The following is a 57,671-nucleotide window of genomic DNA, read 5'->3' on the forward strand; positions in this document are numbered from 1 at the left end:
CTACCGTAAGGTAAATTTTGATCCTCAGACTGTGCATTCACCACAATAGACTGAGTCAAGAATAATGTAAAAAATAAGCTTAAGTATTTTCTCATCACGATTTGATGCTCGTTTGATTCGTTTATTTTCTTCCGCTGTTTCTAACTTTAAATAACTGAACAAGTTTAGGTACATAATCCTCTTGTGCATTTATAAAAGTATAGTTTCCACCGTTCCTTCTGACTAGGTCACTTAGCTCCAACCTGTTTTGAGCATAAAATTTATCCAAATTGTTTCTAAACTCTCTAGATGAAGTATTTACCCAAATTGTTTTCCCTGCTTCTTTATCATAAAGTGGGGCGATACCAATTCTTGGGAAGGTAGTTTCACGATCATCACCCACATGTATTACTACAAGGTCGTGCTTTCTACACAATGCTTTTAGGTGACGTTCGTAGTTTTCATCCACAAAATCGGAAATTACAATAATGATACTTTTCCTTTTGATCATGGATAACGTTTGACCCAACGCCCTATTGATATTTGTTTTAGGCGATTTAGGCTTCAGACGAAATAACTCGCCTATCAATTGATACGCATGTTTGTTCCCTTTATTCGGTTTCACATAGCGTTCTTTATCATCAGAAAAACACAATAGGCCCACTGAACTTGCCTCTTTTAAGGCAGACATCGCCAATACACTTGCTATTTCTTTTGATATATCTATTTTTTTCCTGTTCGGTTTACCAATGTCCTGAGATGCACTCACATCGACTACAAAGAAAACGTTTTGTTCTTTTTCTTCTTTGAATGTTTTTACGAAAGTACCATGCCCTTTTGCACTCACATTCCAGTCGATATGTCTAATATCGTCCCCATACTGATAAAGGCGTACATCATCGAACTCCAAACCGGACCCTTTGAATACAGAATGAAAATCCCCTTGCATGTGCGAGTTGATCGCCTTGCGAATACGGATTTCGTACTTCCTTAACTTTTTCAGTAATTCTTTCATTCATTAAAATTTAGACTTTCCCAGTTACCAAATTTACTTCAACCTGATCTTTGTGTACAACTTAGAGGCTCATTTAACACTATTTAACCACATTTTTACATACTACTAACATTATATGATTCTTAGTTATGTTGTCATTCGATATTTTTGCCATATGAAAAGAATATTGAAAGTACTCGCATTAGGTTTAATACTCGTGAGCTGTGCACCTAAAGAAAAGGCGCAAGCACCTGCAGACCTTTTATCTAAAGATGTTATGGTCAAAGTATTAATCGATCTTTATAAAGCTGAAGCTACAGTTTCAACACAGCATCTTCCAAAAGATGAGGCGATGAATGCTTACGTTGCTTTACAAGATGATATCTACACCAATAATAATGTTGATTCTGCAGTATTCAACAAAAGCTACAACTTCTATTTAAACCATAGAGTTGATGAGGCTGCTGAAATTCAGAAAACAGTGGTAGAAACGCTTAAGCAAGAGAAAGAAGCATTATCATTAGGTGCTGATAAAGACGCAAAAGCAATTGCTCCTTAATTTTTGCTATCAAAAAATATATTAAAGAGGTTATTTCATTACAAAAATGGAATAGCCTCTTTTTTATAAATAAATTTTCACAATAATAATTATCAACTCCAACATCATCCCCTTAAATTTGTTGTTTGAATATCAGTCTTATTCATTTTAAGACCACGCTTTTGGAATTTATAATCGCATGATCAAAACATTATTAGTTACACCTCCGCTTACTCAGTTAAATACGCCTTATCCGGCGACGGCTTATCTTAAGGGCTTTTTGAGAGAGCAAAACATCGATGCTCATCAAATTGATCTTGGGTTGGAGCTGGTATTAAAGATATTTAGTGCCAATGGTTTAACTCAAATTTTTGATCAAGCAGAAGAGGTTATTCAAGAGACAAGTGATAACGTTCAAAGAATCTTTATGCTTCAGGACGATTACCTTGAAACCATTGAGCCTGTTATTCAATTTCTCCAAAATAAAGACAATACGTTAGCACACAGTATTTGTCAGGATGATTTTCTACCTCGTGCCTCTCGATTTAATAATGTCGACAATGTAGAGTGGACTTTCGGTTCCATGGGTATAAATGATAAAGCCCGCTACCTAAGTACGCTATACCTTGAAGATCTTGGCGATTTTATTATTGAAACCATCACCGAAGATTTCGGTTTTTCCCGCTATGCTGAAAGAGTTGCGATGTCTGCGACTAGCTTTACTCCTATTGAAGAAGCAATAGAAGGCGAACCTCACCTTTTAGATCAGTGGTTAATCGAAATTTTTGAAGAAAAGCTACAATTATTCGACCCAGAGTTTGTTGCCTTTACTGTTCCTTTCCCTGGAAACCTGTATGGTGCATTAAAATGCGGGCAGTACATCAAAAACAACTACCCAAACATTAAAGTAGCGATGGGTGGAGGTTACCCGAATACTGAGCTAAGAACATTAAGAGATCCTCGTGTTTTCAATTATGTTGATTTTATCACTTTAGATGATGGCGAAGGGCCTTTATTTAACCTTCTGAAATTCATTAAAGGAGAGAAAAACGAAGTGCAACTTCAGCGTACCTTCAAACTATCTGATGTTGGAGAGGTAAAATATATCGACCAAAAAATACAGGATGTCATTACTCATGCAGAAGTGGGCACTCCTGACTATAGCGATTTACCATTGGATCAATACTTATCTGTTATTGATGTGGCCAACCCTATGCATCGTCTTTGGAACGATGGCCGATGGAACAAACTAACTGTAGCCCATGGCTGCTATTGGAAAAAATGTACTTTCTGCGATATATCACTTGATTATATTGGTCGCTATGACCCTGCCCCAGCAGCTTTAATTGTGGATCGTATCGAAATGATCATCAAAGAGACTGGGCAAACTGGATTTCATTTTGTAGATGAAGCTGCACCTCCACTAGCCTTGAGAGATATTGCCATTGAGTTGATCCGAAGAGGAACCAAAATCACATGGTGGGGGAATATCCGCTTTGAAAAAACCTTTACTCCAGATTTATGTAAACTTCTAGCAGCATCAGGTTGTGTTGCTGTATCTGGAGGAATTGAAGTCGCTTCCGACCGTCTATTGAAACTGATGAAGAAAGGGGTAACTATCAAACAAGCGGCTCAAGTGACCAAGGCATTTAGTGATGCGAATATTATGGTACATGCATACCTCATGTATGGATTCCCGACTCAGAATACACAAGAAACTATCGACTCATTAGAAGTAGTGAGACAGATGTTTGCTAAAAAGTGTCTTCATTCTGGATTTTGGCATCAGTTTGCCATGACTGCTCATGCCCCAGTAGGTCTAAACCCAGAAGAATATAAAGTAGAAAAGGAAGAATTTGAATTCGAAGGATTTGCTTGGAACGATTTACCTCACAAAGATCCAACAGGAGCAAAACACGATCGATTCAGTCAAGGGCTCAAAACTTCTATCTTTAATTTTATGCATGGATTAGAATTGGACTTACCTGTACAGAATTGGTTCGACTTCTCTGTATCCTCTACTACTCTTGCTCCTGATCTAATAGAAGAAGCTTTAACTGAAACTATAAAAGCTGATATTGAACTGCCTAAATACGCCTTATTATGGCTGGGTAAAAGTCCAATGGTAGAAATTGATGAAGACGAAGGTTGGGGAGAATTAATCTTTATCAATAAGAAAGAAGATATGGTGATTGAAACTTCTGATGTATTGGCTGAATTCATTGCTCAGCAAATTGAGGAATTCAGTATATATCAAGAAGGAGAGTTTTCTACTATCCAAAAAGTAGGTGATACATTTGAAGAAGAAACGGGGTTTGATCGAGAAGAACTCTTTGAAAGCGATGCTTGGAAACAATTAAGAGAAAAAGGATTACTTTTAATTCGCCTTTAACACCCCTTTAAAATATCAATACCACTCTAAAAAGTGACTAAATTAGTAGTGCATAATGTTGGTTCAGAAAATGTTAATACGTTAACTTCTATTAGGTAAAATAGGGTAACGTAATGTAAGGTTTTGAAGTATATATATTTGTAATTAGAAACAACATAAACCTTTAAAAATCAACATCATGAAAAATAAGATCATTGCTATCGCTTTATTAATTGCAGGTATTACAATAACAGCAAATGCAGATAATCCTCAAAAAAATATTCGTAAAAGTTATAAGACAACAACAATAGCTCAACAAGATACAAAGTTAGCTGTTATGCATGAAGAAGATGTGACTGCTAAGAAGCGTAAAGGAGCATATCACGTTCAAAATCAAGCAGGTGTTAATACATTAGGCGAAGCTCAAGAAGTTAATCCGGGTAAAACAATCCGTCAGACGGAGACAGCTAAATATCCATACATGAAGTGGAACAAATAATTAAGTTTAGTGTATAAATATATAGTATACCAATAACAATTATTTCCGTTATTAGGTATAAAAACAAACCCAACTGAGGTGCATTCGGTTGGGTTGTTTTTTTATGTAAGTTTTTATCAATTAATCAACTTTTCTGATTTCTGCTCCTTCAGTAGCTGTTAAGCCTGCAACAGAGGCTCCTCCTTTATATTCTAGAATAGCTGAACCCGATAAAGTACCATTGATCTCTTCAGTTGCAGTTAACTGGATTTTTGTACTTCCGATGGAGTTAATTTCTGCTACTCTACTTGTCATATCAAATGCATTTACTCGAGTAGAACCAGAAGTTAATAGTGCAAAGAAGTTAGTGGTTCCATTAAAATTAAACGTACCACTTCCTGATGTATTCGTACTTAACGAACGAGCATCAAATCCATTTAAATTCATTGTCGTGCTTCCGGAAGCTTCTAATGTAATATCACCTACTATTGCATTCATACCGTCTACCTCAATAATCGAAGAACCTGAAGCTGTTATTGCAAAATCTCCATTAGAAGAATGTGGTCCACTGATCGTTACTGGTGTACTTCCTGAAGTTATAAAAGCATCGATTTCTGGAGTAACGATTTTTACTTTTAAAGTGTAATCTCTTATCGTTGTTCTCAAACTAATGTTCCAAGTAGAATCGGATACAGCTGTATTTAAAGCATTAAGTACATTTTGTTCTGCATCTACAGTTACAGATTGTTCAGTACCGTATTCAATAAGAATTTCAGTAGCTACAGAGTTATTTACTTTCTTAAAAGTGCTTATTGATAATTCTTTCGAAATGATAGGTCCCTCTCCTTTTTCTTTTTTACAGGCAAAAGAGAAAATTACAAGCATAACAAATAAGCTTGTTTTTAGAAAACAAGTTTTCATATAAGGTTAATAAATTAGATTATTTAAAGCACAAATATACAACAACTATATTGAGTATCACATTTGTAACTCATATGGATTTAAGATATAACCTGCTTCTCCGGTTATTAATTCATATTGCACCTTTCTTTGTCCTCCAGTAGGGTTCGCATTCGAATCAGATTCTTTATAAACAGGGTATGTTCTGATAATATTCTTCTTAGTAAATTCTATTTCATCATGTCCCATATATCCATTCGACAGATCATCATTATCAGAAATTGGAGGAACATAAATACTTCCATAACTATTATCCCTCATTGAGGCAATACCAATAATCTTTGCATAAGCACCCGAACCAGCTGAACGTTGGGTGATATACACTTCTTCAAACCCATCGTTATTTAAATCCATCACATTAAACTGCTCGATGGGATCTGTATCATTTACAGAAATTACTTCCATTGAATTTGGAAAATTAATTCCTTGAATCGAAATGTTACTCACACTGTGACTAAGTTTTTCTTCCGTAAGTGTGAATACCATACCGGATGTGGTTTCAATGTTATGGCTTATAGTTTTAGGAAAAATACCTTCTGAAAAGTTATCAACACTTTCATGTTTCTTGGTATCTTTTTTTGTAGAACAACTTATTGTAATTAAGCATATTAAAGGGAATATCAACAATCGTTTCATAAACAGTTTTTCTTGTGAATAAGTCTTGGTACATGAAATTTAAACATTATTTTTTTGAATGTTTATTAAAATTTAAATTTTTAAATAAAAAATAAGTTACCAACACAGCATGTGAATAACTTTTTGATTTCGACAAGAAAAATAAGTTAGGAATTAGGAGTGAGGAGGTAGGAGTTGCGGATTTTACGCTCGTTTATTTAAGTAATAAGGAATAAATAATAGGTAATAAGTAAGAGGTAAGAGGGAATTTTCAATTTTTGAGATAGTATTATCAAATGTGTGTTCAATATTTCTGAGGCGGTGTAACCCCTCAGAACAAAATACATCGAAATAATTCTAGCATGATTTAGATGGCTTAATAAAAACTTATTGCAATGATCTTCCAAAACGAGGTGGTGAAACCCCTCGGAAAACTATCGGGCTTCCTTACAACTATCTACATCCAATCTCCAACAAGACAGTAATCCCTCACTTCGCTTAATAACTCCAAAATTTCAAACAAAAAATAAGGCTGCTACTTCCTAAGAAACAGCAACCTTACAATTAGATTAACTCTTTATATTTTACATGAATAACATCTCTAAGTAGAATAAAGATATCCCTCCTAGGTAACCTAAAGCAGCAATCCAAGCAATATTCTTTAAATACCAAGTAAATGAAATATGTTCCATACCCATTGCTGCTACACCTGCTGCAGATCCGATAATAAGAATACTACCACCGGTACCTGAACAATACGCTAGCATTTCCCAGAATTTACCATCTACTACAAAGTTGGCCATTTCTCCTGTTGCACCTGCTTCAGCAATTGGATACATCCCCATAAATGCTGCCACAATAGGTACGTTATCAACAATTGCTGATAGTACTCCAATTAAAGTATTTTGAAGATAGATATCCGTGAAGTGTTCTTGCATAAAACCAGCCAATACATTTAAATGTCCGGCACTACTTAATGCACCTACTGCTAATAGGATACCCATTAAGAATAAAACAGTTGGCATATCAATCTTTTTCAAGATATGCCCCACATTCAACTTTCTTTTATCATGGGCTGTTTTATTATGCAATTTGAAGTCAGTCATAAACCACATGACACCTAAACCTAACAACATTCCTATAAATGGAGGTAAGTGAGTGTATGACTTAATAACAGGCACAAACAATAACGCTGCAATACCCATTACAAGTACAATAATTCTATCTCTTAATTTAATAAAAGCTGTATTCTCATCTTCATGAATATCGGGAGTATCAATTTCTCCTTTGAGTTTGAATGCTAAAACGATCATTGGAAGAACCATGGCCACCAATGAAGGCATAAAGATCTCCTCAATAATTTTTAATGCTGTAATCTGTCCTCCAATCCATAACATGATAGTGGTAACATCACCAATTGGTGACCAAGCACCGCCTGCATTAGCAGAGATCACTACCATACTTGCAAAATACCACCTCGTCTCATCGTCTTTTATCAGTTTATTAAGAACTGCTACAATTACGATTGTAGTGGTAAGGTTATCTAATGCTGCAGAAAGGAAGAAGGTTAATAGGGACATAATGACCAATAACTTCGATTTTTGAGTCACTTTTATCCTATTGGTAATAATACGGAAACCTTGATATTCATCAATTACTTCTACAATTGTCATGGCTCCCATTAAGAAGAAGACAATAGAGGCAATTTCCGAAAGGTGTTCGGTCAATTCGTGATGAACAATGAAATGAATAATTCCTTCATGTCCAGTTTCGCCACCGCCATCGAGCCATGATTTCCAAGACTCACTAAAACCAAGTTGTAGAATATCATCTGCACCAATAGCATACAATGCCCAAAGGCCGGCTCCCATAATTAACGCAGTTGCTGCTTTGTTGATATGGATATTGTGTTCGAGAACAATTAAGATATACCCGAAAATAAAAACTTCGAGCATCAAATAGTACATCATCAAAAAAATATTTTAGGTCTCAAGCAAGAGTAATAAACAAGATAAATCTGTAGAAATGTAACTTTCATAGATGAAGAAAATATAGGTCTCTTGCTTCAATAGTTCTTGTTGTAAATTTAGCTAAGGTAAAGTTCAAGTACTAATTTTAAAGGGTATTTATTAAGGAATGCAAAGAATCGCCACAATAATACAGTTCAATTCACTTTTATTGCAATTTATATGCTTTTTAAGCCTGTTGAAGCAGTAAAAAACAATAAGGGAAAAGTACTAAAAGATGAAATCAAGATAATTTCAAAAGGATTCTTAACTAATTCGGATAATCGCCTCTTTTTTTGCTTATTAAGGTTTAACAACTACAATAAGGACTTCAGATTATCCTACTTATGTATCAACTAAAAATGAGGAGAATAATTCTATGCTTATTTATTATTCTCACAACTAAAGTAACAGCTCAAACAGAAATCGAAGATGGAAGTTATTCTATAAACTTTGACATCACACCAATTTCTATCCTAGGGAAAACCAACGTCAGTACATTTGATTGTGATTACGTTCCTGACGCCTCATTGACCTCTAATTTTTGCTTAGAAAGAAGTAACGAACATTTTCAAGTAATCAACCACAAAAAAATGAGTTTAGAAATTCTAAAGTTTGATTGTGGTATAAAACTCATGACTAAAGAATTCAGAGAATTACTTGATTATAAACACAATTCATCCATTTATATTCAGTTTACAGGATTAGAACGTGATGTAGTTGAAAAAGAAAAAGCATATGTACATCTAATTCTAACAATTGGTGAATTGAGCAACCCTCAAGAGTTTAAGGCTGAGGTTAAAAAACTATCTGATGGTAAATACGAGTTAAGTGGTCTAGGAGAGTTTTCTATCTTAGATTACAACCTAGAACCCCCTCAAAAAATGATGGGTATGGTAAAAGTGAAGGATAAAATATCCATCGATTTTACCATACATATTTCTAAAGAAGAATTTGCTAACTAAAATCAGTTCAATAAAAAGGCTGTAGCTAAACTAAAATAGATTAAAAGGCCGGTAACATCCACAATAGTTGTGATGGCTGGGCTGGCCACTACCGCTGGGTCTCCTCCAAATTTTCTTACAATAAGTGGTAAACCTGCTCCAATTAAAGTTGAACTCACTACTTGAAGCGCTAATGCCAATGATATTATAAATGCTACATACGTTAGCGTTAAATGTCCTGGTAATACTGCATCGTAGGACAATACAAATACCTTAATACATGCGACCGTAGATAAACAGATGGCTAACAACAAAGATATTCTCATCTCTTTAAAAGTGATAAGCCACCAATCTTTGGATCGAACTTCTCCTAACGAAAGAGCTCGAATAACTACCGTTGATGCCTGAGAACCTGCATTTCCTCCAGTATCAGCTAACATGGGCATATAAAGAGCCAATATCACCATCTTGTCCAATGCCTCTTCAAAGTGATGCAAAATTAGACCGGATATCATGCCCATAATACCTAAAGAAACTAACCAAACCACCCTTTTCTTAAAGTGTTTAAAAACGGATAAGTCCAAATAGCCTTCATCCTCATCAGCTTCTGCACTTGGCTGAATACCCATGAGTCGTTCCATATCTTCGGTTTGCTCTTGCACGATGACATCAATGGCATCATCATGTCGAACAATACCCAATAGCTTTCTTTCAATATTGATAATAGGTAATGCGACCAAATTATATTTCTCAATCATCTTGGCCACATTCTCTCGATCATCGTCTACTTGTGCAGCAACAAAGTCTACATGCACCAAGTCTTCGATTTTATCATCCAACTCCGCTAGGATTAAATCCTTTAAGGTAACAAAGCCTAGAAGCGTTTTTTCATTATCTACTACATACACGTAGTAAATCATTTTTTTACCCGGAGAATCGAGTTTGATCTTATCTACCGCTTGTCTGACAGTCATCCAATTTCGCACCGTTGCAAAATCAGTGGTCATAATACCACCAGCAGAATCGGCCTCATAGCCACTTAATTCCAATACATTACTCCTTACCTGTTTATTCAAATAAGGCAATAATGCGGATTGTTCTCCAACAGATAAATCCTGATAAAAATCGGCCCTTTCGTCCGACCTCATATCCTGAAATATTTTAGAGAAATCTCGCTTATCTAAATGCTGGAAAAAGTAATACTGTTCATCAGCAGGTAATTCACCAAAAATCTGTGCTTTCTCTTTTTTCGAAAATAGAGAAAACACAACCAACTGATGTTCCTCGTCTATCTTTTCTAAGATTTCAACGATTTCAACAGTAGGTAATTTTTCAATCACTTCGCTTAAAGCCTCCCAGTCTTCCTGTTCGATTAAGCTTTTTACAATCTCATATCTTTGATCGCTGTTAGTAACTGTCATTTTTTAACCTTGGTTTAGTTCCATATCAAGATGAGAAAAGGAACTTATGAGAGGGTAGTATCAAATTTTATCATCAAATTATCCTGTTCTAGAATATAAGTGATGAATAATCCCTAAAAGTAAAATATCTATGACGATTTTTGACTAAATTGTATTTTAATAATCACAAAACCCTTAATAATTAAAATGTTTACAGGAATAATTGAAGCTTTAGGCAAGATTACCGATATAACAAAAGACCAAGAGAATACAATTTTTACTGTGGAATCACCGATTTCTCATGAGTTAAAAATTGATCAGAGTTTAGCTCACAATGGGGTTTGTCTTACCGTAACGCACATTGATGGTCAAAAACATCAAGTAGTAGCGATTCATGAAACTCTTCAGAAAACAAATTTAGGCGATTGGCAAGTAGGCGATGTTGTCAACTTAGAGAGAAGTATGCCTTCTCACGGTCGTTTTGATGGTCATATTGTCCAAGGTCACGTCGATCAGATTGGCGAGTGTATCAATGTTCAAGACGAGCAAGGCAGCTGGAGATTTACTTTTGAATACGATCCTTCTACGAAGAACTTCACCGTAGAAAAAGGTTCTATTTGTGTAAATGGTGCTAGTTTAACTGTCGTTGATGATGCTAAAGGACAATTCAGCGTTGCCATTATTCCTTATACTTATGAGAATACTAACTTCCATAAAATCAAAAAAGGAACAAAAATCAATTTAGAATTTGATATATTAGGTAAATATATTCAGAAGTTAAAAACTCTAGATCTGTAATATGAGCAGTTTAAAGTGTCTTATAGTCGATGATGAAGAGGTATCTCGCATGGTAGTGCGTGACTTTGTAAAGCGCTCCGAAGGGTTAGAACTTGCCGGAGAGTTCGACAATGCCGTCTCTGCCTATGAAGCACTTCATACTACTGCTATTGATATCATTTTCCTTGATATTGAGATGCCTCAAATGACGGGTATCGAATTGGTACAATCTTTAGAGAAGTTACCTCAGGTGATATTAATTACGGGTAGACGAGATTTTGGAGCAGAAGCTTTCGAATTCAATCTTACCGACTACTTGATAAAACCAATTACTTACCCTCGTTTTCTTAAAGCGGTTGAAAAAGCCAAGCATTCTATAGAAAACGGCGATCAAAAATTGGTGGAAACAAGTTCTGATAATACCCTGTTTGTGAAAGCAGATAATAAAATCATCAAACTTTCTTTGTGCGACATCTATTTTGTGGAGGCATTATCAGATTATATGTTGATTAATACTTCTGACAAAAAATATATTGTGCACTCCACTATGAAGGCTTTGGAAAAGAAATTCCCAGACAACTTCATCAGAGTACATCGATCATATATTGTCAATTTAGAGAAAGTAGACACTATAGAGGACATGCAAATTGTGATGCCTCAAAAAGAGATTCCAATAGGAAATAGTTATAAAAATAACTTCTTATCGAAGTTAAACTTCTTATAAAAAGAATGCTCCGAGCAATGAAGCCCGGAGCATTTTTTATTTATTTTTCTTTCTTTTTACGCCTTTTTCAATGGCTTCGATCATTGCTCCTGCAATATCTTTATCAGATACACCCTCTATACCTTCAAGACCAGGAGAAGAGTTCACTTCTAGTAATAATGGTCCGTTACTTCCTCGAATAATATCTACACCAGCTACTTTTAAACCTAATGTTTTAGCCGCTTGAATGGCTATTCTTTTTTCTTCGGCAGTAATCTTTATTTTTGAAGCACTACCTCCCATATGGATATTCGCTCTAAATTCTCCTGGAGCAGCAGTTCTCATCATGCTCTCGACTACTTTACCATCTACCACGAAAATTCGAATATCCTTACCATTCGATTCTTTGATAAACTGTTGCACCAAAATATTCGCTTTTAAACTCTTAAAGGCATTGATCAAACTCTCAGCGGCTTTCTTCGTTTCTGCAAGCACAACTCCTTTACCTTGAGTTCCCTCAAGAAGCTTCACAATCAGAGGAGCTCCACCCACCATATCTATTAGATCTTCTGTATCTAAAGGAGAATTGGCAAAACCTGTTGTAGGAATAGGTAGACCATCATTGATCAACATCTGAAGAGAATGTAATTTATCTCTTGACTGAGTAATTGCTGAAGCAGTGTTTAAAGTATACACCCCCATAGCAGCAAAATGTCTAGTTAATGCAGTACCATAAAAGGTGATAGAGGGACGTATACGAGGAATTATAGCATCAAAATCGTTGAGCAATCGACCTCCACGATAATGCATTTCAGGGTTTTTACCATCTAATTTGATATAACAGTCTTTGATGTTCAAAAACTCCATTTCATGACCATGTTGTTGACCAGCTTCAATTATTCTTCGGTTACTATACAAATCTGGGTTACTTGCTAAAAGACCAATTTTTAAACCTGAAGCTTGTTTCTCGTGTGTCTTATAATATTGTTCTATGAGGTTTGGAGATATCTCTCCCAAATTAAATGATATTTCTGGATCAACTAAAAGCTTACCAGACATTGCTTGTCTTCCCAATAACATTCTATACCCCATAGAGTCTCTATTAGTAAGCGTTACCTCGATATCCCATGTAGTTTCTGCAAAAGAAATAACAGATCTTACAACATATCTTTTTTCACTTTTACCACTAGAACTTTTTACGCTTCTTCTATCTACTACTTTAGCTTCACAATATACCGTAGTTTTCCCGTTTGCTTGAAGAGGGTGTACTTCAAAACGTACCCACTGTTCGTTTTCTTTTGTAAAAGGAGTAATATTAACAGCATGAAGAGCAGATGTTTTTGCCCCTGAATCTACTCTGGCTTTAATAGCAGGAATACCTAATTGTGGTAATGCACACCACTCCTCGCTACCAACAACAATTTTATTCATTTTTTATAATTAATAAGGGTGATATCCTAATTGTTTCATCCACTTTATAAATGGATAATTGTTATGTTTATTTTAATCTTTTAATTGAAAATCAAAACGTTATAAATAAAATAAAAGTTACCATTTCTCTAAAAAAACTTTTATTTATGTTTATATAAATTGCAGATTATGGTAATTGTTTTAATAATTAATTTAGGATTGGTTTTCTTTTTTTCTATTAAAGGTATGTTTTATAACGTTCGATTTTTCATCATCAAATAAATAAAAAAAACCTAGAAAAATTTATTTTCCTAGGTTTTTTTTATTGAAACAATAAATTTATCTACATCGCAAACTTACCATAATCTACAGTAAATGTATATATTTCTTCATCTACCTGACCTCTAACATCAACAGCTCTAATTTTTAAATTAAATGTACTGTTAGTGTAACCATAAAGGTCTTCCCCTAATGGGATAGATTTTATCAATAGATTCATATTCGTTACTATAGATCCAATATCTACAGGGTAGGTTGAGTTAGTAAAGTCAGTGATAATCAATTTTTGACCTTGACCTTCAGTTCCCAACTCTACATCTTCAAAATCTATTATCAATGAGTCTAAAGCGACATTTTCGTCTACTTTACCATCCAATTGAATACGAACATTCTCTGTATCTGCATTCAGTTCTTTTGTACTTCCTTCAGGAACGTACTCTTTTACTCCATTAAAAATAAAGTCAGTGACTAGAATTGATGGTGGTAAATCTTCTTTCGCCACCATCGAATATCTAAACAATGATGCTTCAGCCCAAGTTTGTTCCTGATCAATCACCTTTACACTCACTGTTATTGTTTCTCCAGTTTCTGATGTTGTCGGATCAAATCCCCAACTAAAATCAAGTTCACTTAAAGACACTAAATCAACAGAGTTTGCACCATTTAAAGGTAGCTCTACACTATGCAATACTACAGGAGTTGGTGTTTGACCTTCTATTGCTATAGGCGTTTTAATTACTTCTAATTGTACTGAATCCAATCCTCCATCGTCTTGTACAACTAAAGAGTTTAAAGCGTAATCAGATCCTGGATAGATTAATACAATTCTATCTGATGGAATTGGAGATGTAGCCGTGTAAGATTCAAAAATAGGTGCAACATCATCACAGTTAATTGTAATAGGCTTAATATAGGTAGTAACGTTTCCAAAAACATCTTCCAATGTTACTGTTAAATCAATATCCCCATTTGCAATTTCATTAGGGATAAATAATTTACGCTGCACCACTGCATCAATATCTACAGTATCGCCTTGTATTGGAAAAATCTTAGGATATGTATCTGCAAACTGAAGGGTCAATTTTGATAATGAAATATTATCGGTTAGGAATCCTCCTAATATAATTTTTTCTCCTCTACAGAATACCGTATTGTTTTCATTTCCAGGTACAGCCGATGTCACTGTGATATCACCACTTACTTGAGGGGCTAATGTATCAGTGCCTATTTGGAAGAAAGAAGTATCTTCCAAAACGTTTCCTCCTCCATCAACATTTCTTGTCGACAAATAATAAGTTCCAATAGGAACATGTGCAGGTATAAATAAAGCGGTATCAATAGCCAATGCCCTAGCATTTACTGTATAAGTAGAATCATAGGAAAATTGTGCTATAGCAGAATTATCTTTATCTACCTTACCAATAGATACAGTGGCTTCTTCGATAAGAAAGTTATCGGAAAAAGTAACTTGTAACCTGAACGTATCTTTATAGAAAAAAAAGCTTTCTTCATTAATGTCCATAGTTTCAATCTTTGGATCAAAACTATCTTCTAAAGCAATACATGAAGTGAAAGCAGCATAAAGAATAAAGTATAAAGCAATGTTCTGTAGTTTCATTCTAGTAATTTGGTGAGTCAGTTGTAGTGCAATTTAATAAACGTTAATATAATTTGATAATTATCCCTAGAAAAATTAGTTAATGATGTGATTTACAGTTGAATTATATGCAATCGGTTTCTTTTAGGTAACAGTGATACAATTTTTTAAGTTATTTTTGTTTTTTTGTCTTAAAGAACGTTTAATATTGACCAAATAGCATTAAAAACTATAAATAACTTCATTTTACAGGATATTATGATGACTTTTGTAAGGTCATCAAGAAGAAATTGATGTTAGTTAATGCCTCAAGGTTAATTAACGATACATCTAAAGTTTTACTATGTTAAGCAGCATAGAAGTCAGATGAATAGATTGAAGAGAGAGCTTGGAGAACGCTAGGTATTTTGTATCTAGCGTTCTTTTTTTATGCTCTAAAAAATAACACTATGTACATTAATCATTTGATTAAATAGATATTAAACATAAAAAAAGGTACTCCAAATGGAGTACCTTTCTTGTTGTTAATGATAAAGATTAGAAACTAATAGCTGCCTCTAACATGAAGCCATTAAATTTACCATCTTCATATATTGCGTTTGTTGATCCACCGATCGCACCTTCTGGAGCAGCTCTGTGTGTATCAGCATAAACATCATATCCGCTGTAAGTGTGGTGAACGTAACCTGCTTTCATCATCACATTTCTAGTCATGAACCAACCTGCAGCTACTTCAAGTCTATTTTGACGTAAGTTTGCGTTTTCAACTGACCAGAATTCGCCTACACCATCACCGTTTGCATCGAAGTACTCTCCACCTTCGTTTCTGTTAGTACCCCAAGCTGTGTTGTATTTACCACCAACATAGAATTGCTCAGTGTTACCAAATCTGTAGATCAATTCAGCATTGATTTGGTTCCAGTTTCTTGACTCGATATCACCGTTTTCGTTGAATTCGTTTTTACCTGAACCGTTTGATACTTCATAAGTACCGAAGAATTCTAAACCTTTGAACTTCACGAATGGGTTGATCATGAATGAAGTGATTTGACCATTGAATCCTGGATCAACACGACCGTTCTTATAAGAAGCTGTAGTTGAGTGACCTGGTACGTCCATTACAGAGTAGAATCTTGAACCAGCTCTATCACCAGCATACAAGTTAGCATTTGCTAAGTTTGAGTTATGGTATACTGAACCTGTTAAACGAGCTCTCAAATCTTCGTTAACTTGTTTGTCAAAACCAAATTTACCATATACTGACCAGTTACCAGTTGATGTAACGTTTTGGTTTAATTTACCATTCGATACACCTGCCATACCGATCCATCCGTCTTTCTGAGCGTAAACTTCCATCGCCATTTCAGTAGCGAATGGGTCCATGATTGTGTTACCGAAGAATGCGTTACCCATTGAGTATGCGTTGTTTGTTCTTCTGAAGTGTTGGTCACCATAGTTGATTTCCATCTGACCTACTTTCACAGTGATGATATCCATGATATCGTCAGCCATTTGGCTATTAAGGTTCAAGAAGTTCAAGTTATCAATTTGTAAGTAACCACCCATTACCCATGCATCGTTGTGGTGACGTGATGATAAGTAAGTTTGTAAGTGAACTCTAACACCATCCGCTAATTGAGCGTCAATGTTTAAGTTCGCTGTAGGTAAGTTGAAACCTGGGTGAATTTTAGCCAATTCTACTACACCACTGTTTGAGTGAGATAAACCTTGCATCTGAAGAGCGAAGTCTGCACCTACTCTAACTTTCATTCCATCAAAACCTACAGTATCTGATTTTGTAGTTTCAAATACGCCAATGCCTCTTTGGTCATTGTAACGCATATACTGCATATCTCTATCAAAAACCCCACTATTTTTTTGAGCGTAAGAAGTACCTATTGCCATGAAAAAAAGCATAGCAAATACTGACAATACTTTGTATTGGTTGTTCATAATTAGCAAATAATTTAATTAGATTAGTTATCTCCTGAGTTAGATTAACTCAGGATTTATTTAGTTTGGACTGGATATTCCAATATCGTTTTAGTTTTTATCTGAATCGTGAAAATCATGATGAAGTAAATTCATATCCAATTGATTTTATGATCACGGTTTCAGTTTTTAGCAGTACTTAATTAGTACGGTTATAGATTAGTTAAAGACCACGTTCATTTCGATCTTTACCTCATCTTCTACTTTAATAGCACCAAACATTAAGCTAGGAGGTTCAACACCGTAAGCAGACATATTAAAAGTAGTTTCACCTTTGAATGTCACTTTGTCTCCTGCTAATGAAGCTACTGGGTTTAAAGTAATATCCTTTGTTGTTCCATTAATTGTTAACTGACCTTTTGCAGTTACTTTTCCGTTAGCATCAACAGAAGCTGAAGTTAACTTGTAAGTCATCTTAGGGTGCTTTTTAGCATTCATGGTTTTGTGCATGTTGCTATCTAAAGATCCTTTACCAGACTCCATACTGTTCACTTCCATCGTTACTTGTAACGACTCAATAGATTTAATTTGATTGTCTTCAATTGTGATAGAAGCATCACCAGACATTTTTTTGACATCACCTTCCCAATCGTGAGTATTTGATGTACCTAAAGCAACGACTTTACTTTCTCCCAATACAAGATTTTTTGATGATTGTGCATAAGAAGAAGCTACAATCCCAAGGATACAAACAATGGTAGAAATGATTTTAGTTTTCATTGATATTAGTTTTATGATGTTAGATAATTCTTTTTCTCTCTGGATGTATTTCAAAAGTAGGATGGAAAAGTCTTTTATTTACCACAAAATCTGTTATTGAAGGTAAACAAAAAACAACAAACCTTAACCAGTGACTTGGATTAGATTTGTTGTTTGTATAAGTTGATTTAGGTCAATAAAACCCAATGACTATTGTTCTTCTGTAGCTATTTCTTGCTTTTCTTTCTTCTCATATTCAGAGAATTTATTCTGGAAAATAAAGATGAAAAGCACTCCTAAAAAGATGGCTGAGTCGGCGATATTAAATACTGGGCTAAAAAACAGAAAGCGTTCTCCTCCATAAAATGGTAACCAATCGGGAAAGCTTCCTCTTACCATTGGGAAATATAACATATCGATTACTTGACCATGAAACCACGGTGTTGATGAACCTGGAATCATATTGCCTTCAATAAATACACCATAGAATACAGAGTCTATAGAATTACCAATGGCTCCTCCTAGAATCATGGCTCCGCAAACTAAGAAGCCCCAATGTGCTCCTTTTTGGTTTAACACATAAATACCGTAAACAATACCACCTGAAGCTATAATTCTAAAGGTTGTCAAGATCAATTTACCGTATTCGTTGCCAAACTGCATTCCGAAAGCCATTCCTGGGTTAAGTAGATAGTGTAATCTAAACCAATCACCAATTACTTTAATTTCTCCTAGGGTACCCATTTCCATGTAATTATGTACCAACAGTTTACTCAATTGGTCCAATACAATCACCAAAATGGCTACGCCATAAATTTTATATAAATTATTCTTATTGTTTCCCATTCTTTCTTTCCCTTAGGAATTAAAAAATTAGCTTAAATTTTAGAATCTACTCCAGAAATATGGAGTAAATATGATCATTACAGTAAAGAGTTCTAACCTACCCAATAACATTAGAAACGAAAGTACCCATTTTGCAAGATCTGGCAAATGAGCAAAGTTATCAACAGGTCCTACTGTTCCAATACCAGGTCCAATATTCCCTAATGAGGTAGCCACAGCACCAAGTGAAGTCATTAAATCTACTCCAATAGCCGACATCACTAAAATACCTAATCCAAATATCAAAAAGTAAGCCATGATAAAAGCTAGTACATTAAAGGTAATGCTTCCTTTTATAGCTTTGCCATTAAATCGTACAGGTATAATTGCAGTAGGATGTAATTGTCTCTTTAATTCAAGAAAAGAGTTTTTAAATAAGATGATGTGCCTTACAATTTTTACACCACCGGCTGTAGATCCTGCCATACCACCACAGAACATCAACACAAAAACAATCATGGTCGCTAGTGGCGTCCAAGCGGTATAGTCTGCCGATACGTAACCTGTTGTTGTAATAATAGAGATCACTTGGAAGAGTGCGTCTCTAAATGATTTTTCAACACCTAATTCAGTGGTCACTACAATTGATACCGTAATTGCTAAAGTGGCTAAAGCAATAACATAGATGTAATATTTATATTCTTCGTTTTTCCATATGGCTTTAAACATACGCTTAAACAGAAAGTAGTTTAAGGTAAAGTTCGTTCCTGCCAACAACATAAAGAATATCAGAATGTATTGTATGTAGGGAGAAAATGAAGCGGCACTATCATTAAATGTAGAGAAACCTCCTGTGGCCATCGTTGTTAACGCGTGGTTTAAGGCATTATAGAAACTCATACCGCCTGTCATCAGTAAAATAGTTTCTACACCAGTTAGACCAGCATATACCCACCATAATCTTCGAGCAGTTTCTTTTATTCTAGGTTGAAGTTTATCTGGAGTAATCCCTGGCGCCTCAGCTACAAATAACTGCATACCTCCAATACCTAAGAAAGGCAATACGGCTACCGCTAATACGATAATACCCATACCTCCAATCCATTGGGTTAATGATCTCCAAAATAAAATACCTTTGCCTACACTTTCGATATCTGTTAAAATACTTGCTCCAGTAGTCGAGAAGCCTGAAATTGTTTCAAAATAAGCGTCTGCAAAAGATACATTGATGTCACTAAATAAATAGGGTAAACTTCCGAAAAAAGCCATAAGTGCCCATCCAAAAGTCACAATAATGTACCCATCCTTTTTTCTGAATTCTTGAGAATAACCTACTTTTCTAGCATATAAAGCAGCTCCTCCACCTGAAGCAATTGCAATACCTCCTGCTTGGGCCAATGCTAACCAATCGCCGTCGCCAAAATAGAAAGCAAAAGGTAGACAGAACAACATAAATACACCGTTTAAAAGTATAAGTATGCCTAGAATTCTACAGATAAGCCAATTATTGAACAGTCCCTTTCGTTGTTGCATGTTAGTCATCATAGGTTTAACGGAAGAAAGCTTCAACTTTAGCAATACACTCTGGTCGAGTAAGTACTACTGCTCTATCGTAAGGTTCGAATTGGAAATCTCCTTTTGGTATATAGGCTTTTCCCTTTCTAATCGCACCTCCAATAATCGCTGATTTAGGGAATCCTAAATCCTTTAATACATTTTTAGTCACAGGTGAGTTTTCGTTAACCACAAACTCTAATACCTCAGCATCTACACCGTGTACGTTGGTTAATGAAATGATCTCTCCTCTTCTGATATATCTGAAAATAAAACTCGCTGCAATCAGCTTTTTATTAATCAAAGTATCAACACCCATATTTTGAGAGAGGTGGATATAATCCATATTCTCCACAAGGGCAATTGTTTTCTGAACGCCATGTTTCTTTGCCACCAAAGAAGTAATGATATTGGTTTCAGAGTCACCTGTCACCGCAATAAACGCATCTGCACTATCAATACCTTCTTCCTCGAGTAAATCTACATTACGACCATCACCGTGAATGACCAAAGTATTCGGTAATTCTTCTGCCATTTGGAAAGCTTTATCTCTGTCTTTCTCAATAAGGACAACATTGTATTTAAAGCTTAACGATCGAGCAGCATAAAAACCTACTTTACTACCTCCAAGAATAATTAATCGCTTAATTTTTTTCTGAAGTTTTTTCTTTGTTAGCTGAAGTACGCTTTCTACACCATCCGGCTTGGCGATATAATATACGTGATCTCCAAGTTCAAACTTAGTATCTCCTCTTGGAATGATGGTCTCATCATCTCTCAAAATTGCTACCGTTAAGAACTTGAAATCTTTATTTAGATATGATGTCTCTTCTAACGTTTTTCCTACTAAAGGCTGTTCCTCGTCAATGGTGATACCAATTAAAGACAATAAACCTTTTTCGAATTCGAAAGTATCTGTAATAGCCGCCTCTTTTAAGAGACGCTTAATCTCTTTTGTGGCCAATAGTTGTGGCGAAATCATTTCATCCACACCCATTCTTCTCATGTCAAGCATATCACGAGAGTGTAAGTACTCACTATTTGTGATTCTTGCAATTGTTCTCTTCGTACCCAATCGTTTGGCAATCATGGCCGTTATTAGATTGGTCTCCTCAGAAGACGTGACAGCGATCAGCATGTCAGATTTATCAACATTAGCTTCCTCAAGGACAGCGAAAGATGTAGACGACCCTTTTACAGTGGCTACATCAATATGGTTGGCGGCATGATTTAGACTATCAACATCTGTATCGATAAGTGTAATATCATGGTCTTCGTGTGCCAGTAGTTTACCCAAGTGGAACCCAACATCACCTGCTCCCGCAATAATGATTTTCACAGCTACTTTTCTTTATTGAAACTTGTTTCCTGCTAAATTAGGAATATTACCGCAAATATAAGCAGTTATGAATAGTTGTAATAATTTTTAACCCTCAACCCACGATTCTCTGTCCAAACTTCTAAACTGAATCGCCTCTGCAATGTGCTCTGCCTTGACTGATTCACTTCCTGCAAGGTCAGCTATTGTTCGAGAAACTTTTAAAATTCTATCGTAAGCTCTGGCAGATAATCCTAAACGATCCATAGCCGATTTTAGCAAGTTTTTACCTAAAGGATCTAATGTACAAATACGCTTAACAACCTGCGAAGGCATCATTGCATTACTATGTAGTGCTAATCCTTCTTTTTCGAACCTCTCCTTTTGAAGTTCTCTGGCATCTATAACTCTCTGTCTTATAGCCTCACTTGACTCCGCTTCTTTTAAAGACGTCATTTGATCAAAGGATACAGGAGTAACCTCAACATGTAGATCAATTCTGTCTAAAAGAGGGCCGCTAATTTTATTCAAATATTTCTGAACAGCTCCCGGAGGACAGGTACAATCTTTCTCTGGATGATTGTGATATCCGCAAGGACATGGATTCATACTGGCTATCAGCATAAAATTAGCAGGGAAATCGACTGACATTCTTGCTCTTGATATACTTACTTTTCTTTCTTCTAGAGGTTGACGCATCACCTCAAGTACTGTACGTTTGAATTCTGGTAATTCGTCTAGAAACAGTACTCCGTTGTGAGAAAGTGATATTTCCCCTGGCTGTGGTACTCCGCCCCCACCAACTAACGCTACATCACTAATTGTATGATGTGGCGCCCTGAATGGACGGGTCGAAATGAGATGCCCATTGTTAGCCCCCAGTTTACCTGCCACAGAATGTATTTTTGTGGTTTCTAATGCTTCTTGAAGAGTCAATGAAGGCAGAATAGTTGCCAAACGTTTTGCCAACATGGTTTTACCTGCACCAGGAGGGCCTATCATAATCACATTATGACCTCCAGCAGCTGCAATCTCTAAAGCCCTTTTCATGTTTTCTTGACCTTGAACTTGAGAAAAATCTAGTTCATAATCATCCAACATATCATTAAAAAGCTCTCTAGTATCTATTTTGAGAGGTTCAATTTCTCTATCGCCCTGAATAAACTCAATGGCTTCTAATAGGTTATTGACACCAATTACATCTAAGTTATTGACAATTGCAGCTTCTTGAGCATTCTCTTTAGGTAGAATAAATCCTTTCTTCTTTTGTTTTCTTGCTTCAATAGCAATTGGTAAAGCTCCTTTGATAGGACGTAATTCACCGTCTAAAGAAAGTTCTCCAAGGATAATGTAATCCTCTAAATTCCTTGCTCCAATTTGTTCGGAGGACTGTAGGATAGATAGTGCAATAGGTAAATCGAAAGCTGCTCCTTCTTTTTTGGCTGCTGCAGGAGCTAGATTTACCACTACTTTTTGTCGTGGAATGGCATATCCATAGTGTTTCACAGCACTTTCTACTCGGTGTTCGCTTTCTTTGATAGCACTGTCGGGTAATCCAACAACAAAAAGACCTTTGCCATTGAGTACATTTACTTCCACTTCAATAAGAGTGGCATCTACTCCATATACGGAGCTTCCATACGTTTTCGAAATCATAGTTATTAAGAATCGTAGCAGTTTTGGTTAAATTAATTTATTTCTTCAGAAGAGTTGGCTTCTGTTGTGTTTTCTTCTTCGGAAGACGATGCTTCCTCTACAGGAGGTGGGGCATACATTCTTCTTAAAATCGCTCTTAAATTGTTTAATGCTTTTCTAGCATCAAGATATGCAGGATCAATTTCTAATGCTTTTTCGTAATTACTTCTCGCCTCACCATAGTCTTTGATTAGGTATTGTTCAGTCAATCCTAATTCATACCAAAGTTCTTTGCAATCCTGCTTGATTTTTAAGCCCTCTAAAAATACTTTCTTTGCTTCTAAAGTCAATCCTTTTTTCCTTAAAAGTTTACCTAAGTGTCTAGACGCCTCCCACTGTGAAGGATCTTGACGTAATACATCTGTAAAAATTACTTCTGCACTATCCAAATATTTTTCAACGACCAATAATTCACCTTCGCAAGTAAGTAAAGGTAATGAACTTACATTTTTATTTTTAGCACTATCCAAAACTTCTTTTGCTAAAACAAAATCGTTTGTATTGATCGCATCTTTAATGAGGTAAGCATAGGCCAAAGTATCATATGGATTAATACTTAGAATTTCTTCATTAATCTTTTTTACTTTTTTAGAATCGCCAATAATAAAATAATATTCTCCCCAAGCCCTTTTTAATTGAGTACTATTCGGTATTTCTTTCTCAGAAACCATCAATGTATGAAACGCACTATCCATTTCATTTAACTTCAGAAACGACTTTGCCTTAAGAATATTCAAAAAAGGATGATTAAACGATTTTTGAGAAGCTTTTTGAAGATTAAATAATACATCTTCATAATTTTGAAAGGCAAAATGATTTTTTGCTGCAAGGAAAAAATAACTTCCTACAGTCGAATCCAATGATGTAGCCATAGAAATATCTTCTAAAGCAGCTGCCCATTGTTTAATTTCATATTCAGCGTTGGCCTTTAGGTAATATAGATTCGGATTATTTTCATCATCACGAATAAGGTCTTGTAAATAGTTAATTTGTTTTTCGTAGTAAGCTTCTTTTTCAGCTTTCGCATCTACAAAGCCTTCCATTACCTCTACTTTTTGTTTACAACCGCACAAAAAGATAAAAAGGGATACACAAAAAAGTGAGAATCTAAACATTTATATAATATGCTGAAAAAATGTTGTGTAGTAGGTTATTTTAATTCGCTTCTTTTTTAGGTTAAGAAGTAGATTATAAAATCACTAAAAATTGATCACATTAATAGATATTCTACACAATATCAAATTTAATTTCTTTTGATTACTCTAAGTTCTTTAATTTTTGAGAATAAAAAAAGCCCACTTTGGGGAAGAAGTGGGCTTTTTTTGTAATTAAAATACTATTGCATTTTATTTTCTCTTTTACGAAGTGAAGAAAGCTCTTTTTGCATCTCTTCTCCTTTATTTCTTTCCGTCACAAGTTCTCTTCTCACTTTCATCTCTCTCTCTTGTGCCTTCGTTCTGAAATCATCGTATTCCTTTTCGATAGTATCATAATCTTTTTTCACTTCTACTACCGTTTGATTGTTCGATTTGAATTTGATTAAACCAAATACTAGAACTAAAATCAAAATAGCAATAATAATAAAAGAAGTATATACCACTGTATATTTATCGATGTCTAAACCAGCTAAAGTGATGTAATCACCAAGATCGATTAAACGATCTTTCTCACCAAGTCTAGCTTCCATTTCTTTTACTTCCTGATGTGCTTGAGCCGTTTCTTTACGTGCTTCGATAGCATCAGTGTAAGCCGTAGACAATGTGTCGTCTACTTCTGCCCAGTAGGCATTTAACCAATCTTGTTTGATCATACGATATTCTTTCCAACGTCCACCTCGTTTGGACATGAATTCGTACTTTGATTTAAGCGTTGCGTCCGCCGGGCCTTTAGGTTTGGCCGGTACAGCTTTTTTCGTAGAAGTAGTTGAAGCAGCTTTTTGACTACTTGTTTTAGTACTTGTTTGAGTGGCTGAACCTGCAGTTTCTTGTGCATAAACACCCATTACCGCGAACGATAACGTAAGAGTGATTATGATTTTGATTAATCTTTTTGACATGTTAGTTATAAATTTTATTCTATCTATTATACAAATATAAAAATAGCAAGCAAAAAAAAAGCTTTACAGCGAAAATCTGTAAAGCTTTTTGTTGTCCGACCAGGTCTCGAACCTGGACTCTTCTGAACCAAAATCAGACGTGTTGCCAATTACACCATCGGACAATATTCCGGAAAATGTCTCAAATGTTTTTAGTGTTGTCCGACCAGGTCTCGAACCTGGACTCTTCTGAACCAAAATCAGACGTGTTGCCAATTACACCATCGGACAATTTCTGAGAGCGTTTTCCCGAAATGCGATGCAAAAGTAGATCAAAAAATCTTATCTACCAAACAAAAATCAAAAATAATCATCAAATAATTGTAAATAAAGTTAATCTAAAATCGATTCCTTTGGAGGATATCTACCTGACATCGATTAATAAATTTCTGTAAATCAGGACCATTCGCATCTACAAAAAACTGATTTTGCACTCCATTCTTCTGAGAAACTTCAATTTGATAATTTCCCGTAAATCCATAATAAAAAAGAAATGCACAAGCCAAAAAAATGGAGAATCCGGTAAAGGCATTGACTACTCCTGACAATGAAGCTAGAAAAATTATTGGTCCTAAAATACCTCCTGTGAGTAAAGGAATTATTAATTTCTTTCTTGTTATTGATAACTTTTGGATATGTCGCCTTTCGAATTTTCTTCTTGTCGATGATAAATTGAGCTCAAAAAATATGGTGCTCATTTTTATAAAATGATCCTCCCCAAGATGAAAGACTTTATCTTCATTTTCTTTAATATTAATCCATTTGTATAAATAGCTATATGAATAATAATAATGAGATGGCTTCACTTGAGACTGCATATTCGAATCGTCGAATCGGTCTTCTGGGCGATATGTAGAATGTTCACTCAAAAAATTTCTTTATGGCTTAGATTTCTAATTTATCATCAATTTCTTTCTAAATTTACAAGATCACCTAAGTTCGTTAAAAATTACTTTTGGTGATTCAATGAAGTTCGGTGTCTTTTGATTTTCAATACAAAATCATCTGATCTTTATAAAAAATGATCCTTGCACTACATGCAAAAATTAAATTTACCACTTTCGAAAGTTAGAACGGAAGAAAAAAACGGAAAAACCTTTATTTTTGACCCTATCAGAAAGAAAATGCTTCTACTTACTCCTGAAGAATGGGTAAGACAACAGTTTTTACAAATGCTGCTTTCCATGGGATTTTCGAAAAATCTGGTAGGAATAGAAGCTGGATTGACGGTAAACAAAAGAATAAAGCGTTCGGATATACTTTTTTATGAAAGAGGTGGTGCTCCATTTTTATTGGTAGAATGCAAAGCTCCAACAGTAAAATTAAGTAACGATACTTTTCAGCAAGTGGCGCAATACAATAGTAAAATCAAAGCCCCTTACATTTGTATCACCAATGGTTTACAACATTTCTTTTGTTCTATTAACTTTGAAAAAGGAAGTTATGAGTTTCTCAAAGAAATTCCTCTTCCGTCATATATCAAGAAAGATCAATAATGAAAAAAATTTCCATATACATCAACTTACTGATTTTCCCTTTTGTTTTCTTCTCTTGTGGAGTAGAAGAAATCACTGACCCAAGACTTGAGGTCGCTATTATTTCACCTAGAGTGAATCCAACTACTGCTAGATCAATTATACTCAAAGATCAAAAATTTGTGTATGAAGCAAGAGTAAAAGGTGGCGAAAGCAGCTCTTACAAATGGTTTGTCGACGATGAGCAAATTGCCTCAACTTTACGATCAGACTCAATTTCTTATGATACAGAGGGATTCCGAAATGCTCGTTTCGAAGCAGCTAATAATTCTTATGAAGGATCCGCTGAAGTGCTTTTGTATGTAGTAGAAAGAGCTGCCTCTTTTGAGGACCTTCCTTTGGCAGAAAATTCATATTGGGCAGGTGTTGATAATGCTGGAACGGTTTCTACGTTTACATCAGGAAATATTCCTTTTAGCAATACATCTCCAAAAGATACCATCGATTATCTTGAATTCGGTTATTCAAACATTACAGACTCTACCAATGTTAATTATGCCAACTATGGCGTTTTCCAACTTATAGCATCACGAAATAATTATGGTATAGCAAGAACTCCAGAATCGGGCAAGCTAAAAATGATGTTTGATGGTGAATACAGCCCTATGTCTATAGAAGTCGCTAATAATCCTTTGGTGGTTCAAACTGCTCGAGGAGATTTTGATATCTACGAAGAAGATGATACAACTATTGTTTCCTTTGCTAATGGTGATTTTTACAATTTGGAAATTCGAGGTCTTCTAGACGATACTACCACCACAGAAACCGTCATTTCATCGCCTTTGGTCAGTAAATCGAGTAATATATTAACTATACAAAATTCTTGGTTAAATCAAGAACTCATTACTTTGGGTTTGGTCAAAGGATTAGAATTTACGATTAATACTTCTAAGGTAGATTCTACAGGTGTTATCACTTACCCTACTCGATTTAACATTGACAATCTGATTTTACTTAATGATGGTGGAGAAATTATCAACGAGATAAATAACTAATCTATGCTTAAGGTAGAAAACTTAATCAAATCATTCGGAAAAGGAAACGATACCCTTGAGATTATCAAAGACATTTCTTTTGAGGTTAAAAAAGGGGAATCTGTAGCTATTGTTGGTACTTCCGGGTCTGGTAAAACCACTTTACTAGGCTTAACGGCTGGATTGGATAATCCTACCTCAGGTAAAGTAATTATTGATGATATTGATATTACTACTTTAAGTGAAAATGATAAAGCGGATATCAGAAATCAGAAAATTGGATTTATTTTCCAGAATTTTCAACTTTTACCTTCGCTTACGGCCCTAGAGAATGTGATGACACCTTTGGAGCTTCAAGGACAATCTGATGCCAAATCAAAAGCAAAAGAGATGCTGAAAGAAGTGGGGTTAGACGGTCGTGAACATCATTATCCTAATCAACTTTCGGGTGGAGAACAACAAAGGGTGGCACTTGCTAGAGCCTTTGTCACTACTCCTAAGATTCTTTTTGCTGATGAGCCCACAGGTAACCTCGATGAGGAAACAAGTTTACATGTAGAGAACTTACTCTTTGAATTAAATAAGAATCATCATACCACTTTGGTTATTGTTACTCACGATCCTCAATTGGCCCAAAAAGCAGATAGAATTTTAAAAGTAAGGGACGGTAAAATTGATATAGATTAATTACTTTTCGTTTTCCAGTTAGAGACCAATGCCACACCTGTAAAAATCAATATGGTGGCATAGAGTTGTTCCCAACGAGGTTGCTCACCAAATAGAAAGACTGCTATTGCACCTGCGATTAAAGGCTGGAAATAGATATAAAAACTTGTGGTACTTGCATTCAGTACCTGTAGACTTATCGCATTAAATAGATAGGTGATACAAGTCGCTCCAATCAAAACAAAAGCAATTGCTCCTATCACTTCTGGAGTGAAAGTATGCCACTGTGCTTCTACTAAATCCATAATTCCAAATGGTAAAACCATTGGGGCTCCAAAGATAAATACCCACTTTAAAATAGTAAAAGGATGATATTTCGTGGCTAATGGCTTAATTAATATCAAATAGTAGCCGTAGGAACAAGCATTGACAATAACTAGAATATCACCTTGAGCAGTACCGCTTGAAAAATCAAATCCATTCATTCCTACCAATATCAAAGCTCCTGCTAAACCAAGCACAATACCTACCACTTTTTTAGCTGTCACTTTTTCATTAAGTATGATCGCCGACATGATCAACACCAAAATAGGTGAGGAAACCATAATCACAGAGGCATTAATTGGAGATGTTAATGATAGTCCTTCAAAGAAGGTGATCATGTTTAAACAAGCACCAAAGAAAGCGGCAAAGACTAACCTTCTATAATCTTGTGTACTCTCAATTTTTTCTTTGATAAAAATTCTATGGATCACCGTAAACAAAACAGCAGCAAAAATCACCCTCATTAAGATAAACCCTTTGGGCTGCACATAGTCGGGCATGACAATTTTAGCCACATTGTAATTGGCTCCGTAAGCGAATGATGCCCCTACTAAAAATAAGTGTGCTTGAACTTTGGTTATACTTTTTGCCATTGTTTGATAGGATAGATAAATCAACAAATAAATGAACTCCTCATCGTTTCAAATTATCTGATGAAGCTTGTTAATTCATCTTTTCTTTAGGTTTTTTCTTGATGCTAATTAAATAAACTCCCGAAAATATCAAAGCGGCAGCGATAACTTGTACCATTTTGATGGTTTCATCAAATACTAGGATCGCCACTACGGTTGCCACCATGGGCTGGAAGTAGATATAAAAACTTGCTGTACTGGCATTGACCACTTTCATCGCTATCGCATAAAACAAATACGCCAAGAAACTGGTAAATACAATTGCATAACTAATCGCTCCCCAAATAGGTAATGGAATACTTTCCCAATTCATGGTCGTTATATCATTCCAAGACATTACAGTCACAAATGGAACGGCAAACACAAAAGTCCACTTTGTTACGGTGAACGGATGATACTTTGCAAGAAGTGGTTTTGAGATAATGAGGTACACGCTATACAAAGAAGCATTAATGAGCACCATAATATCTCCTTGGACCGATCCTGAGTGAAAAGCTATTCCATTCAATCCTATCATCAATACTGCTCCAATAAAGCCAAGAGAGATACCTATAATTTTTAGAGGAGTGACTTTTTCTTTTAGGAAAATGGATGATAAGGTTAAAACTATTATCGGAGAGGATACCACAATCACAGAAGCATTGATAGCACTTGTTTGTGCTAATCCTTCGTAAAAGATCAACTGATTAAAACTGGCACCAAACAATGCCGCCAACAACAATCTTAAGAAGTCTTTTTTATCAGTTACTTTTTCTTTAACCGTAAAAGTGTGTAATAAGGTGAATAGTATCGCTCCTCCTAATATTCTTAAGAAGATAAAAGCGAAGGGAGTAATGTAATCAGGCATCGCCAACTTGGAGACGACAAAATTACATCCATATATGATAGAAGCACCTACCAAAAATAAGTGTGCTTGAAGTTTAGATAGCTTTGCCATTCATTAGTCTTCCAATTCTCCAATTGGATCAAATTTATCGAATACGAAAGCCGTATGAGGTGCATCTTTCATCTCAGGCGTTAAGTCTTGCCCTGCCCAATGTTGATAATGCTTTCCATCTCTCCAAAGTCTGGACTTGGTCATATCATATACCTTTCCTTCGAAAGCTACCCACACCTCTTCTTTATCTTGACCGTTTCTAAGAGATAATTGGCTTTTGGTAATCTTTTGCATAGTCATAAAAAATAGTGGCTTCATTAAAGTTGAATATTAACAAAGCCACTATAAAAATTGTTTAGAATCAATTATTTGATTGGAACGTTCACGTGACGCTCAGCATGGTACGAAGAACGAACCAAAGGACCTGATTCTACATATTTGATCCCTCTTTTTAACCCTTCCTCTCTTAAGAAGTCGAATTTATCAGGGTGAATGTATTCAATTACCTCATGGTGCATTTTAGTAGGTTGTAAGTACTGACCTAAAGTAAGTACGTGTAAACCAACCTCTGCTAAATCATCCATAGCTCTGAAGATTTGCTCGTCTGTTTCACCTAAACCAAGCATGATACCTGTTTTAGAACGACGACCTTCGTCTACAATTCTTTTGATATGCTCTAATGAACGATCGTATTTCGCTTGAGGACGAACGGCTCTGTAAAGTTCTTTCACTGTTTCCATGTTGTGTGAAATCACTTCCTGACCACCTTCGATCATTCTGTATAAAGCATCCCAATTTTTTCTTGTGTCAGGAATAAGGGTTTCAATGGTTGTTTCAGGACAAAGTTTCTTTGTTTCTACCACTGTTTGATACCAAATTTCTGCACCTCTATCTTTAAGCTCATCACGGTTTACCGAAGTAATTACCGCATGCTTTACTTCCATTTTGTGGATAGCGTCCGCTACACGTTTTGGCTCCTCAGCATCGTACTCTGTTGGACGGCCTGTTGCTACTGCACAGAAAGAACATCCACGTGTACAAATGTTACCAAGAATCATAAATGTTGCTGTACCTTCACCCCAGCATTCGCCCATGTTAGGACAGTTACCGCTTTGGCAAATAGTATTCAACTTATGTTTGTCTACCAATTTACGAACATTAGCGTACTCCTTCCCAATTGGCAACTTTACACGTAACCAATCTGGTCTACGTTTAGGTTTATCTTTCTTCTCCGAAGAGATTACTGGTAGTTCTATCATTTAATTTTTCGTTTTCTGTGTGCCCACTTGTATCGACACAACCACAAAAGTACAAAGTTGTTTTCCAATAATGAAATCCTATATCAAAAAGCAACATTTTTATAGTGATATTAGTTATCTATTAGACAAACAACTCATCTGTAGATGTTAATAATAACATTCACCCTATTTATGTGTTAATTTTTAAAAGAAAGTCTGTTTGATTTATCAAATTCTTTTGATTAAAAACATCTATATGTTTGTTTTGCCAAATATTGTGATTGCGAATATAAAATTCATATAAAAATGGAAAATTCAACAACAAATAGATCTCATCAAAATATAACTATATATACAGAAGCGAATCCTAACCCTAACTCGATGAAGTTCATGTTGAGCTTTATGTTGTTACAAGGTGGTGAAAGCTATGATTTTCCAAGTATAGAAGAAGCATCTGTTTCTCCATTGGCCAAAGAATTGTTTGGTTTTGAAGAAGTAGAAAGAGTTTTCTATATGAGTAATTTCATTACAATCACTAAAAAAGAAGGTTCGACAGATTGGATGGAGATCATTCCTAAATTCAAAGAGTTCTTAACTCAGTATTTTGAAGCGGAGAAGCCAATTTTCGAAGATGTATCTGAAACTATTGTTGAAACAGCAGATTCTGAAGCAGTGAAAAAAATCAAAGGTGTTCTTGATGAGTACATCGCTCCTGCAGTAGAAACTGACGGTGGTGCTATCAAATTCCACTCTTTCGATGAAGAAACAGGCGTAGTGAAAGTATTACTTCAAGGTGCTTGTTCTGGGTGTCCATCATCCACATTTACTTTAAAGATGAGTATCGAGAACTTATTAAAGAAAATGGTTCCTCAAGTAACTGAAGTAGTTGCAGAAGGTGTATAATAAAATATAACTGATCACATAGATCATTATTTAAATGCGATATTCTAATTACATTAGGGTATCGCATTTTTCTTTAAAAACAAATCAATGGAAAATAGAAATATTGTATTTATCGCTAAAAGTTTGGATGGGTATATTGCCGGACCAAACGGAGAATTGGATTTCTTGAATTGTGTTCCCAATCCAGACCAAGAAGATGTTGGTTTTATGGATCTCATGGAGAGAATCGACGCTTTAGTGATGGGTAGAAATACCTTTACTACGGTTTGTAACTTTGGTGGTGAGTGGCCTTACCCTAAACCTGTCTTTGTATTATCGAATACACTACAAGAAATTCCAGAAGAGTTTCAGGATAAAGCTATTATTGTAAATGGAGAGCTTTCGGAATTAGTAGCAGACTTAAACTCTGAAGGTTTCCATAAACTATACATTGATGGTGGTTCTACGATACAAAGTTTCCTAAAAGAAGACTTAATTGATGAAATGATTATTTCTACAATGCCCATTTTAGTAGGTGGAGGAGTTCCTTTATTTGGCTCTTTACCTAAATATATGATGTGGGATCATGTTGAATCAAAGCTTCTATTAGGTCAAATCACTCAGGATACCTATTATAGAAATAGAGGATAAATAAAAAAGTCCAATTGAATTTAGAAGTTCAATTGGACTTTTTTAAAATCACTCTAGGAAATTATTGTATTATCTCCTGAGCACTTGATGTAAATGCAAACCCATGTTGCCCGATATAACCGAGGTTAATCGCCTCAATAATTGGTTTATTCTTTAACTCATGTGGAGCTCCATATTCTACAATAAAGTTAGCTCCCGCTCCACTTACTTTTTCTCTGAACTCTACAATATATTCTGCAGAACCCAAAGGTTTAATTTCTAGGTTTTTCTTTAAGTAATTCTTTAAAAGATTCCCATCACTATCGTAATAATCTATTTTAGTAAAGAAGAGACTTTCTGTTGGGCTAGTATTTCTTAAACTCAACACTACCGTAAAGTAAATCTTACTCTTACCCGATTGATGGTACAGATTTGAATAAGAAGACACATAAAACGACTTCTTACCTACTAATTCTGGAGTATCTTTTTTATCAATATAATGTAAACTCTTTCTAGAAGTTTCTAAATGTATTTCTTCTATTGAACTATTATTTTCTTGTTGTTGTGGCTGCTGACATCCAATAAAACAAAGTGATATAAAAGCAAGGGTTACTGCTGTTAGCCTTTTCATGGAGCTATTTATTTTCTATGGTGTGAATGCTAAATTTTAGTGAGTTCTTCTATTCAATCAAAAACAAATTTGATATCAACGAAAATATATGATTCGATTTTCATCAAATTGATTGTGTGATAAGAAATCTATCACAATTTATAAAATCTCTTTCAGTTTTACTTTGCTTTCATAAAAAAACGGTACTTCAGTCGAAACCAAAGTACCGTTATCTATTTTTTCAGAGGGACTGATTAATACTTCTTAGGCATTAATGTCTCATAAGCTTTACCTTTTGCAGGCTTACCTCCTACGATTGTCATCTCATCAATTAAGTTCTTAGCACCATATACTTTGTCCATAATCCAAAGTACATAACGAACGTCTACGTTGATACAACGTTGTAATTCTGGCTCGAAAGAAATATCACCTGACATTGCTTCCCAGTTACCATCAAACGCTAAACCGATCAATTCACCTTTACCGTTAATTACTGGAGAACCTGAGTTACCACCTGTAATATCGTTGTTTGTGATGAATGCAATTCTTAACTCACCGTTAGCATCAGCATACTGACCGAAGTCTTTTTTCACTACACCGTCTTTAATTTCTTTTGGAAGGATGAACTCATGGTTCTTAGGATCCTCTTTTTCCAATAGACCTTTTGATGTTGTATAGTAAGAGTAGAACATCGCATCACCTGGGATATAGTCTTTTACTTGGCCGTAAGTTAAACGCATAGTAGAGTTCGCATTAGGGTAGTACGATTTGCTAGGGTTCATTTCTCTGATACCTTTCACATATAATCTGTTACCATCAGCTACTTTTAATTCTGCTTCTTGCTCACCTTTAGCTACAGTTAAGTAAGCTTGGAAGAACTCATCATGCAACTCTTTCAACATGTCAGCATCATATGCTTCTTTTGTTGGGTTGTTGATAAACGCTTCAGTTCTTGCTTTATCTGAGAAGATAGAAGTTGAATATGCTTTTTCAACATAAGCTTCATAGCTACCATCAAATTCTCTTTCGATTTCTTCGTAGATACCCGGTACTGGTAAGTTTTTATTTTCAGGACGATCCAATACTTCTTTGTATTTTCTTAAAAGAACTACTGCTAATTCTTTATCAGAAGCATAGTCATAATCCTTAAAGAAACCTTTTGATGCTTCTAAAGCTGCCTCTTGAGCTGCTTTTAATGACTCAGCAGAAGTTTCTTCGTTCGTTGCTTCAGCTACAAATCTTGCTGTTCTTCTTGCTTGCATTACTGCTTCCATTCTGAAAGCTCCTTGAGTAAGCAATACCATCGCTACACGACCGTCTCTTTTACCAGCATAACCTTCTTTCAACATATCAGTCACTTGACCGTACTCTGTCTTACGAGCAACGTCTTGAGCGATCCATTGGTTGAAATTTGCTTCTTCAGCTTGTTTTTTCTCGATTACGTGCTGACGCTTCAAACCTTTTGTTTGACCAATAAAATACTTCCAGTAGTTGGCTGTTGAAGCATACTTAGAAGCATATTGTAATCTTACTTTTGGATCTGCATCCATGTGCTTTCTCCAAGTTTTAAGGATAGCATCACGCATTTCAACAAATAGAGGGTTAAATACTTCGATTTGTTGTTTTACACCTTCTGATGTTAAGTAACGGTCTGTAGATCCTGGGTAACCCATAATCATTGCGAAATCGTCTTTCGCTACACCGTTAATAGAAACAGGTAAGTGATGTTTAGGAGTATAAGGTACGTTGTCCTTAGAATATTTAGCTGGCTTATTGTCTTTGCTTGCGTAAACACGGAAAACAGAGAAGTCACCTGTGTGTCTTGGCCACATCCAGTTATCAGTATCACCACCGAATTTACCTACACCTTCTGGAGGGTTACCTACCAAACGGATATCGTCAAAACGCTCATAAACGAACATATAGAACTCGTTACCTTCGAAGAAAGACTTCACAGATACTTCGTAGCTATCGTTGTTTAATTCTTTTTCTTTTTCAGCTTTAATTTGGTTCATCACCTCAGCTGCTTTCTTTTGTCTTTCTGCACCTTTAAGACCATCAAGTTCTTTATTTACTTGAGCAGAAACGTCGTCCATTCTTTGAAGGAAACGAACGAATAAACCATCAATTGGCTTTTCTTCGTCGAAAGATTTTGCAAAGAAACCGTTAGTTAGGTAATCATTTTCTACAGTAGAAACAGATTGGATACCGCCATAACCACAGTGGTGGTTAGTAAAAATCATTCCTTTATCAGAAACAATTTCACCTGTACAGAATCCACCGAAATGAACAATTGCATCTTTAAGAGAGCTGTTATTGACACTATAAATCTCTTCAGCTGTTAATTTTAAACCCTCTTTCTTCATATCTACATAGTTCAATCTAGATACAAACATTGGAAGCCACATTCCTTCGTCTAGCGGCTTATTTTTCCCAAAATCAGAGGCTGTAGCTTGTAAAGACATCATCAGTACAAGCGCTAATTGCATGAATTTCTTCATCGTTTAGTATGGTTAGTAAATATTTCTATTAAATCTAACTGCAATTCTACCAAAAACTTATCAATAATCACATTAGGTCTAAGATTTGCATGAGTATTAAATGATCATTATGGACGTCTTTAAGATAGATTAACTAATTCACTATCATTATCGTAATTTTTGTAAGATGTTCTACACCTAGTTAATAAAAATACAATAACTGTCATGAACCGATCAATAAAGATTATCATTACATGTATTTTTCTTTTTTTCTATTTTTTGAAAATAGTTTTGCCCAGGATTTTACTGCAAATTACAATACCGGGAAATTAGCGTACGAAAAGAAAAATTATAATAAAGCCATTCAAAGCTTACAAACTGCTAGACTTCAAGGTAAAGAATCTGTTGGGGATACCCATCCCGATTATATTCATACTATTGAATACTTAGCGTTGTCTTATCAATCTCAGAACGATCTTGGTAATGCAAATATCTATTTTCAATCTTTAGAAAAGCTACTTTACAAATCTGGAAATTCTGTATCCGAAAAAATGTCGGAAACACAAATTAGAATTGCAGATAATAGCCTACACATGAAAAACTTTGCTCAAGCAAGTATTTATTATGAAAAAGGCGTAGCAACCACAGAAAAAGTAGCAGGAAAAGATTCTAAAGCCTATGCATCTGCTTTACATAAAAATGCACTCCTTTATGTAAAAGGAAGAAAGTACAAAGAAGCGGACGGAATGTATAGAACTTTAAATCCTATTGCTGAAAAACATCTTAAAGGAACTGCTGAATTCGCTAGTATCTTGTCGGAACAGGCAGATATTTCTATGGGATTAAAGCATGTTGAGGAAGCCTCTATACAATTAAGTATGGCAATTTCTGAATATGAAAAAATTGATGCTCCAAAATCATCATATGTTGGGTTATACCTAAAAGAAGCTACTCTTCTAGAAAAAACAGGTAAAAATGCAGAGGCAATTACAGCCTATAAAAAATATGCGAAGAACCTTGGAGAAGCTTATGGTATCGACAATAAAAAATACCTTTCTGAAGTAGAAAGATTGGCGGTGCATGTAGATATGAAACTTCATTCTGAAAAAGATGCTTACGGTTTTATCAAAATGAAATCTGAAGGTATCAAAAAGAAAAATGGAGAAGAAAGCCTTGAGGCTGCAATTACGTATATAGAATTGGCTGAGTTAGAAATCAATCAAAAACAAATTGATGTTGCTTTATCAAATACTGAAAAAGCATTGGCTATCTATGAGGTGAAAGGAAAAACAAAATCACCGGAAGGTATCGCTGCTTTAATTACCAAAGCAAGAATAATGAACATCAAAGATGCACCGGAAGCTGAAGAAACTTATAAAAAAATTATTGCCGATACTGAATCCGCTTTAGGTAAAGAACATACTACTTATGGTAAAGCTTTGGATAGTTTAGCATTCTTCTACATAGAAGCAAAACGTTTTGAAGAAGCTGAAAAAGCTATTACCGAAGGGATGACTGCTAGAGAAAAAAGTGTCGGTAAACAACATATCGATTACGGCAATTCTTTATACAGTTTAGCCACACTTTACTCGAGTCAAGATAGTTTAGAAAAGGCTGAAAAAGCATTGATTCAAGTTTCTAAAGTTCGAGAAGCCTATTATGGAGCCCTAACTTTAGAACACGCTACGTGTATTAAAGAACTAGGCGATTTATATAAAGATATGGGCGAAGAAAAATCGGCTGCTGCTTTAAAAACCTACCGTAGAGCTATTAATTTATTCGAAGGTATTGGTATGAAGGACAGCGATATTGTAAGAGATATTTATAAGAGTATTGATCATATTAATACGAGATAATTTCTCTTCTCAAAAAAAGAAAGGCCTCAAAAGTTTTTATCGAACTTTTGAGGCCTTTTTATACATCATCAGGTTTTTATTGAGGTAAATACCCCTCACCTAAGCTAGCTTCCCTAAACCATACTTCAGCATAGGCTCCATTAGCATATTGTTTCTGTATATCTCCTCCAAAAGAGTCCGCTCCTGTATGCCACACTATATTTTTATTAGGATCTTTTCCATTCGTCTGATTATAGGCTCCTTGTTTGAAAATTTGCTTTTCTCCTGCAAAAGCGTCCTTCTTCTCTATGCCATCACGACCAATAGATGCATATAACTCATGTATTTGATCAGGAATTTTATCATAAGTCTCAAATTCTGATGATAGCAAATTTTTAGTGAAGCGAACAGTCTGATGTCCTTCGCTTTTAAACGTTAGATACATTATTCCTTTATAGACATTGACTTCGTAAGAAAACTCCTCTCCCAAGGCAATTCCTTCTTTAGGTTCTTCCGGAGATTGGTCTTTTTGATGTCCAACAACAGACATATCATATCCCCAAACTGCTTGAGAATAATCCCATCTTTTTCCATTATCACCTTCTGTGTTAATCTCATAATTCCAAAACACAGATCCTTTCTGATGACCAGGAAACTTTTTATAGAAGATCTTTAAAGGTTCATTTTCATGTCCTTCATCACTATGAATTTGTCCAATAACTACCGAATAGGAAGCAGCTACTCTTGCATCTCCTAATGTAGAAACGTGTTGCACCTTTAGTGTTCCTGTCAGTCTTCCTCCATCTTTTGGGTACCATCTTTTCTTTTCTCCTAGTTCAGTTCTTGTATTACTAGATGTTTTTGAAGTAATACCGGAATTAGGTGTTTTATAAACTACCCAATCCGTATTTCCATCATTTTGAACATAGAAAAAGTCTTTCTTTGCAAATTTCGTAAGATCGTCTGATCGGGTTCCATCGCCCAATAGTATTTTCCAATTCGACATAAATGGAATGACATCATTAGGGTATTCTTTTATGTAAGAAGCTTCATCATTTATTTTTTTAGTATTTGATGAACACCCAATAAATAGAATGCACCCTACTAATAAAAACAGGTTGATTAATTTAGTCATCTTTTTTCGTTTGATTTAATTTCAGTAATTGATAGAGAGTTTCATTTCATTTTATATAATTGATAACTTACAAAAGTTTATTCACTTTTATAGTTTTTCAAAAAAATTCTATAAAGGTGTACTAATATAACATTGTAAAAACCACGAAATTCACCTTCGTATTGATTATCAATAATCACGGTTTAAAGTACTTTTTGTGGTATAATTATTGAATATTTTGGAGGCATAAAACACTAACATAAACTTCTATGGTAATCGTAAATATTTTAAATGTATTAATTCTTATTGCTCAAGCAATTCAACCATTAAATTCTGCAAAAGAGTTGATCACTCCCCAAGAACAAAACATTTCTGTTGATGAGAATTTTTTAATTTCTGGTGTTTCTGCCGGTAAGTTTAAAGTAGGTCGAGAAATACCTGTCAACTTTGATAAATTCCAATTGTATAAAGACTCTAGAGAAATTCACTCAGAGGACGGCATACAATCACAAATTTATTATAATGTTTTCTACGGAGATGATGTTGTTATGCAGGTTACACCTCGATACGATTACAACAAAAAAGCATGGGATCATAAAATCAGCGAAATAGTAATTCAATCCGATAAATTCAAGACAGCAAAAGGAATTGGGGTAAATTCTACTATAGAAGAATTTATCGCTCAATACCCTGACTATGAGATTTGGTACACCTACATTAGTGGTATCTATGTGATTGAATCAAAAAGTGAAAGAGCTCAATTTATGTTAGATGAAAATGATTTCATTGGTAAAATTGAAATCGAAAATGATCTTAATGTTTTAAGTAAAACCGACTTCAAACAAAATTCAAAAATAAAATCTATTCGATTATTCTAGCACCTCAAAGGTTCTTATAAATATTAAACTATAGTTTAATTAAAAAGCCTCACTTTATGCAAGCGAGGCTTTTTCTGTTACCGATAATTTGAAATTAAACTATCATTTATCTAACACTAATTTTCTTTCTAATATCTATTCCATCACCAAGTACTCTGATAAAGTAGATTCCTGTTCCCAAATTAGAAACATTCACCGCTGCCTTAGAAGATGCACTTACATTCTGTGTAGATACTGGTACTCCAGAAACATTGAAAATAGCTACTGTATAATCACCCTGAGGTAAACCTACAATATTTAAAACATCCGAAGCTGGCACAGGATATAATGTTACTTCAGGTTGTTCTGGTACAACTACTTCAGCAAATCTAGCAGAAGATGAAGTAGTAAATACTACCTTATCTAAGTTCCATTGCCAAGCGTGGGAGCCTGATGCTGTAATTGTTAGAGTATGTGTCCCTGCTGTTAAGGCAATTGCACCACCGTCTAAACTTGTATAAGCATCCCATTGTCCATTGTTTGGGACATCTGTCACCGTAGTTAATCCATCTATTTCTAAAGTAATTTGTGCGTTATCTGATGGTGTAGATATAAAATATTCTATAGAGTAAATACCATCAGCTGGAACATTAACAGAGTAAGTCGTCCAATCTCCTGAGTTCACCCAATTGATATTGTTCGCTGTAGCATTTACTCCATTTCCTGGTCCACCCCAAGCAGCATCGTTAATTGTACCACCTGTGGCATCAAATAACTCTGCTTCAACAATTATTTCATGATCTTCAACCATGATAGGAGCTACAGTTACTTGTGCCACTGCAGTATAATTACCATCATTAGTTTCTACTGTTATCGTAGTAGTACCTGCACTTACTGCTGTAACCACTCCATTCGATACTGTAGCGATTGCCTCATTATCCGAATACCAAATTACTGATGTATCATCTGCATTAGCCGGTGCTACTGTTTCCGATAAAGTAGCAGAACCTCCAGCAATTAATGATAAAGCTGTCTGATTTAAAGACACTCCTGTCACATAAATTGTATCTGGTGCTCCTCCCGATGTCGTTGCCGTTAAAGTGAAATAATCCATATTCCATTCCCAACCATTAGAACCTGCACCTTCTAATTTAATTGTATTATTCCCCGTTAAAGTGATGTTATCTGTTGCTTTCACAGATTCAAAACCATCCCAATTTCCGTTGTTAGGAACATTATAAGTGCCTACTTCAACATCATCAACATATACTTTAATCGCTGCTCCAGATACAGCTGTTCCTACAAAGAATTCTAGTTCATACTCACCATCGAATTGAACTGAATATTCTGCCCAATCACCTGTTTGATTGTAATTAGTGGCTGTTACCCCATTCACAGAATAAATTTCAAATCCTCCATAAGCTCCACCTGTAGAAACAAAGTCTTCCGCTTCAATAACACTATTGCTTGGTGGAGTCACCACAGTATCCGAAGTTCCTGTTACTTGAACTGTTACTGCATCTCCACCTTCAACACTAGTTATTGATATTGTTGTTGTTCCTTCTGCCACAAAACAAACAGATCCATTTGCATCTACAGTAGCTACCGAAGTATTACCAGATTCATAATTTACTGATTGATCTAAAGTAGTGCCATCACACGTTTCTCCAACTGTTTGAGTCGTCAATAGAATACACTCTCCCACTTTTGCAGACGTTTCTGATGATGTTATGTTTACTGTTGGTGTTTCTGGAACACACACTTTTTCTTCTACAGTGATGGTTGCTGATGAAGTAAAACCTCCATCAGACGTAGTAGCTGTGATAGATACTATACCTTGAGTCACACCCGTTACCGTACCATTAGGCGAAACAGTAGCAATGCCCTCATCACTTGATGACCAAGAAACAGATTTAAATGTTGCATCAGCTGGTGCAACAACCGCACTCAAACTTAACACATCTCCTTCTGTTACTGTTCCTACGGTTGGAGTTACACTTACTCCCGTTACATAAATAGTATCAATTTCTGCTTCTAAAACTGTTACTTCAATATGGTCCGAATGTCCGCCATCTTGAGAAATTACAGTTACAGTAGTTGTACCTGCTTTTAAAGGAGCAATTAAACCGTTTGCTCCCACAAAGGCTACTGAAGGATTTTCTGACTCCCAAAGTACTCTTTGATCTGTTGCATCAGCTGGAGTGAAAATAGGATCAATAGTGATATCCTGTCCTACATTTAACGTTACAGAAGTTTCTGTTATATCGATACTTTGTACTGGATTTGGAACTGCATCTCCCACTACTTCCACTTTACATCGTGCAAGGAAACCGCCATCTTGAGTCGTTACATCTGCAGTCACAATACCTTTTGATATTGCTCTCACTACACCTTCTCCATTTACAGTTGCAATCATTGGGTTACTTGTCGTCCAAGAAACTGCTTTTTTAGTGGCATTAGCAGGTAAAATCACATGATCAAGATCAAATGTTTCTCCAGGTTGTAAGATAATTTCTTGTTCAGAAATGGTTACTTCTTCCACAGGAACTACACCTGTTTCTGGAATGACATTATATAATCTCACCCAGTCAATTAAGTAAAAGTTTCTTCCATTGGCATCATCTAAATCTTCATTTGTTGGCCAAATATTCAACTCTGTCAACCAATCTTGTTGCTCCATATTGATAATGATATGCTGAGGCTTACTTAAACCTGTTCCTTCAGTATATCCAAATTTATCTAAGGCATCAAATTCGGTATAAACTGTTTGTAACTCTCCTTTTTCATCTAAATAAGAGTGTTCATGACTCTTCACTGTTCTTACCCAACGACCGTTTATGTAATATTCAACATGATGAGGATTTACCCAATACACACCAATTCTCAACCAGTCGTCGTGCCATGTAGTTCTATCTTCTTCCCAGTACCAAGTACCTTTTACTCCATGTTCATCACGTGGTTGGTAATCTTGGAAAGGATCTCTAATAAATGTATGGTGAGATAAGTGAATTCTCTGATCTAACCAACCCCCATCTTCTTGAACGTTTGGATAAGACTCCAACATATCCAATTCTTCTGTTTCATCTTGACTGATCATCCAGATATTAGCCGCTAACATACAACTAGGTTGTTTCACTCTAGCTTCCATAAACATTGGATAACTGAAGGCCGCTTTTGATGAAATACAGCCTGTATAGATGATGTTCTGATTATCTTTTGCTGCATGAATAACCAAATTACCATCTGATGTCCAAAAGTGATCTTTGTGGTAAGAAGTGGCAGAAGGTCCTGAGAAGCCATTGATATACAATTCATTCCATCGGCTATCAAATTCTTCTCCTCTGTTAGAACTGTTCGATTGATAGTTAAACCCATCAGAAACAGGGTCTAATTCCCATACCATTCCTTCAGGAAGTTCAGCTGGAATTGGCACACCATCCCAATCGTATTGGGCATGTGCACTAAATGCGACACAGCAAATGGCTGCCATCACAAAAAGTCTAAGTTTTTTCATAATAGAGTTTTGATAAGTAATAATTCGAAGGCAAGGGAAATTTTCACCTTTCAAATGCCTAAAAAAAGTAAGGTTGGGGAAACCTATTGTGGCGTATAACTCGATAAAAATTAACCAAATTATAAGATGGGACTGTCGTAAAACATTCACCTCATCATATAAAGATGTGGTGGAAGCTAAAGTCCTCTTAATTTGCTGTAAGTAAAATCTTTCATTTCAAGTGTAGTAATTTTCAAAGCTAGTATTCAATTCATTTCACATCACTTATATCGCTCATTATCAAATGCAATGATGACATAATTGATCCTGTAAATATCATAATACATACTATATTTTGAGTAGATTACCACTCGATCAAAACTATACAATGAATGATCAGTAAACGAAATTACTGTACAATCAGACAATTCAAATCACTATTTATCAGTTAGTTATATAATCCTCTGTTTTATTAAAAACTAGATTTTAAGAAGGAATCAAATAGGTGGTTTTTGGGCATAAAAAAACAGCACATCTCCATTTTAAAGATGCGCTGTTCTTATTTTTTGTAGAAACTTTAAATAGAATATTATCCTAAGTAAGGTTTCAATGCTTTACTTCTTGAAGTATGACGAAGACGTCTAATCGCTTTTTCTTTGATCTGACGTACACGCTCACGTGTTAAATTGAATTTCTCTCCAATTTCTTCTAAAGTCATAGAATGCTCTCCGTTTAATCCGAAGTATAGAGTAATTACATCTGCCTCACGTTTTGTTAGCGTAGAAAGGGCACGTTGTACTTCTTTACGTAAAGAGTCATTCATCAACTCTGTATCTGGCTTTTCCTCCATGTCGTTTTCCAACACGTCGTAAAGGTTATTTTCTTCACCTTGTACGAAAGGAGCATCCATAGATACGTGACGACCAGAAATTTTCATTGTATCTACAACTTCGTTGGTAGTTACATCTAGAACTTCTGCTAATTCGTCCGGAGAAGGCTCACGCTCATAACGTTGTTCCAACTCAGAGAAAGTTTTTGAAATCTTATTCAAAGAACCTACTCTGTTCAATGGTAAACGTACGATACGTGACTGCTCTGCTAATGCTTGAAGGATAGATTGTCTAATCCACCAAACAGCATAGGAGATAAACTTAAAACCACGCGTTTCGTCGAAACGTTGGGCAGCTTTAATTAAACCCAAGTTACCCTCGTTAATCAAGTCACCTAAAGAAAGTCCCTGATTTTGATATTGCTTGGCTACTGACACTACGAAACGTAAGTTCGCTTTCGTCAATTTTTCCAATGCAATTTGGTCTCCCTCACGAATTTGTTTTGCAAGAGTTACTTCTTCATCAGGTGTTAGCAGGTCAACCTTACCAATTTCTTGTAAGTACTTGTCCAGCGATTGTGACTCCCTGTTCGTGATCTGTTTACTGATCTTGAGTTGTCTCATCCGTTCTTTATTATTAGAATTTTGTCAGCAATAACTATAATATAATAATTAATGCTGACAAAACATTTATACTGAGTAAGTTAAAACCGCAAAAAACGTGCAGTTCTATACATCCTACATTATTGACTAAAAAAAGACATAAAAAGTTTTGCAAAACCTCACAATAAATCTAAATCAAGTGAGGTTTTACATCACTGTCTTTCAATAGTTTAATTATCTTCTATTGTAACCTCCGCGGTCGTCTCTTCTACCGCCACGGTCACCACCACGACGATCATCTCTTCTGCCACCTCGGTCGCCACCGCGATCAAAGCTTCTTCTCTCACGTGGAGGAGGAGGAGTATAACCTTCTGGCATTGGAAGAAGTGCCTTACGAGATAATTTGAATTTACCTGTCTTAGGATCGACCTCTAATAGTTTAACATCAATTGTCTCACCTACGTTCAAGATACCTTCAACGCTATCTGTTCTTTCCCAAGCAATTTCAGAGATATGTAATAAACCTTCTTTACCTGGCATAAACTCGATAAACGCACCGAAAGGTTGTAAAGATTTCACTTTACCAGTGTAAGTCTCTCCAACTTCCGGCTGAGCAACGATAGCTTTTACTCTACCAATTGCACCGTCCATTGCTTCTTTATCAGTAGCAAAGAAAGATACTTTACCTTGGTTCTCTACTTCTTCGATAACGATAGTAGCACCAGTGTCTTTTTGGATCTCTTGGATCACTTTACCACCTGGTCCAATTACAGCACCGATTAAGTCTTGAGGGATCATCATTACAGCACTACGAGGAGCGTGAGGTTTAAGATCTGCTCTAGATTCTTTGATTACCTCATCCATTACGCCACGAATGTGTGCTCTACCTCTATTTGCTTGCTCTAAAGCTTGTTTTAATACTTCGTAAGGAAGACCGTCAACTTTAATATCCATTTGACAAGCCGTAATACCTTTTTCAGTACCCGTTACTTTAAAGTCCATATCACCTAAGTGATCTTCGTCTCCTAAGATATCAGAAAGGATAGCATACTTCAACTCACCTGTTTCAGGGTCATTTTCAGAAATCATACCCATTGCGATACCAGAAACTGTACCTGTGATATTCACACCTGCATCCATTAGTGCTAATGAACCAGCACAAACTGTTGCCATTGAAGACGAACCGTTTGATTCAAGAATATCAGAAACGATACGAATAGTATATGGATTTTCGTCTTCTGGAGGAAGAACTCTTTCCAAGGCTCTGTGACCTAAGTTACCGTGACCTACTTCTCTACGTCCAGGACCTCTGTTTGGTCTTACCTCACCAGTTGAGAAACCAGGGAAGTTGTAGTGAAGGATAAATTTACTAGTACCTGAAGTCATCGCACTATCCAACATTTGCTCGTCCATTTTAGTACCAAGCGTTACAGTTGTTAGTGATTGAGTTTCACCACGAGTAAATAAAGCAGAACCGTGTGCCGAAGGTAGAACGTCTACTTCTGGAACGATTGGTCTTACTTCTTCTAAATCACGACCGTCTAAACGGTTTTTCGTATTCAATACTAAATCACGAGATGCTTTCTTCTCACATTTAGCAATGTATCTTTTGATTAGCGGTAGCTTCTCTTCAGTTTCTTCACCTTCAGGTAAAGCTTCTAAGTACGCTTTTTTCACTTCAGTGAAAGCGGCTTTACGCTCAGATTTACCTTTGATACCTTGAGCTGCTACTGCATACAATTTATCATATAAAGCAGAGAAAACTTCTTCTTTCAATTCTTCGTCTTCTACGTCGCCTTCGAATTCTCTGAATCCTTCAACGCCTGCTGCTGCTCTTAATTCTACTTGAATTGCACATTGAGTTTTGATAACTTCATGACCTACTTTAATTGCTTCGATCATTTCGTCCTCACCCACTTCTTGCATTTCACCTTCCACCATTGTGATGTTTTCAGCTGTAGCACCGATCATTAAATCTAGTGTACATCCTTCCATTTGAGCTGGTGTAGGGTTTACGATGTATTCACCGTTTACGTCTTTGATTACTCTTACCTCAGAGATAGGTCCATCAAAAGGAATATCTGTGATCGATAATGCTGCAGATGCTGCAAATGCTACTAATGCATCTGGTAAAGCTTCTTGATCTGCAGAGATCATAGAAATCATGATTTGCGTATCATGATAGTAATCTGATGGGAATAATGGACGAATTGCACGGTCAACTAAACGAGAGATCAAAATTTCTCTATCGCTTAAACGACCTTCTCTTTTCAAGAAACCACCTGGGATTTTACCTGCAGAGGCAAATTTTTCTTGGTAATCAACTGAAAGTGGCAAAAAGTCTGCTCCTTCTCGTTTGTCTGGGTTAGAAACTACAGTTGCCAATAACATTGTGTTTCCCATTCTCAAGACAATAGAACCATCTGCTTGTCTTGCCATTCTGCCGGTCTCTAAACTGATCTCACGACCGTCAGGTAGGGCAACTGTTTTTTTAATCACGTTTTCAAACATCGTAATTGTGTTGTGTTTTTTTTATTTCTTCATCATAAAGCAGGTATTCAAGGATCGAGTCCTACCCGCTGTCAAAATTCGGCTAGTAAAAGCTTTCTTTTTCCAACCCAAAAATTTAGTCATTTTTTCTACGGATTACACGCCTTTTCTCATTTATTTTTAAAAAAATGATAAACAAAAAATCAAGTGGCATCTTATACGCAAAAAGGGAATTCCAAAAAATGGAATCCCCTGAGTGATACTTTTGTACCAAAAAATTACTTTCTGATACCAAGCTCTTTGATGATCGCTCTGTAACGGTTGATGTCTTTTTTAGCAACATAGTCCAACATAGAACGACGTTTACCTACAAGTTTCATCAAACCACGACGTGTAGAGTGATCTTTTTTGTTCTGCTTAAGGTGCTCAGTTAAGTGCGAGATACGCTTAGTGAACAATGCAATTTGAGCCTCTGGCGAACCAGTGTCATTTCCGTCTTTACCGTATTTTGTAAAGATGTCTTTTTTGTACTCAGGGCTTAAGTAATCCATAACCACAAATTAGTTTTGCGAAAAAACTTGAACTTCACGATGATGATCTCTTTAGACAGCGATACCGCGTGTCGAAATCATTTACACTCAATTCGTAGTATTTCGAATGTTAAACAAAATTTTCAGGGTGCAAAACTAGATAACTTTTTAATAAAAAGCGAATAATATTCAACATATCTGTATTCATTAACGAAAAAACACAATATTCGTATTCTGAATGGGTTAGAACTCGAGTTCAACTCTTAAAATGTACATCAAATGATCGAAAAGAAGGTAAAAATAAACGCTAACTGATGTTACTATAATCAATGTTATGTTCCTTTATTTTTATCTTTGCAAACCGGATTCAGAGAAATACTTATCAAATTCGAATAACTATTTCTAAAATTCAGTGCATAGATCAATCAAATTATAATAAAGAATGGCAAATAGATCTGAAAATCTCCCTAAAAAATTTACAGATAGACTTAGTGGTCAACTTTCTGCAGAAGATTTCGAATCTTTTAAAGAAGCAATTGATGGAGATGTTCCCGTTTCCTACAGAGTCAATCCATTTAAGCCTGCTGAAATCGAATTTTCAGACACTACTCCTGTGCCATGGTGCGATGAGGCACGATATATTGCCAAGCGTCCTTCTTTCGCTGAAGATCCTTTGATTTTTGCAGGTGCTTACTATGTACAAGAGGCTTCTTCTATGTTTTTATGGAAAGCCCTAACTCAACACGCTCCTCTTGATAAAGACATTAAAGTGTTGGATTTATGTGCGGCACCTGGAGGAAAAAGTACGCTAATCAACTCTTTATTGACGGAAAAAAGTATGCTGGTTTCTAACGAAATCGTTGGAAAGAGATCATTACCTTTAATAGATAACCTCGTACGATGGGGTAACCCGAACACTATCGTTACAGGAAACTACGCCGAAAGCTTCGCTCAATTAAGAGAATATTTTGATGTGATTGTTACTGATGCTCCTTGTTCTGGTGAGGGAATGTTCAGAAAAGATCCAAAAGCGGCTGATCTTTGGTCGCCTTCATTGGTAGAATCCTGTGCAAACGTACAAATTGATATCGTCAACCACATTCCAAGAGCATTGAAAATGGGTGGACTATACATATATAGTACATGTACCTTTGCTCCAGAAGAAAACGAGCAACGTCTAGAGCAAATTCTCGACACAGGAGAATTCGAACCTCTAGAAGTTGATTTCGACCCAGCTTGGGGTATCACAAAAATAGAAGTAGAGAAAAACGGAGAGAAAGCCACTGGCTACCGTTTCATTTTCCATAAAACAAAAGGGGAAGGTTTATTCTTAGCAGCCTTCAGAAAGAAAGGTGAAGAAGCGAGAACACAAAAGTTCAGCATTTCTCCAAAGAAAATAAAATCCATCTTCATGGTCAGAAAGAGAGAATCTGAAGACCTTAGAAAATGGCTTAAAAACGGCAAAGACTACGAGTTTTATCAAGATGATAGAGAAGAAGTGTTTGCTATCCCTTCTCATATGGTACAAGATTTCAAAATCTTAACTGTAAGTCAGAAAGTAAGACACCAAGGGATCAAAATGGGACGTTTCAATAAGAAAAACAACGAATTGATTCCTGACCATGAACTTGCGGTATCCAATATTGTCGCCGAAAATATCCCTCGTCAAGAAGTAGAATATCGAGATGCCATCAATTTCTTGAAGAAACAAGAGATGTCTATCCGTTCTATCGAAGGTGTGAAGAAAGGTTGGGCGATCATCACTTATAAAGGATTAGCTTTAGGATGGGTGAAGGCTTTGCCGAATCGATTGAACAACTATTATCCGTCGGAATTGAGACTTAGAAAAGACGTTTAGGTTAGGTAGCAGGTAGCAGGTAGCAAAATTGACGTTTGTTTTATTTAAGTAATAACTAATAAGGAATAACTTATAGGTTTTTTAATTAGAAGCGAGGAATTAGGAACTAGAAGTTTTTTTAATCGCTCTTCCCTTTTCACTGGAAATTTCCAATTTCCCCACGAGCGTTAGAATCAGTAATCACGTTTTTAATTTTTCATTCTTCATTTTTAATTAAAAAAACGCTTTGCTTCAACTTATAGACATCATGAAGTACTCTTCAAAATAAGTCTGATAAGAAAAAGCAAAGCGTTTTTATATAGAGATTTTCGTTGCTATTCTGGTTTTGCGGTTGCGTTAATTATAATGCCTGCAATTCTAGAAATCAAGAAGATGATGAAACCATAGATAGTGGTAATCATCGATACTTTTATACCTCCTGCTAATAATGCTAGTGGAACTCCTCCGGCAGCTTCGATAGCGATCATTGCACTAAAGAGGCCGATTAACTGACCTAAAATACCTATTACCAATGCTAGCGTACCTGTTTCTTTCATTAGCATTAACGACTTTTCGGGATTGAAGACCTTATTATTAATCTTCATGATTCGAAAAACCATGAATACTATCATTATAATACCTACAAGAGAAAGAGTGTTCATAAATTCAAAACCACCCCAAACGTAAAACTCTACAATACTCATACTATATGTTGTTTAATGAATAAATAATAAATTGATGATTCAAACTTACGGCAGATCAAAAGCTGAAATATTTAGTGTCGATATAAAGTCCGTTTTCATCTTTATTTACTCATTTTTGGTAGATTAAATGATGTTCACTAGAATATCTCTTTAATTTACAGACTAAATTAGTAAGATCACCATCAAAAAAGGTGGATTCGTCGACAAACACTATTTCTACCATGAGATTTTTTGATATTTGTATATAATCAATAAGAAACTAATGGGAAGTATTGTACATCAGAAAGTGGCCTTTGAAATCACTTATTGGGGGATTATGTTTATAATTACTTGTCTGTTTTTAGGACACTTCCATCAAGATTATTTTAATACCTTTTTATTCTGTGCCTTTTGGTTTCCATTTACTATTGGGTTCACTTTTTATCTTAATAAAGTATTAATTCAAAAATACCTCTACACGAAACGGATTGGGAAGTTTATTCTCTACCTTATCTACTCTATTATTATAAGTACATATATTCAGATTTTGTTAATCATTGGGTTCTTTATCGCTTTGACCGATCTGAACTATGAGAACATGAATCCTATCATCAACGATTTCTCTGTTTTATGGTTTGTACAATTGTTTACCACGGCCATGTATTCATTTTTATATCAAGTGAGAGAGGATCAGAAGAAGAAGCAGAAGATATATCAACTTGAAAAAGATAAGCTCGAAATTGGTTATCAATTAAAAGAGTTGGAATTAAATACCTTAAAAGATCAAATTCATCCACATTTTCTATTCAACACCCTCAATAACATTTACGGATTGGCCATTGAAAAATCAGATGATCTCCCACAAATACTTTTACAATTAAGTAGTTTGTTGGACTATTTGGTATATCAATCCAAAGAAGAGAAAGTGAGTTTAAATAAAGAAATCAAGGTATTAAAAGAGTATATCGCTTTAGAACAACTGCGATTAGACAATCGCCTATCCTATCAATTCGATGAGGATAAGTTTTCGGATACTATCGAAATTATTCCTTTCCTACTTTTTCCAATGGTAGAGAATGCCTTTAAGCATGGGATAAAATCAAATACAGACAACGCCTTTCTCAACATCAAAATATATATTGATAACAATACATTCTACTTTTTGATGAGTAATAGCAAGCCGGCAAATAAGATCAAAAGTGATAAAAAAGGGACAGGTCTAGAAAACCTTCGAAAAAGGCTTGCACTTTGTTATCCGAATCAACATCAATTAATCATTGATGAAAACGAGAGAGAATATAACATCCAACTAAGTATTAAAATTGATAATGAGTAACTACAAAGTATTAATCATAGATGATGAACCTATCGCGAGAAGAATCGTGAAAAACTTCTTATCTCAAATAGATGGATATGAAGTGGTGGGAGAAGCTTCTGATGCAAAAGCAGGCTTTGCAGAGGTCATGCAAAACGACATTGATTTACTCTTTTTAGATATCGAAATGCCCGAAATCTCTGGACTAAATTTTTTAAGATCTTTGGCACAACCTCCTAAAGTGATTATCATTTCTGCCTACAGAGAATATGCTGTAGAAGGGTTTGATCTAAATGTGGTGGACTATCTATTAAAGCCAGTGGCTATTGATCGATTTAAATCAGCTATCGAAAAGTTTGAGTCTTCATTACAAAATCACAATAAAGGAATTGAACAAATCAAAAATGATTATCTCTTTATTCGTTCCGATAGGAAGCACTACAAGATTAATTATCAACAAATTACCTATATAGAAAGTCAGTCAGACTATTTGATCATCCATGGAACCGAACAACAAACCTGGAAAACGAAAGATACCATCAAACACATCGAAGAAAAGCTGCCATCAAAGTTTATTCGAATACATCGTTCTTATATTGTTAATATGGACCATGTAACGGCCTTAAATCGCGAATTAGTGGAAATAGAGAAAGAGATGTTGCCTGTAAGTAAAAGCTTTAGAGAAGAGGTGATAAAACTGTTTGAGAAAGGAAACTAAGGGAAATGAAAAATTAAGAATGAAAAATTAAAAACGTGAAATGTAAACAGGCTGTGTATCAAATTCACTATTGTCTTTAAATACAAAAAGGGAATACAATTTCCCCCCTAACTAACTACGTTTTTCATTTTTAACTTTTCATTTTTAATTTCCAAAAGTGTATAAAAACAAAAAAAGCTAGCTGAAGCAGCGAGCTCTTTCCTGTTAAACCTAATTTTATTAACCCATTATCAATCAAAAACGTTTAATGTTTTTTAATCTTTAATGTCTTATCTGATGTAAATGTAATAAAAAGTTTATTAATACAAACACTTTGTATTGATTTTTATTTACAATTGTTTAAAAAACACCACTTTTTAGTGCAAAAAAGGGTTAAAAATCCAATTTTAAAGATGTAAACTTTTGAGTTAATAAATCAATTAAAACAAAAAAACGAGTACTATCTTGGCCCGATAGTACTCGTTTTTTTTATATAATTTACGTTCAAGGAACTATTCTTTGTCCTCTCCAATTCTGCTTATTCTAATTTTAAGTGCTGCGAAAAGTAATGTCATTAACGGACTTAAAATATTAAAGAAACAGTAAGGAAGATAAGCTACAGTCGGAACTTGTAAAACAGTAGACTGTGCTACACCACAAGTATTCCAAGGAACCAATACAGAGGTTACAGTAGCTGTATCTTCTAACGTTCTACTTAAATTTTCTGGGGCTAATCCTTTTTCTTTAAAAGCTTTTGCATACATTTTACCAGGAACAACAATCGATAAATATTGATCTGAAGCTGTAAAGTTAAAGAATACACATGTACCTGCTACTGAGGCAAACAAACCTGTTTCAGAAGTTACTTTACTGATAATTGTTGATGTAATCTTCTCCAACATACCTGATACTTCCATTGCTCCACCAAAAGTCATAGCAGTAATAATTAACCAAATCGTATTCAGCATCCCTGCCATACCACCTGATTTTAATAACTTAGTTACCACCATATTTTCAGATTCGATTTCGAAACCTCCATACATTGACTTCAAAGCAACGAAATAGAAAGACTTCCAACCTTCTACATTTAAGTAATCATCTGCACTAGCTGAAATGATTTCAACTGCTTTTGGCTGATATAATATACCAATGACTACACCTGCTAAAGCACCAATAAATAAAGCCGGTAATGCAGGAACTTTCTTGATAATCATAAACACTACTACAGCCGGTACGATAAATAATACTGGCGAGATATGAAATGATTGCTCTAACGCTGTCAATACAGATTCTACATTCTCTGGAGATACCTTTGTATCATAGGTAAAGCCCATGATTAAAAAGATAACTGCTGCAATACCAAAAGAAGGAACTGTAGTATATACCATATATCTAATATGAGTAAATAAATCTGTTCCTGCTACTGCCGGCGCCAAGTTGGTTGTATCTGATAAGGGAGACATTTTATCTCCAAAATAAGCTCCACTAATAATTGCACCTGCTACAATACCCTCAGGAAGGTTTAGTGTTGTTCCAATACCTAATAAGGCAATACCTACTGTAGCAATAGTTGACCAAGAAGATCCAGTGGCTACCGAAACAATTGCACAAATAATAATTGTTGCAAATAGGAAAATAGATGGATTTAAGATCTGTAAGCCATAGTATACCATAGTAGGTACGATCCCACTAAATAGCCATGCTCCAGACAAAGCTCCAATCATTAATAAGATCAAAATTGATGACATTGCCGATGAAATACTATTCACCACCCCATCCAATAATGTATCGAAAGATATTTTTAGTTTAAAGAAAGCAATCACCCCTACTACTGCAGTAGATAAAAGTAAAGCAATTTGGTTGGAACCATCTAATCCTGTATCCTTAAAGACCGTAACATTAAGTCCGAGTAATACTACTAAGAAAATGATGGGTAGGATGGAGTCTAAAAATGATGGTTTTCTGTGTGTTAAATTCATAGTTGTTCGTTAAAATAGGTAGCAATGCTACTATTCATATCCACGTAATTAATTTTGCCGATTGTAAAACTAACAAAAAGGGAAGCAAATACAATCTCTTATTATGACCGTATAGCATCCCTTAAGTATTAATGATATAAATTATGTTAGAGTAGATTGAAAATATCTTAATTTTCTACATTTTCATTAATAATATTCTCTAACTCTCTTACTCTTTCTTTTTGTTTTGATAATTCCTCATTCAACTGAATTACAACCCTTGACGTATTCATATCTGCAATACTAGATGCTATAATTTCTGAAAGATTCTCTAAAAAGTTTACTTGATATTTATCGAATTTATTGAAAGATGAGATCTCCAAAATTCCATACATTTTTTCAGCATAGATTAACGGAAGTATAATTAATGCATTTGGTCTAGACTCTCCCATTCCAGAAGTGATATTCACATAATCTTCAGGAACATCTTCTATATAAAGCATTTCTTTTTCTTTATATACCTGTCCTAATAATCCCGCTTCTAAACTATATTGCTTTTCATCATATCGCTTTTTGTCATAGGCATATAAAGCAACTAGATCTAAAGTTTGTCCGCCTTTAAAATTATCTCTTAAAAGAATAAAAGTACCTTGACTTGCTCCAACATAAGAAATCGTATTTCTTAATAGATTGTCATACCACTCCGATTCTTCATCAAATTTCTCTCTAAGTAGTTGGGCAAACTTAGCCATACCGTTTGTTACCCAGTTCCTTTTGTGTTCTAACTCTTGCACTTTTTGGAACTGATTCCTCATCTTAATCAAATCAAGTGCTAAGGGTTTATCGGTATATTTATTAGTGTAAGTTACATCAACTTCTCCTTCACCAACCCTATTAGAGAAATCATGAGCGGCTTGAAACTGATCATTAATATCTATCAGAAGTTCAGAAATATCAGCAATCTCATCATGATCATTTTTAATCTCTTCTTTTAAATCGTTGATTGATTCTCCTTTGACTAACCTTTGTGTCACTTTATTCAAGAAAGAGAATTTCTTGGATACCATATTAGAGAATCCAAAAATAAACCATGAAAGAATAATCGATTGTAAAATGAAGATCACTAGGAATAAGCCTAACATCCATTGAAGATACACCTCGTTAGAAGAAGAAATATTTTCTGATAAGCTTAATAATCTTGTATTTATTTTTTCTTGAAGATCGGAAACTGATTTCATTAGTCCCCCATTCCCCGATCTACCTATCACTTTAAACAAGTCTCCAACTTTATGCATACCAAACTGATAGGCAGCAAGTCCAGCTCTTAGATTACGAATATCTTGTTCCGTAAGGTTGGTAGAGGGAGATAAATATAATTTGATAATGCTTTTTTCAAATTCAGAAACAGACTCATCAAACATTTTTAAATATTTCTGTTCTCCTCTAAGAAGAAAATCTTTTTCATGTCTTCTTAGCGTTAATAATAAGCCTAGATCATAATTAATTTCAGTCTTCTCAATTTTATGCGCCTTGCTTCTCATGTTGCCAATCATTCCCCAATCTTTGTAACCAAGATCTAGAAATTTACGCATTAAAAAGTCTTGTTGTGATTTTAGTTGCTCTAAGTCAGTTCTTAAAAATTCTAATTCTTTTGCACGTACATCATTTAAATCGTCCATCTTTTTTCTTACCTCCTCTACCGTAAATAAAGCAGAGTCAAGCAGGTTGACTGATCGTGTTGTGTTCGTACTTTTTCTGTTTTTATAAAATTCAGCACTGTTTAAATCATCCAATAAAAAGTTCTTGTAATAAATTTCCGATTCAGTATAAATGGTATTACAAGCTTTAAATTGTTCATTTAAACTATTGGTTTCTATCAACGACCTTGTTCCAAAATAGACCACGGCTAAGGTAACCAATAACAATGTGGTATTGATTACAAATAAGAGTAAAAGTCGGAAACGTACGGTCTTGTGAAATATCATAGTGCAAAATCAAATCAACTTATAAAAAATAAGGACTGCTAAAAGCTATGCTTTTAAAACAGTCCTTACTTCAAAAATATTGCCTTAATGCCTCAAATGATTTTATTTTTTTTCTAAAATCACTTCTGCATTTTGTACTTTCTCTGATAAATTCGCTACCGCTTGGAAGATTCCTTCATGATCAAAACCTGCTTCAGCTTGTAATTCGATTTGCTCACCATGCTCGATAATAGTATCAGGAATACCCAATCTTACCACTCTTTTATTCGTGTATTGATTGTCCATCATCCATTCTAAAACTGCAGAACCGATACCGCCTTGTAAACAGCCATCCTCTACAGTGATGATTTTATCGTACTTATCGAAAACTTCTTTTAATAAGTCATGATCTAGAGGTTTAGCAAAACGCAAATCGTAATGACCTGGATTCAGCCCTTCCGATTGGAAACGATCGCGTAGCTGAACGACATAATTACCAATGTGACCAAAAGTAAGAATGGCTACATCCTCACCTTCATGAACAGTACGTCCTTTACCCACTTCGATAGTTTCTAAAGGTACTCTCCATTCTGGCATTACACCTTGACCTCTTGGGTAACGGATACAGAATGGTGATGTTCTGTGTTGTTCTGCCGTTTTCATCATGTAACGTAATTCCGCCTCGTTCATTGGTGCTGCCACCACTAAGTTTGGAATACATCTCATGAAAGCAATATCATAGGCACCGTGATGAGTGGCTCCATCTGCTCCTGCAAAACCTGCTCTGTCCAAGCAGAAAATTACCGGAAGGTTTTGGATACATACATCATGAATAACCTGATCATATGCTCTTTGCATAAATGATGAGTATATATTACAGAAAGCAACCATTCCTTCTGCGGCTAAACCTGCAGCGAAAGTAACAGCATGTTGCTCTGCGATGCCTACATCAATGGCTCTATCAGGCATAGCTTTCATCATAATATTTAATGATGAGCCTGAAGGCATTGCTGGAGTGATACCCATAATTTTCTCGTTCTCCTTTGCCATTTCTAAAATTGTCTCACCAAAGACAACTTGATATTTAGGTGGTTGAGGAACAGAGAATGTTTTCTTTTTAATTTCTCCCGTCAGTTTATCAAACTTACCTGGTGCGTGCCATTTCGTTTGATCTTTTTCAGCTAAGGCATATCCTTTACCTTTTACTGTAACTGCATGAAGAATCTTTGGTCCTGGAATATTTTTCAGATCATTTAATACATGAACCAAGTGATTCATGTCATGACCATCCACAGGTCCAAAGTAGCGTAGACCAAGTGCTTCGAACAAGTTACTTTGCTCCAATAATGCTGATTTTAAAGCATTTTCTGCTGAAGCAACTGCTTGACG

At 35.3% G+C, this 57,671-nt stretch carries 48 protein-coding genes and 2 tRNA genes (2 of these 50 running past the window's edge); 16 read left to right on the plus strand and 34 right to left on the minus strand.

Features of this window, described 5'->3' with window-relative positions:
- A protein-coding gene (locus MY04_RS14935) for a hypothetical protein (RefSeq protein ID WP_066210832.1) crosses the window boundary here: on the minus strand, window positions 1-95 show its beginning. The gene continues 856 nt to the left of window position 1, outside the view; 95 of the gene's 951 nt are visible here — the first part of the coding sequence; it begins with the start codon at window positions 93-95; its stop codon lies beyond the left edge, outside the window.
- A 26-nt stretch (window positions 96-121) separates the two neighbouring features.
- Window positions 122-994 carry a DUF58 domain-containing protein gene (locus MY04_RS14940; RefSeq protein WP_066210834.1) on the minus strand — a complete coding sequence of 291 codons (873 nt, stop codon included), beginning with the start codon at window positions 992-994 and terminating at the stop codon, window positions 122-124.
- A gap of 154 nt (window positions 995-1,148) precedes the next feature.
- Between MY04_RS14940 and MY04_RS14945 the strand changes: the two genes are divergently transcribed.
- The 3 genes from MY04_RS14945 (at window position 1,149) to MY04_RS14955 (ending at window position 4,381) form a co-directional block, all read left to right on the plus strand.
- A complete protein-coding gene (locus MY04_RS14945) occupies window positions 1,149-1,532 on the plus strand; it encodes a DUF4296 domain-containing protein (RefSeq protein WP_158297718.1) in 384 nt (127 codons plus the stop codon).
- A 178-nt stretch (window positions 1,533-1,710) separates the two neighbouring features.
- Window positions 1,711-3,903 (plus strand): B12-binding domain-containing radical SAM protein, encoded by a 2,193-nt coding sequence (locus MY04_RS14950; protein ID WP_066210838.1) that lies wholly within the window; start codon window positions 1,711-1,713, stop codon window positions 3,901-3,903.
- A gap of 178 nt (window positions 3,904-4,081) precedes the next feature.
- The gene (locus MY04_RS14955) at window positions 4,082-4,381 is read left to right on the plus strand and encodes a hypothetical protein (RefSeq protein ID WP_066210840.1); all 300 of its coding nucleotides are present in this window, start codon (window positions 4,082-4,084) and stop codon (window positions 4,379-4,381) included.
- A gap of 120 nt (window positions 4,382-4,501) precedes the next feature.
- On the opposite strand, the gene MY04_RS14960 is transcribed toward MY04_RS14955, so the two are convergent.
- From MY04_RS14960 to nhaD, 3 genes are all read right to left on the minus strand, one after another.
- Window positions 4,502-5,245 (minus strand): GIN domain-containing protein, encoded by a 744-nt coding sequence (locus tag MY04_RS14960; protein ID WP_066210841.1) that lies wholly within the window; start codon window positions 5,243-5,245, stop codon window positions 4,502-4,504.
- A gap of 93 nt (window positions 5,246-5,338) precedes the next feature.
- Window positions 5,339-5,806 (minus strand): hypothetical protein, encoded by a 468-nt coding sequence (locus MY04_RS14965; protein WP_158297719.1) that lies wholly within the window; start codon window positions 5,804-5,806, stop codon window positions 5,339-5,341.
- 713 nt (window positions 5,807-6,519) lie between these two features.
- The gene (gene nhaD, locus MY04_RS14970; RefSeq protein ID WP_336234575.1) at window positions 6,520-7,905 is read right to left on the minus strand and encodes a sodium:proton antiporter NhaD; all 1,386 of its coding nucleotides are present in this window, start codon (window positions 7,903-7,905) and stop codon (window positions 6,520-6,522) included.
- 398 nt (window positions 7,906-8,303) lie between these two features.
- Between nhaD and MY04_RS14975 the strand changes: the two genes are divergently transcribed.
- Entirely contained in the window at window positions 8,304-8,906 is a 603-nt protein-coding gene (locus MY04_RS14975) for a YceI family protein (RefSeq protein ID WP_066210844.1), read from the plus strand.
- Between the two features lie 2 nt (window positions 8,907-8,908).
- Here the strand turns inward: MY04_RS14975 and mgtE are convergent, their stop codons facing one another.
- Window positions 8,909-10,306 carry a magnesium transporter gene (gene mgtE, locus MY04_RS14980; protein WP_066210846.1) on the minus strand — a complete coding sequence of 466 codons (1,398 nt, stop codon included), beginning with the start codon at window positions 10,304-10,306 and terminating at the stop codon, window positions 8,909-8,911.
- 186 nt (window positions 10,307-10,492) lie between these two features.
- Here mgtE and MY04_RS14985 point away from each other — a divergent pair, with 186 nt between their 5' ends.
- Window positions 10,493-11,083, plus strand: a complete 591-nt coding sequence (locus tag MY04_RS14985) for a riboflavin synthase (RefSeq protein WP_066210848.1) — start codon at window positions 10,493-10,495, stop codon at window positions 11,081-11,083.
- A 1-nt stretch (window position 11,084) separates the two neighbouring features.
- Window positions 11,085-11,786, plus strand: coding sequence for a LytR/AlgR family response regulator transcription factor (locus tag MY04_RS14990; protein ID WP_066210849.1), 702 nt, complete (start codon window positions 11,085-11,087; stop codon window positions 11,784-11,786).
- A gap of 36 nt (window positions 11,787-11,822) precedes the next feature.
- On the opposite strand, the gene rimK is transcribed toward MY04_RS14990, so the two are convergent.
- The 13 genes from rimK to MY04_RS15055 all read right to left on the minus strand — a co-directional run bounded on the left by rimK (window position 11,823) and on the right by MY04_RS15055 (window position 26,098).
- Window positions 11,823-13,196 (minus strand): 30S ribosomal protein S6--L-glutamate ligase, encoded by a 1,374-nt coding sequence (gene rimK / locus MY04_RS14995; protein ID WP_066210851.1) that lies wholly within the window; start codon window positions 13,194-13,196, stop codon window positions 11,823-11,825.
- 322 nt (window positions 13,197-13,518) lie between these two features.
- Window positions 13,519-15,072 carry a hypothetical protein gene (locus MY04_RS15000; RefSeq protein WP_066210852.1) on the minus strand — a complete coding sequence of 518 codons (1,554 nt, stop codon included), beginning with the start codon at window positions 15,070-15,072 and terminating at the stop codon, window positions 13,519-13,521.
- A gap of 516 nt (window positions 15,073-15,588) precedes the next feature.
- Complete coding sequence (locus MY04_RS15005; protein ID WP_066210854.1) at window positions 15,589-17,004, minus strand: hypothetical protein; 1,416 nt, start codon at window positions 17,002-17,004, stop codon at window positions 15,589-15,591.
- Window positions 17,005-17,202: 198 nt separating this feature from the next.
- Entirely contained in the window at window positions 17,203-17,763 is a 561-nt protein-coding gene (locus tag MY04_RS15010; protein WP_066210855.1) for a YceI family protein, read from the minus strand.
- A gap of 189 nt (window positions 17,764-17,952) precedes the next feature.
- A complete protein-coding gene (locus tag MY04_RS15015; protein ID WP_066210856.1) occupies window positions 17,953-18,588 on the minus strand; it encodes a lipoprotein signal peptidase in 636 nt (211 codons plus the stop codon).
- 39 nt (window positions 18,589-18,627) lie between these two features.
- Window positions 18,628-20,100 carry a TrkH family potassium uptake protein gene (locus MY04_RS15020; protein WP_066210857.1) on the minus strand — a complete coding sequence of 491 codons (1,473 nt, stop codon included), beginning with the start codon at window positions 20,098-20,100 and terminating at the stop codon, window positions 18,628-18,630.
- A 16-nt stretch (window positions 20,101-20,116) separates the two neighbouring features.
- Window positions 20,117-21,460: a Trk system potassium transporter TrkA gene (gene trkA, locus MY04_RS15025; protein WP_066210859.1), complete on the minus strand. Its 1,344-nt coding sequence runs from the start codon at window positions 21,458-21,460 to the stop codon at window positions 20,117-20,119.
- 87 nt (window positions 21,461-21,547) lie between these two features.
- Window positions 21,548-23,095, minus strand: a complete 1,548-nt coding sequence (locus MY04_RS15030; protein WP_066210861.1) for a YifB family Mg chelatase-like AAA ATPase — start codon at window positions 23,093-23,095, stop codon at window positions 21,548-21,550.
- A 32-nt stretch (window positions 23,096-23,127) separates the two neighbouring features.
- A complete protein-coding gene (locus MY04_RS15035; protein ID WP_066210862.1) occupies window positions 23,128-24,177 on the minus strand; it encodes a tetratricopeptide repeat protein in 1,050 nt (349 codons plus the stop codon).
- A gap of 293 nt (window positions 24,178-24,470) precedes the next feature.
- Window positions 24,471-25,190, minus strand: coding sequence for a hypothetical protein (locus MY04_RS15040; protein ID WP_158297720.1), 720 nt, complete (start codon window positions 25,188-25,190; stop codon window positions 24,471-24,473).
- Between the two features lie 91 nt (window positions 25,191-25,281).
- A tRNA-Gln gene (locus MY04_RS15045) sits at window positions 25,282-25,354 on the minus strand.
- 33 nt (window positions 25,355-25,387) lie between these two features.
- Window positions 25,388-25,460: transfer RNA gene (locus tag MY04_RS15050), tRNA-Gln, on the minus strand.
- A 107-nt stretch (window positions 25,461-25,567) separates the two neighbouring features.
- Window positions 25,568-26,098, minus strand: coding sequence for a hypothetical protein (locus tag MY04_RS15055; protein WP_158297721.1), 531 nt, complete (start codon window positions 26,096-26,098; stop codon window positions 25,568-25,570).
- Between the two features lie 168 nt (window positions 26,099-26,266).
- Between MY04_RS15055 and MY04_RS15060 the strand changes: the two genes are divergently transcribed.
- Genes MY04_RS15060 through MY04_RS15070 form a run of 3 tightly spaced genes read left to right on the plus strand, consistent with a single transcriptional unit; the run spans window position 26,267 to window position 28,425 of the window.
- Window positions 26,267-26,725, plus strand: coding sequence for a type I restriction enzyme HsdR N-terminal domain-containing protein (locus tag MY04_RS15060; protein ID WP_066210867.1), 459 nt, complete (start codon window positions 26,267-26,269; stop codon window positions 26,723-26,725).
- Complete coding sequence (locus MY04_RS15065; protein ID WP_066210868.1) at window positions 26,725-27,759, plus strand: DUF4465 domain-containing protein; 1,035 nt, start codon at window positions 26,725-26,727, stop codon at window positions 27,757-27,759. Before MY04_RS15060 ends, MY04_RS15065 begins: the two co-directional genes overlap by 1 nt.
- Window positions 27,760-27,762: 3 nt before the next feature.
- A complete protein-coding gene (locus MY04_RS15070) occupies window positions 27,763-28,425 on the plus strand; it encodes an ABC transporter ATP-binding protein (RefSeq protein ID WP_066210870.1) in 663 nt (220 codons plus the stop codon).
- On the opposite strand, the gene MY04_RS15075 is transcribed toward MY04_RS15070, so the two are convergent.
- The 4 genes from MY04_RS15075 to lipA all read right to left on the minus strand — a co-directional run bounded on the left by MY04_RS15075 (window position 28,422) and on the right by lipA (window position 31,496).
- Complete coding sequence (locus tag MY04_RS15075; RefSeq protein WP_066210871.1) at window positions 28,422-29,321, minus strand: DMT family transporter; 900 nt, start codon at window positions 29,319-29,321, stop codon at window positions 28,422-28,424. The two genes, MY04_RS15070 and MY04_RS15075, sit on opposite strands and share 4 nt — an antisense overlap.
- A 70-nt stretch (window positions 29,322-29,391) precedes the next feature.
- Window positions 29,392-30,297, minus strand: coding sequence for a DMT family transporter (locus MY04_RS15080; RefSeq protein WP_066210872.1), 906 nt, complete (start codon window positions 30,295-30,297; stop codon window positions 29,392-29,394).
- 3 nt (window positions 30,298-30,300) lie between these two features.
- On the minus strand, window positions 30,301-30,531 hold the full coding sequence (locus MY04_RS15085) for a cytochrome b5 domain-containing protein (protein WP_066213349.1): 231 nt from the start codon (window positions 30,529-30,531) through the stop codon (window positions 30,301-30,303).
- Between the two features lie 71 nt (window positions 30,532-30,602).
- Complete coding sequence (lipA, locus tag MY04_RS15090; protein ID WP_066210874.1) at window positions 30,603-31,496, minus strand: lipoyl synthase; 894 nt, start codon at window positions 31,494-31,496, stop codon at window positions 30,603-30,605.
- A 285-nt stretch (window positions 31,497-31,781) separates the two neighbouring features.
- Between lipA and MY04_RS15095 the strand changes: the two genes are divergently transcribed.
- Window positions 31,782-32,378: a NifU family protein gene (locus MY04_RS15095; RefSeq protein WP_066210876.1), complete on the plus strand. Its 597-nt coding sequence runs from the start codon at window positions 31,782-31,784 to the stop codon at window positions 32,376-32,378.
- Window positions 32,379-32,465: 87 nt separating this feature from the next.
- Window positions 32,466-33,008 (plus strand): dihydrofolate reductase family protein, encoded by a 543-nt coding sequence (locus tag MY04_RS15100; RefSeq protein WP_066210878.1) that lies wholly within the window; start codon window positions 32,466-32,468, stop codon window positions 33,006-33,008.
- 61 nt (window positions 33,009-33,069) lie between these two features.
- Here the strand turns inward: MY04_RS15100 and MY04_RS15105 are convergent, their stop codons facing one another.
- Both MY04_RS15105 and MY04_RS15110 read right to left on the minus strand, forming a co-directional pair.
- Complete coding sequence (locus MY04_RS15105; protein ID WP_066210880.1) at window positions 33,070-33,618, minus strand: DUF3124 domain-containing protein; 549 nt, start codon at window positions 33,616-33,618, stop codon at window positions 33,070-33,072.
- Window positions 33,619-33,851: 233 nt separating this feature from the next.
- A complete protein-coding gene (locus tag MY04_RS15110; protein WP_101958177.1) occupies window positions 33,852-36,065 on the minus strand; it encodes a S46 family peptidase in 2,214 nt (737 codons plus the stop codon).
- 266 nt (window positions 36,066-36,331) lie between these two features.
- Between MY04_RS15110 and MY04_RS15115 the strand changes: the two genes are divergently transcribed.
- Window positions 36,332-37,933 (plus strand): tetratricopeptide repeat protein, encoded by a 1,602-nt coding sequence (locus MY04_RS15115; protein ID WP_066210885.1) that lies wholly within the window; start codon window positions 36,332-36,334, stop codon window positions 37,931-37,933.
- A gap of 76 nt (window positions 37,934-38,009) precedes the next feature.
- On the opposite strand, the gene MY04_RS15120 is transcribed toward MY04_RS15115, so the two are convergent.
- Complete coding sequence (locus tag MY04_RS15120; protein WP_066210887.1) at window positions 38,010-39,047, minus strand: polysaccharide lyase family 7 protein; 1,038 nt, start codon at window positions 39,045-39,047, stop codon at window positions 38,010-38,012.
- Window positions 39,048-39,295: 248 nt separating this feature from the next.
- Between MY04_RS15120 and MY04_RS15125 the strand changes: the two genes are divergently transcribed.
- On the plus strand, window positions 39,296-39,904 hold the full coding sequence (locus MY04_RS15125; RefSeq protein ID WP_066210889.1) for a hypothetical protein: 609 nt from the start codon (window positions 39,296-39,298) through the stop codon (window positions 39,902-39,904).
- A gap of 106 nt (window positions 39,905-40,010) precedes the next feature.
- Here MY04_RS15125 and MY04_RS15130 read toward each other — a convergent pair whose 3' ends face one another.
- From MY04_RS15130 to rpsO, 4 genes are all read right to left on the minus strand, one after another.
- The gene (locus tag MY04_RS15130) at window positions 40,011-43,397 is read right to left on the minus strand and encodes an Ig-like domain-containing protein (RefSeq protein ID WP_066210892.1); all 3,387 of its coding nucleotides are present in this window, start codon (window positions 43,395-43,397) and stop codon (window positions 40,011-40,013) included.
- 568 nt (window positions 43,398-43,965) lie between these two features.
- Complete coding sequence (locus MY04_RS15135) at window positions 43,966-44,829, minus strand: sigma-70 family RNA polymerase sigma factor (RefSeq protein ID WP_044207596.1); 864 nt, start codon at window positions 44,827-44,829, stop codon at window positions 43,966-43,968.
- 213 nt (window positions 44,830-45,042) lie between these two features.
- Complete coding sequence (gene pnp, locus MY04_RS15140) at window positions 45,043-47,319, minus strand: polyribonucleotide nucleotidyltransferase (protein ID WP_066210894.1); 2,277 nt, start codon at window positions 47,317-47,319, stop codon at window positions 45,043-45,045.
- A gap of 257 nt (window positions 47,320-47,576) precedes the next feature.
- Window positions 47,577-47,849: a 30S ribosomal protein S15 gene (gene rpsO / locus MY04_RS15145; RefSeq protein WP_066210896.1), complete on the minus strand. Its 273-nt coding sequence runs from the start codon at window positions 47,847-47,849 to the stop codon at window positions 47,577-47,579.
- A gap of 421 nt (window positions 47,850-48,270) precedes the next feature.
- Here rpsO and MY04_RS15150 point away from each other — a divergent pair, with 421 nt between their 5' ends.
- Entirely contained in the window at window positions 48,271-49,686 is a 1,416-nt protein-coding gene (locus MY04_RS15150) for a methyltransferase RsmF C-terminal domain-like protein (protein ID WP_066210897.1), read from the plus strand.
- 314 nt (window positions 49,687-50,000) lie between these two features.
- Here MY04_RS15150 and MY04_RS15155 read toward each other — a convergent pair whose 3' ends face one another.
- Window positions 50,001-50,369, minus strand: coding sequence for a MotA/TolQ/ExbB proton channel family protein (locus MY04_RS15155; protein WP_066210900.1), 369 nt, complete (start codon window positions 50,367-50,369; stop codon window positions 50,001-50,003).
- A 262-nt stretch (window positions 50,370-50,631) separates the two neighbouring features.
- Here MY04_RS15155 and MY04_RS15160 point away from each other — a divergent pair, with 262 nt between their 5' ends.
- Together MY04_RS15160 and MY04_RS15165 are read left to right on the plus strand one after the other, a co-directional pair.
- Complete coding sequence (locus MY04_RS15160) at window positions 50,632-51,684, plus strand: sensor histidine kinase (protein WP_066210902.1); 1,053 nt, start codon at window positions 50,632-50,634, stop codon at window positions 51,682-51,684.
- The gene (locus tag MY04_RS15165) at window positions 51,677-52,381 is read left to right on the plus strand and encodes a LytR/AlgR family response regulator transcription factor (protein ID WP_066210904.1); all 705 of its coding nucleotides are present in this window, start codon (window positions 51,677-51,679) and stop codon (window positions 52,379-52,381) included. The genes MY04_RS15160 and MY04_RS15165 overlap by 8 nt, the downstream gene beginning before the upstream one ends.
- Window positions 52,382-52,872: 491 nt before the next feature.
- On the opposite strand, the gene nhaC is transcribed toward MY04_RS15165, so the two are convergent.
- The 3 genes from nhaC to dxs form a co-directional block, all read right to left on the minus strand.
- Window positions 52,873-54,339 (minus strand): Na+/H+ antiporter NhaC, encoded by a 1,467-nt coding sequence (gene nhaC / locus MY04_RS15170; protein ID WP_066210907.1) that lies wholly within the window; start codon window positions 54,337-54,339, stop codon window positions 52,873-52,875.
- 167 nt (window positions 54,340-54,506) lie between these two features.
- Entirely contained in the window at window positions 54,507-56,303 is a 1,797-nt protein-coding gene (locus tag MY04_RS15175; RefSeq protein ID WP_084005909.1) for a GAF domain-containing protein, read from the minus strand.
- A 102-nt stretch (window positions 56,304-56,405) separates the two neighbouring features.
- A protein-coding gene (dxs, locus tag MY04_RS15180) for a 1-deoxy-D-xylulose-5-phosphate synthase (RefSeq protein ID WP_066210910.1) crosses the window boundary here: on the minus strand, window positions 56,406-57,671 show its 3' portion. Its footprint extends 675 nt past the window's final position; the window shows 1,266 of its 1,941 coding nt (coding positions 676-1,941); its start codon lies beyond the right edge, outside the window; the stop codon is at window positions 56,406-56,408.

The sequence above is a fragment of the Flammeovirga sp. MY04 genome (genome assembly GCF_001682195.2).
Classification (GTDB): Bacteria; Bacteroidota; Bacteroidia; order Cytophagales; family Flammeovirgaceae; genus Flammeovirga; species Flammeovirga yaeyamensis.

Coding starts and splice junctions, on each gene's coding strand:
- MY04_RS14940 (WP_066210834.1), bottom strand. CDS start 994: ATGAAAGAATTACTGAAAAAGTTAAGGAAGTACGAAATCCGTATTCGC.
- MY04_RS14945 (WP_158297718.1), top strand. CDS start 1,149: ATGAAAAGAATATTGAAAGTACTCGCATTAGGTTTAATACTCGTGAGC.
- MY04_RS14950 (WP_066210838.1), top strand. CDS start 1,711: ATGATCAAAACATTATTAGTTACACCTCCGCTTACTCAGTTAAATACG.
- MY04_RS14955 (WP_066210840.1), top strand. CDS start 4,082: ATGAAAAATAAGATCATTGCTATCGCTTTATTAATTGCAGGTATTACA.
- MY04_RS14960 (WP_066210841.1), bottom strand. CDS start 5,245: ATGCTTGTAATTTTCTCTTTTGCCTGTAAAAAAGAAAAAGGAGAGGGA.
- MY04_RS14965 (WP_158297719.1), bottom strand. CDS start 5,806: ATGGTATTCACACTTACGGAAGAAAAACTTAGTCACAGTGTGAGTAAC.
- nhaD (WP_336234575.1), bottom strand. CDS start 7,905: ATGATGTACTATTTGATGCTCGAAGTTTTTATTTTCGGGTATATCTTA.
- MY04_RS14975 (WP_066210844.1), top strand. CDS start 8,304: ATGAGGAGAATAATTCTATGCTTATTTATTATTCTCACAACTAAAGTA.
- mgtE (WP_066210846.1), bottom strand. CDS start 10,306: ATGACAGTTACTAACAGCGATCAAAGATATGAGATTGTAAAAAGCTTA.
- MY04_RS14985 (WP_066210848.1), top strand. CDS start 10,493: ATGTTTACAGGAATAATTGAAGCTTTAGGCAAGATTACCGATATAACA.
- MY04_RS14990 (WP_066210849.1), top strand. CDS start 11,085: ATGAGCAGTTTAAAGTGTCTTATAGTCGATGATGAAGAGGTATCTCGC.
- rimK (WP_066210851.1), bottom strand. CDS start 13,196: ATGAATAAAATTGTTGTTGGTAGCGAGGAGTGGTGTGCATTACCACAA.
- MY04_RS15000 (WP_066210852.1), bottom strand. CDS start 15,072: ATGAAACTACAGAACATTGCTTTATACTTTATTCTTTATGCTGCTTTC.
- MY04_RS15005 (WP_066210854.1), bottom strand. CDS start 17,004: ATGAACAACCAATACAAAGTATTGTCAGTATTTGCTATGCTTTTTTTC.
- MY04_RS15010 (WP_066210855.1), bottom strand. CDS start 17,763: ATGAAAACTAAAATCATTTCTACCATTGTTTGTATCCTTGGGATTGTA.
- MY04_RS15015 (WP_066210856.1), bottom strand. CDS start 18,588: ATGGGAAACAATAAGAATAATTTATATAAAATTTATGGCGTAGCCATT.
- MY04_RS15020 (WP_066210857.1), bottom strand. CDS start 20,100: ATGCAACAACGAAAGGGACTGTTCAATAATTGGCTTATCTGTAGAATT.
- MY04_RS15030 (WP_066210861.1), bottom strand. CDS start 23,095: ATGATTTCGAAAACGTATGGAAGCTCCGTATATGGAGTAGATGCCACT.
- MY04_RS15035 (WP_066210862.1), bottom strand. CDS start 24,177: ATGGAAGGCTTTGTAGATGCGAAAGCTGAAAAAGAAGCTTACTACGAA.
- MY04_RS15040 (WP_158297720.1), bottom strand. CDS start 25,190: ATGTCAAAAAGATTAATCAAAATCATAATCACTCTTACGTTATCGTTC.
- MY04_RS15060 (WP_066210867.1), top strand. CDS start 26,267: ATGCAAAAATTAAATTTACCACTTTCGAAAGTTAGAACGGAAGAAAAA.
- MY04_RS15065 (WP_066210868.1), top strand. CDS start 26,725: ATGAAAAAAATTTCCATATACATCAACTTACTGATTTTCCCTTTTGTT.
- MY04_RS15070 (WP_066210870.1), top strand. CDS start 27,763: ATGCTTAAGGTAGAAAACTTAATCAAATCATTCGGAAAAGGAAACGAT.
- MY04_RS15075 (WP_066210871.1), bottom strand. CDS start 29,321: ATGGCAAAAAGTATAACCAAAGTTCAAGCACACTTATTTTTAGTAGGG.
- MY04_RS15080 (WP_066210872.1), bottom strand. CDS start 30,297: ATGGCAAAGCTATCTAAACTTCAAGCACACTTATTTTTGGTAGGTGCT.
- MY04_RS15085 (WP_066213349.1), bottom strand. CDS start 30,531: ATGCAAAAGATTACCAAAAGCCAATTATCTCTTAGAAACGGTCAAGAT.
- lipA (WP_066210874.1), bottom strand. CDS start 31,496: ATGATAGAACTACCAGTAATCTCTTCGGAGAAGAAAGATAAACCTAAA.
- MY04_RS15095 (WP_066210876.1), top strand. CDS start 31,782: ATGGAAAATTCAACAACAAATAGATCTCATCAAAATATAACTATATAT.
- MY04_RS15100 (WP_066210878.1), top strand. CDS start 32,466: ATGGAAAATAGAAATATTGTATTTATCGCTAAAAGTTTGGATGGGTAT.
- MY04_RS15105 (WP_066210880.1), bottom strand. CDS start 33,618: ATGAAAAGGCTAACAGCAGTAACCCTTGCTTTTATATCACTTTGTTTT.
- MY04_RS15110 (WP_101958177.1), bottom strand. CDS start 36,065: ATGATGTCTTTACAAGCTACAGCCTCTGATTTTGGGAAAAATAAGCCG.
- MY04_RS15115 (WP_066210885.1), top strand. CDS start 36,332: ATGTATTTTTCTTTTTTTCTATTTTTTGAAAATAGTTTTGCCCAGGAT.
- MY04_RS15120 (WP_066210887.1), bottom strand. CDS start 39,047: ATGACTAAATTAATCAACCTGTTTTTATTAGTAGGGTGCATTCTATTT.
- MY04_RS15125 (WP_066210889.1), top strand. CDS start 39,296: ATGGTAATCGTAAATATTTTAAATGTATTAATTCTTATTGCTCAAGCA.
- MY04_RS15130 (WP_066210892.1), bottom strand. CDS start 43,397: ATGAAAAAACTTAGACTTTTTGTGATGGCAGCCATTTGCTGTGTCGCA.
- MY04_RS15135 (WP_044207596.1), bottom strand. CDS start 44,829: ATGAGACAACTCAAGATCAGTAAACAGATCACGAACAGGGAGTCACAA.
- pnp (WP_066210894.1), bottom strand. CDS start 47,319: ATGTTTGAAAACGTGATTAAAAAAACAGTTGCCCTACCTGACGGTCGT.
- rpsO (WP_066210896.1), bottom strand. CDS start 47,849: ATGGATTACTTAAGCCCTGAGTACAAAAAAGACATCTTTACAAAATAC.
- MY04_RS15150 (WP_066210897.1), top strand. CDS start 48,271: ATGGCAAATAGATCTGAAAATCTCCCTAAAAAATTTACAGATAGACTT.
- MY04_RS15155 (WP_066210900.1), bottom strand. CDS start 50,369: ATGAGTATTGTAGAGTTTTACGTTTGGGGTGGTTTTGAATTTATGAAC.
- MY04_RS15160 (WP_066210902.1), top strand. CDS start 50,632: ATGGGAAGTATTGTACATCAGAAAGTGGCCTTTGAAATCACTTATTGG.
- MY04_RS15165 (WP_066210904.1), top strand. CDS start 51,677: ATGAGTAACTACAAAGTATTAATCATAGATGATGAACCTATCGCGAGA.
- nhaC (WP_066210907.1), bottom strand. CDS start 54,339: ATGAATTTAACACACAGAAAACCATCATTTTTAGACTCCATCCTACCC.
- MY04_RS15175 (WP_084005909.1), bottom strand. CDS start 56,303: ATGATATTTCACAAGACCGTACGTTTCCGACTTTTACTCTTATTTGTA.